Origin of the sequence: Pseudomonas sp. IT-P44 (assembly GCF_949768225.1) — a bacterium.
GTDB classification, from domain to species: Bacteria; Pseudomonadota; Gammaproteobacteria; order Pseudomonadales; family Pseudomonadaceae; genus Aquipseudomonas; species Aquipseudomonas migulae.
This window is the reverse complement of sequence record NZ_CATKQM010000018.1, coordinates 1-54,773: the sequence shown is the minus strand read 5'-3', so window position 1 is coordinate 54,773 and position 54,773 is coordinate 1. Positions and strand designations below refer to the sequence as shown.

The following is a 54,773-nucleotide window of genomic DNA, read 5'->3' as shown; positions in this document are numbered from 1 at the left end:
ATTCAGCAGGGCACCACGGTGAATCAGCGGGTGTTTACCGGCACCTTGGCCGATCTTCCACGATTGGTGGCGGAGCATGAAGTACATGCGCCGACGCTGGTAATTGTTGGGGAAGTGGTGCAGTTGCGCGAGAAACTGGCTTGGTTTGAAGGGGCTCAGGCGCAAGTCTGAAGACCGCGTCGCTTCCTTCGCGGGCAAGCCTCGCTCCTACAGATTTTATGTTGTTCGCACGATTGCGGGTGGACACAAAACCTGTAGGAGCGAGGCTTGCCCGCGAAGGGGGCCTCAAAATCGAAATAGAACCCGGATCAGGCGCTGTTCTTGCGCCAAACCCCTTTCCCACTCAACCGCGCCCGATCATGCGCCACGGTAAAGTCCTGCTCCGGCCCCTTCGGCACAACCCCGGTCGGGTTGATGGTCTTGTGACTGCCATAGTAGTGGTTCTTGATGTGCTGAAAATCCACCGTCTCGGCAATCCCCGGCCACTGATAAATCTCGCGCAGCCAGTTCGACAGGTTCGGATAATCGGCAATCCGCCGCAGGTTGCATTTGAAGTGCCCGTGATACACCGCGTCAAAGCGGATCAGCGTGGTAAACAGGCGAATGTCCGCTTCAGTCAGGTATTCGCCCACCAGATAACGATTGGCGTCTAACAGCTGTTCCAGTCGATCCAGTTCCGCAAACAACCCGTCAAACGCCTCTTCATAAGCCGTCTGCGATGTCGCGAACCCGGCACGGTACACGCCGTTGTTCACCGCCGGATAAATCCGCTCATTCAACGCATCGATCTCGCCGCGCAACGGCGCCGGATAGAAATCCAGGTCATTGCCGGTCAAGTCATCGAATGCGCCGTTGAACATGCGGATGATCTCCGCCGATTCATTGTTGACGATGCGATTCTGCTGCTTGTCCCAGAGCACCGGCACGGTGACGCGACCCGTGTAGTCGGCAGTGTCGGCGGTATAGCGCTGGTGCATGAAGTTGAAGTGATCGAGCTTGTCGCCGGTCGAGCCGAAGTGCTTGTCGAAGGTCCAGCCGTTTTCCAGCATCAGCCAACTGACCACCGACACGTCGATCAGGCTTTCAAGGCCTTTGAGTTTGCGCAGGATCAGTGTGCGATGCGCCCACGGACAGGCGAGCGATACGTAGAGGTGATAACGACCCGCTTCGGCGGCAAAGCCACCCACACCGGTCGGGCCGGGCGTGCCGTCGGCCGTCAGCCAGTTTCGACGCTGCGCCTGTTCGCGCTGGAACGCGCCGTCCTTGCTGCTTTCGTACCACTGGTCATGCCAGCGACCTTCGACTAACAAACCCATGTTCAAGACTCCTCAACCGATAAGCGTTGGAGAGGAGTCTATTCCGATAGGTTCGATAAAAAAGCGCAAAGGTTGGGCGCTTATGATCGGTTAAATCGATCTGTCCCGTGCGTCCCAATATTTCTGGGCTGTTTCGAAGGCGATTTCGCGAGGTTGGCCGAGGCCGCGTAGTGCGAGGGCCATTGTCGCAATCAGCGCCATTTGCGGATAACTGTCGACCACGTCGCCACGCCATACGGCTTTCAAATGTTCGGGATCGAGAGAGGCGGGTTTGACATGGCGTTGCGCCGACAGCTGCGGCCATTCCTCATCCCAGCTCTCGCCGCCGGTGGTGCCGTACAAGTGGCTGTCGGTGTCGGGGTTGATCTCGATCTCGCCGCCATCGCCCTTGACCACAATCGCGGTGTCGCCGAGCAAGCCGCTGGCATCGCGATGCACCGCCTGGTAGCCGGGGTGGAAAATGCTTTGTAGGCCGCAGCGGGCGTTCAACGGATTGAGAATGCGCGTCAGGGAGTGGATCGGCGAGCGTAGGCCCAAGGTATTGCGCAGGTCGATCATGCGTTGCAGTTGCGGCGCCCAATCCACCAGCGGCATGAACGCCAGGCCGCCGTTATCGAGCGCAGCGCCGACTTGCTGCCAGTTGCGGCACAACGGGATCTTCAGCTCATCCAGCAGTTGCTCGCTGTACAGCCGCCCGGCCGTGTGTGCGCCGCCGCCGTGCATGAAAATCCGCACGCCGTTTTGCGCCAGGCACTTGGCCGCCAGCAGATACCACGGCAGATGGCGTTTCTTGCCGGCGTAGGTCGGCCAATCCAGATCGACATTCAAGGCCGGTGGTTGCAAGCGCTCACGCAGGGCTTCGGTGAAGCCGGCCATTTCCTCGGCGCTTTCTTCCTTGTGCCGCAGCAGCATCAGAAACGCACCGAGCTGAGTGTCTTCGACCTTGTCGTCGAGCACCATGCCCATGGCTTCGCGGGCTTCCTCGCGGGTCAGGTCGCGGGCGCCGCGCTTGCCTTTGCCGAGGATCCGCACGAATTGGGCGAAGGGGTGTTCGGCGGGCGTTTCTAGAGTCAGTACTGGATAATCGGTCATAAGCAATTCGTCGGTTTGGGCAGGCCCGCCAGTTTCGCGGCGAGTTTGGCAGGGGTGCCTTTGAACAGTCGGTTCAGGTGCAGGCTGTTGCCTTTTTCCGGGCCGAGCTTCAACGCTGTGTACTTGATCAGCGGACGTGTCGCCGGGGACAACTGGAACTCGGCGTAGAAGCTGCGCAGCAATTCGAGGATTTCCCAGTGCTCGGGGCTCAACTCGATGTCTTCGGCAGCGGCGAGGGCGCTGGCCACGTCGGCGGACCAGTCACTCAGTTCAACCAGGAAACCGTCCTTGTCCAACTCGATGGCGCGGGCGCCGACCGTCAGTGCATTCATAACCAGCTGTTGACCTTGTCGTAGTGAATCGACAGTTCGACGAAGGCGGGATAATCGATCGCCTTGGCCGTATCCGGAACCTCCACCGCACGAGCCTGGGCGTCTTCGACCAATACGAACAGCGTCGGGTTGCCGGCGATCAGTGCGTTGAAGGGCGCGGTGCCTGGTTGCAACGCATACACCGCGTCACCGGTCAGCAGCAGCGCATCGTTCGCGCCGATCAGGCGCAGACAACTGCTCAGGCGGTCGTCGCCGAACGGGGAATGAGACAACACATGCAAAGTCGACATCAGAGGGTGATCACCTGGTCGTAACGGTCAATAAGGGCGGTGATTTCGCGGGCGGCCAATACCTGGGCGTCCTCCAGCGACAAGCTGTTCGGGGCCAGGCCGCGCTCGGCGGCGCTGTCGCCGCAGACGAACAGGTCTTCGACGCCGAACATCGGCAACGCTTGCAGGTTGGCGCTCAAGTCTTTCTGTTGTAGGGCCTTGGCGTCCTGTTTCGGCGCGAGCTGGAACACACCGTCATCAAGAAACAGCAGGCCGATCGGCAGGTCGAAGGCACCTCCGGCCAGCACGATGTCCAGTGCTTCACGTGCGCTCGGCCCGGACCACGGCGCCTGACGGCTGATAATCAGCAAGGATTTAGGCATGTCACGCACCTCCGAAACAGATCAGTCGGTCGGCGTCCTGCACCGCGTCATGCAACTGACCGAGACCGGACAATTCCCACGGCGCGCCGACGGCGACCGCTTCGCGCTGATAACGCCGGGCCTCTTCGTCGTTCAACACGCCACGACGCAGGGCGGCGGCGATGCAGACGACGCCGTCCAGTTGATGCTCGGCCACAAAGGCGCGCCATTGCTTGGGCAGGTCCAGTTCATCCTGCGGCGTGACCACGCTGGCGGACGCGTTGTAGACGCCATCCTGATAGAAAAACAGCCGGACAATCTCATGCCCGCCGGCCAGCGCAGCTTGGGCGAACAGCAAGGCACGGCGCGAGGAGGGCGCATGGGCGGCGGAAAACAGCGCGATGGCGAACTTCATGACGGACTCGATCAGTAAAACTGCGGCCATGATAAGGCGTGGACCGAGTTGTCGCCATCGTCGGATCGCCGCCCGCAGCAAGCCGGCTCCTACAGGATCTGTGTCTTATGCAAGACCGCGGCCCACCGCATACCCCTTGTAGGAGCCGGCTTGCTGGCGATGGCGGCCTGCCAGGCAGCCTCAAGGTTCCGGATGTACACCCGAGCTCAGCGCGGCATATACCCCAACTGCCAACGCCGTGGAATCCTCAACGACAGCACGCCAAGTGCCCCCGCCAGCAACCCGCTGACAAACAACGCCCTGAGTCCAAGATGATGCTCCAGCACAGCCCCCAGCACCGCGCCGGCAAACATTCCGGTCCAGGGAATCAACTGCACCCGCCAGCCATTGCGCCGCTCGCCAAGCATCCAGCGTCCCAGCCCGCGACCGAAGCGCGACAGGGCGCCCGTCACGTAAGTCAGGCCCACCGGCAGGCCATTCACTTCTTCGACGGCGGCATTGAGCATGCCCATCGCGATGATCGCCGCCAGCAGCGCCGGCAATTGTTCGTCATAAGGCCAGGCCGCTGCCGCACACAGCAACATGGCGATGCACAACAGCAAGGGCAGCGCGCGGCGCCCGCCGACACGGCTGACGACAATGCCCAAGGCGTTGCCGAGGATGAACGTGGCCACGAGCAGCAGCAGGCGCAGGGTCAGGCCCATGTCGCCGTCGCTGATCGCCACGGCGAGGCGGGTGGTGTTGCCGCTCATGAAGGAGACGAAATCGCCGCTGGCCATGAAGCCGATAGCGTCGGTCATGCCGGCGAGTACCGAGAGTGCGGCCACCAGCGACAGGCCGATGCGGCCGCGCCATTTCTGAGTGTGCAGATGCCCCGGACTGGCGCGGGTCGTGGAGGACGAAGGCAGCATCGGTGGCGGGATCCTTGTGCGGCGACGGTTATGGGATCAGACCATATAACTCGCAATACTCCAGCCAGTCCATCCCCGCCATCTCGGCCACTTCCCGGTGTACGTTCAGGCGTTGAGCTTCGTAGTCCTCCGGTGTCGCGGCGGTCAGTTGCAGGGTCAGCTCCCAGGCAAACAACCCCAGGCGTTCGGCCTCGGCTTCGAACGCTTCATGCAAGCGCTCGTCGCGAAACTGCGCTGCGGTTTCGCCCTTGGCCTGAGCCAGCAACGGGTTGAGGTTGTCGAGTTCGTGGCGCAGTTCAGGTCGCTCATCGAGAAACTTCTGCAGCGCCTGCTCGTGTTGCTGTTCGGTTGCCGCCATGGTCGCTCCTTGAGAATGGGTTACACGGACTGCTTCTTGCTGGCCTTGGCCGCTGCGGCCAGGCATTCGAGGGCAAACTGCTCGCAGTAGGTCATCTGGATCGGCGTGGTTTCGCCCTTGACGGTGCGTTCGCCGTCGAGGATGTAACGGATCCGCTTGTCGGTGACGCCGATTCGCTTGGCGATCCAGGAAGGCGTCTGGCCGATCTGGCTGATCAGCTTGTCGGCATATTCAGCGGTCGGTTTGTAGAATTCGGCGTTGGGTGTCATGGACGTTCCAAAAAAATGAGCCCGAAAACAGGGGCGATGCAGCGGTTGGCGCGACAGGGTGCGCGAATCGTTGCGCGGTGTCGCGGTATAAATGAAGTAAAGCAGAACGATACGCCGGCCCACGGTGATACAGTCCGCTTTTTCTTGATGAGCACACGCAATGCGAATTCTGATGGTGGCGCTGGCCGCAACGTTGCTGGCGGGATGCGCCGGTTCGGTGATGAACGATGCCCGCACGGGCACCCCGTACAAAACCCTGACTTCGGACAAGCCGGAAAAAGTCGTCGCCCAGTGCGTGCAGTTCGCCTGGCAGGACGAGGCGGTATTCGGCGTCGATGCGGGCGCGTATTTGCAGCCGGGCAAGAAGGGCGGGTCTACCGTTTACACGCGTTCGGCGGAGTCCTTTGTGGACGTGACCACCGATGCGTCAGGGACGGCGTTGAGTTACTACGCGCAGCATGACGACTTTGTCGCCAAGCGCCGTTTGGCGGCGCTGGCTACCTGCCTCTGATCTTTTGAGCACCGCAATACCTTTGTAGGAGCACGGCTTGCCGGCGAAGGCGATTTCACGGACGCCTTCGCTGGCAAGCCATGCTCCTACAGGGAGAGTTCGGCTTTATTGATCAGGCGCTTCTGGAAAAAGAAGCGCTTGTGCCCCGGCGGGTAGTCAACGATCTGCCCCAACTCGCTGAACCCAAGCTTCTTGTAGAACTCCGGCGCCTGAAAGTCGAAGGTGTCCAGCCAGATCCCGATGCATTCCTTCTCCCGCGCCAGGTCTTCGGCCATCTGCATCAGTCTGGAGCCGATGCCTTGCCCCCGGCCCTGTTCCGGCACCGACAGCAATTCGATAAACAACCATTGATAGAAAAACCGGCCGTACAGCCCGCCGAGAATCTCGCCCTGGTCATTGCGCACCAGCAGGGCCAGCGGTTGCGCTTTGCCGTCCCCCGCTTGGGCGACGTTGTAGGCCCGCAACGGTGCGAGGATCGCCTCGCGATCTTCCGGTGTCGGGTTGTGCGACTGTTCGATGCTGAGTGTTATCGGCTACATCCTTATGGCAGTGATGCACGAGCGTATCCGGGTCGCGACGATTGTTCTATCCCTTGTTATTCAGAGGAACCGTCGCCAGCGCGCAGATGTCTAGCCTTGTACAGCGTCATTCCAGAACGCGGCCGATGAGGATTGCCAATGAACATTTTCGAAGCCTTGCGCGAAAGCCACGACCGCCAGCGCACCTACGCCGTCGCATTGGTCAAGACCAGCGGCGACACCCCGGAGCGCGTTGAAGCCTACAAGCAGCTCAAGTCCGAACTCCAGGCACACGAAACCGCAGAAGAGCGGCATTTTTATATCCCGCTGATGGAGTTCGACAACGGTGTCGACCTCAGTCGCCACGCGATTTCGGAACATCACGAGATGGACGAAATGATGGAAGAACTCGACGAGACCGAGATGTCCAGCCCGGCCTGGCTGGTGACCGCGAAGAAGCTCTCCGAGAAGGTCCATCACCATCTGGAGGAGGAAGAGCAGAAGTTCTTCCAGATGGCCGGCAAGCTACTCGACGATAAGCAGAAAGAAACGCTCGCCAGGCAATACGAGAAGGAATACAAGGCTCAACTTTCGTGAGGGCCTTCGTCTAAGATGGGCGTTTTCTGACGAAATAAGGATGCGTTGTCATGCCGAACACAGCCGAACGGGTCAACATCGTCGAGTCCCAGGTGTTGTCCCACGACTGGTATCTGCTGAAGAAAATCACCTTCGATTACCAGCGCAACAACGGCGAATGGCAACGCCAGACCCGCGAGGTCTACGACCGTGGCAATGGCGCGGCGATTCTGCTGTTCAACCGAGAGAAGAAAACTGTCGTACTGACCCGGCAATTCCGCTTGCCGGTGTTCGTCAATGGTCACGACGGTCTGTTGATCGAGGTGGCTGCGGGATTGCTCGAAGGCGCTGCGCCCGAAGAACGCATCCGCGATGAAGCGGAGGAAGAAACCGGTTATCGCGTGCACCATGTGCAGAAGGTGTTCGAGGCGTACATGAGCCCCGGCTCGGTGACTGAAAAACTGCATTTCTTCATCGCCGAATACGATGCTTCATCGAAAGTCGGCGAGGGCGGCGGGCTCGAAGAAGAGACCGAAGAACTGGAAGTGCTGGAGTGGCCGTTCGAGGCCGCACTGGAAGCGTTTTATCGCGGGGAGATCTGCGACGCGAAGACCATCATGCTGCTGCAGTACGCCGCCATGAAAAATATGTTCACCTGAGCACGCAATCCCCTGTAGGAGCGAAGCTTGCTTGCGAAGGTGTGTCAGCAGCGGTGCTGTCGCCTGACACACCTTCGCGAGCAAGCTTCGCTCCTACATAAAGCAAGGTCAAAAGCCTTCGAGACGTCCGGTTTTACCTCGGCCGCCTTCCAGCGTCAGCAGCAATTCCTTCGCCTCAAGCCCACCCGCAAACCCGGTCAATTTCCCCGACGCGCCGATCACCCGATGGCACGGCGCAATAATCGAGATCGGGTTCTTGCCATTCGCCGCGCCCACTGCACGCACTGCGCTCGGGTTGCCGATCTGCTCGGCAATCTGGCTATAGCTGCGCGTTTCGCCGAACGGAATGGTCAGCAGGGCCTGCCACACCTTTTTCTGAAAGTCCGTACCGGCGAAATCCAGTTCCAGGTCGAAGCGGTTTCGTGTGCCGGCGAAGTATTCCTGCAACTGTTGAACCGCGCGCACCAGGACCGGGTTGTCCGCCGCCTGACTCATCGGCCCGAGCCGTACGCGATTTGGTTTGTCGTTTTCCCAGAGGATGGCCGCCAGTCTCGAACCGTTCGCAACCAGCTTCAACTCGCCGACCGGCGACGCCATGGTGGTGAAGGTGTAACTCATGCGGGCGGACTCCGAAAACAGGTGAGCAGGCGGTAAGCATACTGCCTCGACGGAGAGGCGCAATACGCAATCCCGACCATACTGCGTACTGCTCTTGAAACGTTTTCTCTGTTTTTTTACCGACCCTAAAAACAAAAAGAGACCGACTCATGAAGTTCGAACCTTTTGCCAAATCGCTCATCGCGACTTCATTGGCACTCAGTTGCCTGGCGGCTCACGCCGCTTCCGTCGCTCCCGTCGCCGCCGAAAACGGCATGGTGGTCACGGCCCAGCACCTGGCCAGTCATGTGGGCGTCGATGTGCTCAAGAACGGTGGTAACGCCGTCGATGCCGCCGTCGCGGTCGGGTATGCGCTGGCGGTGGTGTATCCCGCGGCAGGCAACCTGGGCGGCGGTGGTTTCATGACCATCCAACTGGCGGATGGGCGCAAGACCTTCCTCGACTTCCGCGAAAAAGCCCCGCTGGCTGCCACTGCCGACATGTACCTCGACAAAGAGGGCAACGTCGTCCCGGACCTCAGCACCCGTGGTCATCTGGCTGTCGGCGTGCCTGGCACCGTGTCCGGCATGGAACTGGCGCTGAAAACCTACGGCACCAAACCGCGCAAGGAAGTGATCGCCCCGGCGATCAAACTCGCTGAAGACGGTTTTGTGCTGGAGCAGGGCGATGTCGATTTGCTGGAGTCCGCCACCGACGTCTTCAAAAAGGACATGAAAGATTCCGGCTCGATCTTCCTGAGCAACGGCGAGCCGATGCAGGTCGGCCAGAAACTGGTGCAAAAAGACCTGGGCAAAACCCTGCGGGAAATCTCCGAGAAGGGCACCGACGGTTTCTATAAGGGCTGGGTCGCTGACGCGATCGTCACCTCCAGTCAGGCCAACAAAGGCATCATCACCCAGGCCGACCTCGACAAATACAAGACCCGCGAACTGGCCCCCATCGAGTGCGATTACCGTGGATACCACGTTGTTTCGGCACCACCGCCAAGCTCCGGCGGCGTAGTGATCTGCGAGATCATGAACATCCTCGACGGCTACCCGATGAAAGACCTGGGTTACCGCTCGGCGCAGGGTATGCATTACCAGATCGAAGCCATGCGCCACGCGTATGTCGACCGCAACAGTTACCTCGGCGACCCGGACTTCGTGAAAAATCCGATCGCCCATTTGCTGGATAAAAACTACGCGAGCAAAATCCGCGCGGCCATCAATCCGCAAAAGGCCGGCGTGTCCCGCGAGCTCAAGCCCGGCGTCGCGCCGCACGAAGGCAGCAACACCACCCATTACTCCATCGTCGATAAATGGGGCAACGCGGTGTCGGTGACCTACACCTTGAACGACTGGTTCGGCGCCGGGGTCATGGCCAGCAAAACCGGGGTCATCCTCAACGACGAGATGGACGACTTCACCTCGAAAATCGGCGTGCCGAACATGTACGGTCTGGTGCAAGGGGAGGCCAACGCCATCGCGCCGGGCAAGGCGCCGCTGTCGTCCATGAGCCCGACCATCGTCACCAAGGACGGCAAAGTCGTGATGGTCGTCGGCACCCCTGGCGGCAGCCGCATCATCACCGCGACCTTGCTGACCATTCTCAATGTGATCGACTACGGCATGAACATTCAGGAGGCGGTGGATGCGCCGCGTTTCCACCAGCAGTGGTTGCCGGAGGAGACCAACCTGGAGGCGTTCACCACCAGCCCGGACACGGTGAAACTGCTTGAAAGCTGGGGCCACAAGTTTGCCGGGCCGCAGGATCCCAACCATATCGCCGCGATTCTGGTCGGCGCGCCGTCGCTGGAAGGTAAACCGGTGGGCAAAAACCGTTTCTACGGAGCGAACGATCCGCGTCGTAACACCGGGTTGTCTCTCGGTTATTGAGGGTTGTGTTTGGAAGGGGACGGATTTAGTTTCTGTCCCCAGATCCAACGACAGATCAAGGATGGAACCATGACCACCGCAATGTTGATCATCGATGTCCAGCGAGCACTTTGCACGGGCGAGTACGAGTGCTTCGAAATCTCACGTGTCATCGACACCATTAACGGGCTCAGCACCCGTGCCCGAAAGGCCGGCATTCCGGTGGTGCTGATCCAGCATGAGGAAGACGGCAGTCCGCTGGCGTATAACGCTGACGGCTGGCAACTGGCCGAAGGGCTGGAGACCTCGACCAAGGATTGGCACGTACGCAAGACCACACCGGATTCGTTCTACCAGACCAACCTGCAAAAGCTGCTGCCGGTGCAGGATTTCGAACGCCTGGTCATCTGCGGTTTGCAAACCGACTATTGCGTCAACGCCACAGTGCGTCAGGCGCTGCAACTGGGGTACGACGTGGTGCTGGCGGCTGACGCTCACTCCACGGTCGACAACGGCAACATCCCCGCCGAAGACATCATCGCCGAGCACAACAAGGACCTGGCGCATTTGACCGGTTCAGTGGCACGGATCGACGTGATACCCGCCGCCGACATCACCTTCTAGCACCCATGATGATGGGCTCCCCCCCAACCCTGTAGGAGCCGGCTTGCTGGCGATGGCGATTTCATGGACGCCATCGCCGGCAAGCTGGCTCCTACGGATCGCGGGATGTCCGGGATTGAGGGTTCACCCAAAACCTGTAGGAGCCCGGCTTGCTGGCGATGGCGATTTCACGGACGCCATCGCCGGCAAGCCGGCTCCTACAAATCGCGAGGGTGTTGGGGATTGAGGGTTCACGCAAAACCTGTAGGAGCCCGGCTTGCCGGCGATGGCGATTTCCCGGGCGCCTTCGCCGGCAAGCCTGGCTCCTACGGATCGCGAGGGTGTTTGGGATTGTGGGTTCACGCAAAACCTGTAGGAGCCCGGCTTGCTGGCGATGGCGATTTTACGGACGACTTCGCCGGCAAGCCTGGCTCCTACAAATCGCGAGGGTGTTGGAGATTGAGGGTTCACGCCACACCTGTAGGAGTCCGGCTTGCCGGCGATGGCGATTTCACGGATGCCATCGCCGGCAAGCCGGGCTCCTACGGATTGGGGGGCGTACCCATCGATTTTTCCTGATCGAAAACCTGCAATTCATCGGCGATCCGGTCGAACAGCGCCCGGTCGGATGTATCGGACAGGTAGATCGTGGGGGTGGGTTCGCTCATGTTGGCCTCCGGAAAGTCCCGCGACTTTACGTCAGCCGCAAACCCTGTGGCGAGGAAGCAGATCCAATCTCTGAGTGGGGGGATGTGCAGAGGCTTGAACTCAATCTACACTTAAGAACCGTTCTCTGTTGCGGTTAAATTCCAATACCTTTTCTTTGAGGGAGGCAAGCTCCTGGTGGATGCCCTTGTGCTGCTTTTTAACGGCCTGACCGAGTGGGTGATCGAGCCCGTCACTCGCCAGTTCCTGGGCCTTTTCGATCTGAATGGGCGCATGGGTGTACTGTTTCTGTTCTCGTCTTACAGCATCGCTTACGCCCTGTTCCGGTTCAGGAAACATCGAGGTCTCACCGACGCGCAGTCGTTCGGGCAGTTCATCGGCGGGCGCCGGGTGTATTTCCATCGTTCGGCGTTGCTCGATTACCGCTACTACTTCGTGCGGGCGATTCTGAAAGTGGCGTTGGTGTTGCCGATTGTCGGTCTGGTGGACCCGCTCGTCCTGCGCTCCGGAGACTACATCGCCTTTTTCACCAACCTCTGGGGCGCGCGGGTGCAAGTGGAGCAGAATCTTTCACTGTCCTTGCTCTACGGGCTGGGCGTTTTCCTGGTGAAAGACTTCATGGCCTACTGGGCGCACCGCGCCTTCCATTCCAAATGGTTGTGGGCATTCCACAAAGTCCACCATTCGGCGCCGGTGCTGGTTCCAGCGACCGCCAGCCGGGTTCATTTCGTGGAAAAGATTGTCGAAAAGCTCTCGACGATCATCGGCATCGGCGCCTATGCCGGCGTCTTCTGGTACGCCTGCGGCGGCGAGATCAGCCGCTATACTTTGTTCGGCGTGACCTGGCTGGTGTTCATCCTCAACGGGCTGGTGGGAAACCTGCGTCACAGTCATGTCTGGCTGTCGTTCGGCCCGGTGTTCGAACATGTGCTGAACAGCCCGGCCCAGCACCAGATTCATCACAGCGACGCGCCGCACCATTTCAACAAGAACTTCAGTATCAACCTGTCCTTGTGGGACTGGATGTTCGGCACGCTGTACGTCACCACGTCGAAACCCGAAGCCCTGCGGTTCGGCACCGGTGATCAGGATTCTGAGCGTTACCTGACGGTTTACAGCCTGATCGTCACGCCGTTTGTGGACATTGCCCGCAAGATCCGTTCGACCAAACGACCTGATCGTTCGCGGGCGCCCTTGCGAACAATCCAGAATGCGTTAGCAGAAGTGGAGGTGAGACATGACAACTGATTCCGCAGAAAAAGAGTCTGTCAAAGAAGCCGTCAAACTTTATGTCGAGGGTATGGTCTTCGCTGACGAAGCCTCGTTGCGAAAAGCATTTCATCCGTCTTGTCGCATCATCGGTCACTTCCAAAAAGCGCTTGAATGGCTGTCCCTTGATGAGTTTGTCGACGCGATCAAAACCGAAGGCCCGGCGGCAAAAGAGGTGAAGCCTTTTTGGGAAGTGATTGACCTGGACATAACAGGCGACGCCGCCGCCGTAAAAATCATCGATGATTATGCGGGGATGAGGTTTACCGATTACCTGTCGCTACTGAAGATCGATGATCGCTGGGTCATCATCAACAAGCTGTACTACTACCATGAGTCGTGAACCGCACGGAGACCATTGAGATGGATGTTCAGGTACATCGCGCCGACGCAACGCACATCGATCAAGTCGCCAGCCTCTTCGACGCCTATCGGGGGTTCTATGGCCAGCCCTCGAACCTGAATCAGTCCCGCCACTTTATCGCCGAGCGCATTGCCCGGGATGAGTCCGTGATCTTCTTCGCCCGGGACACCGACGGCGAAGCACTGGGTTTTGTCCAGTTGTTCCCGACTTTTTCGTCTATCGACGCGCATCGCACCTGGCTGCTCGGTGACCTGTTCACTGCGCCTGCCGCCCGAGGGCGCGGGGTCGCAACGCGGCTGATGAACACCGCGCGCGACTTCGCGGTGTTGAGCGGCGCCAAAGGCCTGGTGCTGGAAACCGCCACGGACAATCACGGTGCGCAGCGGTTGTATGAAGCCTTGGGCTATGTGCGCGATACGGGTTACTACACCTATTGCCTGGATTTGAAGCAGGGCTGACCGATCACCGTTCCGGCAGGTTCCAGCGCTCGCGAACGTGCTCGTATTGCGCCTCGGGCATTTGCACCAGCAGGGGAGACTGCTGCGGATCGAGCCAGTCGAACAATCGGCTGATGTCCGCCTGATCCATGGCTGTGCAACCCGCCGTCGGCGATGTCGGGCTACGCCAGATGTGGAAAAAGATGCACGAGCCCGAGGCGGGGGACGCGGGTGTGTTGTGCTCGATGACAATGCCTTTTCGATAGCCTTCTTCGCTGCGCATGCGTTCGGAACTGCTCCAGTCCTTGGGCATCGCCGCGCCGTCGACCAGGGTGTTGTAGTGTCCGGAATGGCTGTCGTCCACGCATTCGGTGGTCGCTGTCAGGGCGAGGTAGGGCAGTTTCGTGTCGGCGCTGGTCTCGTAACCGAACGCTGTTCCCAGCTTGAAAATCCCGGCCGGCGCTTTTCCATCGCCTTCGTGTTTGACGGGTTCTGCGCCTGGCTCAACGTTGTCCAAGCCTTTGCCCCAGGCCATGCCGTTTTTGCCGACCACCACCGCAAACGCCTCGCCATATTTGCGGAAGGTGTTCCCGTCGCGTTCATAGCGCTGGGCGCTGCCTTGCAGGTCATCCCAGTTTTTTGTGGTGACCACAATCAGTTGATGGCTGGCGTCGAGTGCGGCATTGGCGTCGAGCGGCGTGATGGGGAAATCCATGACGTTGTTCGGTGCCTGTGCGCTGCCATAAGTGAAGTGCCACCATTCTTTCGAGTACCCGGAGAAGCCTTCTTTTGCCATGGCGCTGCGGAGCCGCTGGCGATTGTCCTGCGCGGTCGCATTGATCGTCGGGTTGGCGGTATGCGCCCGCTCATCGAAGCAATCGAAGCCGGTGCCCATGTCGAGTGCGCCGTCATGCCAGCGCTGATCGTAGGGGGCGGTGCAATCGACCTGTGTGGCCGAGGGCGTCCAGGCGCTGGCGGGCAACGCCTTGGGCCCGGTGAGGGTCAGGTCCACGGTCGAGCCTCTGGAGTGATTCGACACCCGCGCCACATACCCCAGGCGCCAGAAGTCCTGCTTGTCCACGCGCGGGTAGAACTCGGCCTTGCGTGGGTCGCCCGGCTCGGTGGCAAAGCGGCCCATATCGGCCACCGCCCGATTCGGGCGATAACAATCAAACACCTTCAAACCGTAGCCTTGCGCACGCAACGACGCTTGTACCCGGGCGAGCGCCCTGGCGGCGTCCAGCGTCAACAGGCATTCGGCGGCGGCATAACCGTCGAGTGGGTGACCGGTGAAGTTGTGGGGGCTGGCGTAGCGAATGTCTTGCTCGATGCTCGGATCAATCGCGCGCAGATAGACCATGTGCCCCGGCCGCTGCTCGGCACTGGACATGCCCGCCAGGACGCTGCCCAGCAACAGCAGTGATTGCAGCCAGGGGCGGGCGATGGTGCGAAGAGGGCGCATGCGATGTCTCCAGAATTCCGGGTACGCAATGAACGGGGGAAAGGTAGCAGACTGAGGTGAGGGGGACTAACCTCAGTCTGCATTTCCGGATCACGACGTTAACCTCGTACAGATCATGCGGAGCATAAATCCAAGATGCAGGATCATCGCCCAAATCCGACGCTTAATCTGGAGTATTGTGCCGATCGCCCGATATTCATGGACTTCTTGCAACATGCACAGCGCTCGCCTGACGCCATTGCGGTCGTCTCTCACGACGCGACGTGCAGTTATCGTCAGCTTGAACAGATCAGCCATGGCATTGCGTCCTTCCTGAAGGTCAATGGCGCGACCGAATCCGACCGGGTGGTTATTGTTTCCAATCGCTGTGCGGGGTTGGTCTATGCAATGCTCGGCGCCTTGCGTGCCGGGTCGACGTTCACCGTTGCCGATGTTGCGTATCCACCTGCGCGCATCGGACAAATCATCCGAATGCTAAAGCCTTCCTTTGTCCTGCTTTGCGGTGGGGCCACCGTCGATCTCGATTCCGAACACCTGGAGGCCGGGCGTCCGGCTCCACGGATCGTCAGCATTGCGGAAAATCCCGCCGACTCATTGCGTGAGTTCGCCTTTCACCAACATGCCTTGCCGCAAGTCGACCCTGCACAGCCGGCCTATATCACCTTCACATCGGGCAGCACCGGCGAACCGAAGGGCATCGTGGCCACTCATGCGCCGTTGGTGCATTTCATTGAGTGGCATACCCAGCGCCATTCCTTGTCAAAAGACGACAGCTTTTCGCTGCTGTCCGGGCTGGGGCATGACCCTGTGTACCGGGATGTATTTACCCCGCTGTCGATTGGCGCAAAAGTTATCGTTCCCGCACAGTCGACCGTCATAGACCCTGTGGCATTGGCGGCGTGGATACAAAAAAATGCCATTTCGATTATTCATCTGACGCCGCCGTTGGGAAGGCTGATAGGAACCGGCGCAACACTTCAGGGTGCAAGATTCAACGCGCTTCGATACTTGTTCTGGGGCGGCGATGCATTAGGCATTTCGCTGTTCGAGCAAATGTGCGTGATCGCCCCCAATGCCGTCAGTGTCAATTTTTACGGTACGACGGAAACGCCTCAGGCAATGGCGTACCACCACGTCGACCCTGAAGCCGACAATTCCAGGATTCCACTGGGTAGAGGCATTAAAAACGCGCAATTGCTGGTCGTGAATGACACCCGTCAATTGGTGCATGAAGGTGAGGTCGGAGAAATCCTGATACGCAGCCCTTACTTGGCGCAGGGTTACTGGGAGGACATCGCGCAAACCCGGGAAAAGTTTGTGGTGAATCCGTTTACCAATGTCGAGAACGACATTTGTTATAGAACCGGCGACCTTGGGACTTATCTTTCAGATGGCAGAGTCAGCTTTCTGGGGCGGGGCGATAGTCAGGTCAAGATTCGCGGACATCGCATTGAGCTGGCTGAAATCGAAGGCGCACTTTCGAAACATCCGCTGATCAAGCAGTGCGTTGTGCTTGCCGTCAATGACAACGCGCAGGTCAGGCTGGTGGCCTATTGCGTTTCAATCAACGCTGTTTCAACGGGTGAACTGCGTGAGCACCTCAACACTCGGCTCCCGGAATACATGGTGCCGGCGTTGTTCGTCTTTCTGGATGCGATTCCACTGACGCCGAACGGAAAGATCGATAGGCGGGCGCTGCCGCGGATAGCTGCCAACACAGAGGCGGCGTCCAACCATTCCGATCGGGATCTATCGCCGCTTGCGTTAAAACTGACGCAGGCTTGGGCCGAAATACTCCAGGTCCCGCGCATCGACGCAAACCTGACGTTTGTCGAACTGGGTGGGGATTCGCTGTCGTTCGTTCAGGCCTCAATGGTGCTCGAAGAATTGATCGGCCATCTGCCCGATCAATGGGAAATGACACCGGTACATGAACTGTGTGGGTTGGCCGGTAAAACCAGCAGTTCAAGGCTGGCCGTCAGGGCAATGGAAGTCCCTGTCCTTTTACGTGTTATCTCGATAATCCTGATTGTCATTGGGCATCTTCATCTGTTCTCGACCTGGTCAGTGGTAGGGGAGACGACGGTATTGTTTCTGATCTCGGGCATCAGCCTGGCGAGGTTCCAGCTTCAAGCCATCAATGAACGCGGCAATGTGCGTACGCTGGTCAGGTCAGTGGTCTTTATTGCGGTGCCGACCATCCTTTACACACTTTTGAATCAGATACTGTTCGGCCAGGTTCATTGGCAAACGATGTTGCTGATCTCCAACTGGTTTCCACCGACGATGATGGGCGGCTTTGCCTACTGGTATGTTGAAGTGCTCCTGCAGATGATCGTCATCATCGGGTTTGTTCTGTCGTTCGAGCGTGTCAGGAACATCATTGTTGCGAACCCGTTTCGCTGCCTTGTTCTGGCGGCATGTGCATTGGCCGTGGCCGACATTGTGATCAGTGCGTTTCTGTTTGACGCGTCACCGCTCTATAACCGCGTGCCACAGCACTACCTTGCGGTCATGGTGCTTGGAATGGCCGTTCACTACGCTCATTCAAGTGCCCAGAAGTGGATCGTCAGTGCGGTTGCTGTGGTTGTGATGGGTGGGGAGGATCTTCTGGCAATCTTCGGGACGGGGGCGCAGGAAGTTGCGAAGGATTATGTTGATATCGCCATCCCTGCAGTTCTCTCTCTGATTTGGGTCAAGTCAATTCCGGTGCCAGGTCTCATCGCCCGGGGGCTTGCGCTAGTTGCATCGTCAACGCTGTTTATTTATCTGACGCATTTTCAATTCCAGTCCCTGGCCCGGCATATTGTTGACCTGCCTGTGTTCGCGGTGGTCTTTGCCGTCGTAGGTGGCATCGGGGTCGCGTATGGGTGGAACAAAGTTGTTCGATTCGTTTTGGTGCGCTGGAGTGGCGCAGGCAAGAAGAGCGGTTCGGATACGGTTGAGCGCGTGGCTTGATGGTGAGCTTTGTCTATTGGATGGGGGCATATCCGTTGCTGCGGTGATGGCGGCTAGTGGTTTCGCCCTTACGGCGAGTCACTTGGAAGAGCCCCAAGTAACCAAGGGCTCTTGCCCCTTTCGTTCGGTGCCTCGCTAATGCTCGGCATGCCCTCGCTCCGGTCCTGCTCCGTGGGCCCGCCGCCATCGGCCATCCATGGCCGGGGGCGGCTAACCCGGCATCCATGCCGGGTTGCCCACTGCGCAGAACCTGCGCTCGGCCTCTCGAGGGGGCGCTCAGATCAAAAGCTGAAGGCGAGCTAACGCTCGACCTGATGAGTGGTGAAAATCAAAAGCACACGCGAATCCCTGTAGGAGCGAGGCTTGCCCGCGAAAACGTCCGGACAACGCGTTCATTCAGACAGCCCGCGTTATCGTTGACGTCCCTCGCCGGCAAGCCGGCTCCTACAAGGGATTGGTGTCATGTCTAGGTAGCCTGTCCGCTTGAGGTGTCGCCCCCCCGGGATCGGTGCGCAGTTCAAGATCGATATCACCAGCGCTTTTAAGTTGCATCAACCCTCACGCTTAGTGATGGGGTGGCAAAAAAACACGGGTTACAGGGGCCGTTACAGCGGGAACTTCAGGCTGCCGGGCAGGTCAGTTGGAGCCCTGTATCGAGTGCTGTGGTCGGTTGTACGATCGTGCCACGAGAGATCAATCGAGTTCGCCCGCTGATGCCAACCAAACGTTTTCTGACAGGTTTCATTCTGGTGTTATGCGCCAGCGCGTCGCTTTATTCGGTGGCTGCTGAGCGAAGAGCGACAGCGCAAAGCAACAGCGCATCAACCACCTTGATCGAAACGGCTTCGCGGCAGTATGAAAATGGCCAGTTGGACCAGGCTGCTGCCACGCTGGAGCGGGCCCTGCATATCCAGCCGAACAATCCCGCGACGCTGCATTACCTCGGTGTGTTGCGTCTTCAGCAGGGGCAGTACCAGCAGGCTGAAACCTTGGCGATGCGCTCGAACATTCGGGTGGGTCGTAACGTCGAGCTACGTAACCGCAACTTGCAATTGATACAGGCTGCGCAGCGGGCCCAGGCTACCGGTATCCCACCCAGTGCCAACGCAGACAGGGTCGCCGTACTGAACAAGCCGGAAGTGGAGACCCAAAGGCGTAGCGAAGAAGAAATCAGCATTGCTGAACAACCTGCTCAGAATGCTGGGCGCGACGCTGGCAGCTTCGCTCGCGCAGAGGCAGCGCCGGTATTGGGCAGGCAGGGGCCCGAAGGAAACATGCAAATGGCAACCACCGAGCCTGCGGGTACAAACGATGCGGTCGAGATTCCCCGCGGCCATTGGCCGCCGCCGGGCAAATGCCGAATCTGGTTCCCGGATCGCCCGCCGGGGCACCAGCCCGCACCCGGCAAATGCAAGAAGCTGCGACATCGGGTTCCGCCAGGGGCCTATTTGGTCCGCGGTTGAGCTTCTGGGCATCCGTATATGGACTCATTGAGAACAGGCGGGTGAGCCATTCACTGCATTTGCCATCACCAATGGAGGGCCAAAACCCTCAATCTCGAATCGCTGAATCCTGGTCGATGGCACGTTGAAAACGCTGCTGCGAACAAACTGAAAATCTGCCTTTCCAGCGCTTGACCTTAAAGTTCAGTTTAACGTTAAGGTGATTTCAAGCCGGCCTCAGAAGCCGGCCCTGGCCGACGCCATCAAGCAGATGCAATCACCTGGAGAGAGACAGATTGAAACTCGCAAGCGCCGTTTTAACAGGATTGCTGTTCAACACGTTCGCCAACCATGCGTTGGCGGGGATGCCTGAAATGCCCAGCCCGACCGACACAACCATGATCGATATCGCCGGTCACCAGGTGCCCGTCGTCAAGGGCGGTTTGTACGATCGCTTTCGCTCCAACCCTCCTTTGTCGGTGATTGCAGCAGAAGTACGGGGCGTTGATTTGAGCTGGTTCAAAGGGTTGGAGAAGAACAAGGTCGACATAGGCTTTGAATCGTTCTCGCCAAACTTTTACTACCAGAACAGTCGCGTAACGGCTGTCTATACGGCAGATCTGGACAAGCTCCGGGCACTGATGCCACCCGAAGTGTTGGCAACCGCACAGCCTCTGCAAATCTGGCCCGGTCGAGGTTTGATTGCGTTTACCGCATACACCTATGAGCACTGCGATAACGACGCCTATAACGAAGTCGCGGTGTCGATCATCACCAACAAACCGGGCAAAGCCAATCTGGGGCCGTTCACGCTGATTGGCCAGTCGATGTCTGGAGACTTCTGGGGTTATGTACTCAAGTTGCCGGTCAATACAGAGCTTGCGAGGGTTCGTGGTGTCGTCGGTTACAACCTGCCGAAATGGCTGACGGGGATTGACCGCAAAGAAGATGCCCAATCGGTGGTCTATGACATTACCGATAGCGAGACCGGCAAAGTGGACGTGTCCTTCAAAGCGCAGAAGCTCGACGATCTGTCCAGTGACGTCGATATCGTCACCAGCAGTTTCACCAATCTCGATCACCAAGGCCGGTTAGCCTATGGGTATGCTGTTTCCCGCCAGCTCAGCCACGGCTCCAGCAGAAACGAGGATTCGGCAACCCTCACTCTGGGCGACGGCAGCCTGTCGAACTACATCCGCTCCTTGAAACTGGGGAAAATGATGAAGTACGAATACGTGCCAGCGTTCCAAAGTGCGCTCTACGCGCCGAAGCCGTTGGCGGCACTGGCTGACACGCACTGATTTAACCAGCCGGCAAAAATCTGTCAGGCCTCAAAAGCCTGACAGGTGACGCCTTACTTGGACGATGCGGTATCACGGCCGCGCGGTGCTGCCGCCACACCTTCCTCGCGCAGGCGATGCAATAACAACTGCGTGTTGTCCACGCAACCCATGCCTTCCGGCTTGCTTTCAATGCCCTCGATAACCAGAAGAAGTTGCGCTTTATTCTGGGCCAGCCGTTGCTGCAGGACTTCGATTTCCTCAACCTTGCGTTTGAGCCCGCTGAGCAACTCTTCATGCTGCCAACCGTTCGCATTCATCGGCAGTAATTGTCGGATTTCTTCCAATGAAAACCCCGCTGCCTGAGCGCCCGTGATGATCTCCAGAACCCACTCCGTGTCAGGGGCGTAGTCCCGATACCCATTGGCTTTGCGCACGACAGATTTAATCAGGCCGCTCGCTTCGTAGAAACGAATACGTGAAGGCGCCAATCCGCTGATTTTCGCCAGTTCGCCTATTCTCATATTCCCCCCAGAAAACCATTGACCTTAAAGTTGACTTTAAACCTAAAGTGATTTGGTGGCCAAGCGGCGCGGATGTCATGCGTTGCTCAAACGCCATGGAATGCAGGGATAGGCGAAAGCCGGACCAGGACCCGTCTCAGAACCGCCTATGGGGTGGGCTGCACTTGTTCAACAAGGGGCACGATCAGTACACGATTCTGGTCATGGCCTCCATTTCATTCGGGAGATGCGAACATGGGTTATGTCACTACGCAGGACGGTGTTGAGATCTTTTATAAAGACTGGGGACCACGCGATGCCCCAGTGGTCTTTTTCCATCACGGATGGCCGCTCAGCGCGGACGACTGGGATGCGCAAATGCTTTTTTTCCTGGCGAACGGCTACCGGGTGGTTGCACACGACCGACGCGGTCATGGGCGATCCAGCCAGGTCTGGGACGGGCACGACATGGATCACTATGCTGATGACGTCGCGGCCGTAGTCGACCATCTTGGCGTGCAGGGCGCAGCCCATGTGGGGCACTCCACCGGCGGTGGTGAAGTCATTCATTACATTGCTCGCCACGGCGAAGACCGAGTGTCCAAGGCCGCCATCATCAGCGCCGTGCCTCCGCTGATGGTGCAGACCCCGGCGAATCCAGGTGGCTTGCCGAAGTCGGTTTTCGATGACTTGCAGGCCCAGCTCAAAGCCAACCGTGCACAGTTCTACCACGACGTTCCAGCGGGACCTTTCTACGGTTACAACCGCCCGGGCGCCAAACCGTCTGAGGGCATCATCCTGAACTGGTGGCGCCAAGGCATGATGGGCTGTGCAAAGGCACATTACGACGGGATCGTAGCCTTTTCCCAGACCGACTTTACCGACGATCTGAAGAGCATCAAGATCCCCGTGCTGGTGATGCATGGTGATGATGATCAGATCGTGCCTTATGAAAACTCCGGGCCCTTGTCAGCCAGACTCTTGCAGAACAGCACGCTGAAAACCTACTCGGGCTACCCACACGGAATGCCTACAACGAACGCCGATACGATCAACGCCGATTTGCTCGCTTTCCTGCGAGGTTAGGCAGCTGGGGGAGGGTGGGTAAAAAGCCTGCCCTTACCTTTTCCGAAGTCACTGAATCGACGTGTTTCAGATTCGGTTGATTACTGCGCCAAATCACCGACAGCAAGAACATGGGGCGCATATTTGAGGTACCACGCACGTTGGCCGGTGACAAGGTCGCGGGCGCTTTTAAGCACTGGTTCGGACATAGAGGCATAACTCGCCTCTCTTTGGTTAACGCGTTGTACTTGGCTGTTGATAACTTTGTAGAGTGCCCAGCCTTTGCTTTCCATGCATAGACGAGTGCCGCCATTGATGATTTGCGCTTCGGAGTCGCCCAGTGAGCGTAGGACTTGTACACCTTGGCCATTCTTCTGGTAACCGGCTACCTGAAATTGAACACAGGCGTTCAGACTTTCACTGAACTGAGCGGCTGAAGACTTGTTGTCCAATGCTTTGAAATAGACGTTGCCATCTTTGAAGTCCATATCCGCTCGGTCGGACACCACGCTTTGCCCGGTGCTCAGATAACTATTGTGTGGTATCGAGGGCGAGGCACAGCCATTGAGCAGGCTGGCGACGAGGGCAAACGTAAATAGGGAAGGGGCAATACGCATCGAGATGTCCTTGAGCAGTTTCATGAGTGAATCCATATCGCACATAGAACCGGGCACTTGGTAGGTTAAAAGGCCAGCGGCACGAAGATCTATGTTGACACAACGCCGCTAAGTAGCGAAAAGCAGTGCCATTTTTTGATCCTGGTTGCCGTATCAAGCAGATTTGGCACCGCGCTATATGAAATGGCATTCAACTCCACGGCCTTGCTACCGGCAGACAGAATGAGCCCTCCCTAATATTGCAGACACACATACAAGTGGCCGCTGTTGGCCGGTTGTTGCCTGTCGCCAAGGGCAGTAAAAACCCTAAGCGGTCACTCGAAACATCATCAGGCAGACCCTAACCAGTTTTTGCCGCTGCCAACCAATTAAAATCACCGGCCCAGCGCCGGCGTTATCGTCACGCAGCGTACAGCTAGCCCGTCAGGCTCATTGGCCTGGCCGCTATTCACTGCGCAGAGCCGCCACCGGATGCAGGCGGGCCGCCCGCAGTGCCGGAGCCAGGCCGGCGAGAATGCCGAGCACCGCCGCCAGCAGCAGCGCCAGTAGCAGAAACAGCGGCTGCAGCGCCAAGGGCAGGCTCGGCATGGCCAGGTGCAGTAGCCCGAGCAGGAGGCCCATCAACAGCAGACCAAGCAGACCACCGGCCAGGGACAGCAGTGTCGCTTCGGCGAGAAACAGCCCGAGCACCTGCCGCGGACTGGCACCAATCGCCCGCAACAGGCCGATTTCCGCCGTGCGCTCGCCCACAGTGGTAGTCATGATGGTGAGAATGCCGACGGCGCCGACCAACAGGGAAATGCCCCCCAAGGCAGCGATGGCCAGGCTCAGGGTGCCGAGAACGCGGTTGAAGCTGCGCAGCATGTCGTCCTGGGTGCTCAGACTGAAGTCCTCCACGCCGTGCCGTTCGCCGAGCACCTGGCGAATCTGCCGACTCAACGCCCGCGAAGTGGTGCCGGCGCCGAACACCACATGGACTTTGACCACCCCGGTGCGGTTGAACAGGCTTTCGGCCCAATCCACCGGGATGTAGGCGATATCGTCGAGGTTGAAGCCGAGCAATTGGCCCTTTTCCGCCATCACGCCTATCACCCGGAAACGCACGCCCCCGACGCGGATCAGCTCGCCCAGCGGATTGCGTTCACCGAACAGCTCGACACGCAACTGATGGCCGAGCACCACATAGGGCGGCGAACGACCGTCACGGGCCACGGGCAGGAACTCGCCCAGGCTCAGTTGCATGCGCCAGGCCTGCGCCAGCTGATGGCCGCCACCGAGAATGTCGCTGCGCCGGCTCAGTTGACCGAACTGGATATCCCCGCTGCCCTGAATGATCGGCACCGCCGCCTCGACATGCGGCAAGCGCCGCAGGGCGTCGGTATCACTGATAGTCAGTGGCCGTACGCTGCCGAGCAGACCGCCGAGGCCGCTGGTCTGGGTCTTGCCCGGGCGCACGGTGATGATCCGCGTACCAAACTGCGAGAAGTTCTCCAGCACATAGCCGCGCGCGCCTTCGCCTATGGCCGTGAGCAGCGCCACAGCGGCTATCCCGATCGCTACCCCGAGCAGGGTCAGCAGGCTGCGCAAGGGGCGACAGGTCAGCGCCGAGCTGGTCAGCCGGAAACCATCTTGCCAGCGCATCAGTGCGCTCCCGGCGGGCGTAGCGCCGCCACCGGCTCCAGCGCCGAGGCCCGAGCGGCCGGCAGCCAGGCGAACAGCAGCGCCGTGCCGAGTGCCAGCAGCACTGCGCTAGCCCGCGCCCACCAGGGTGCATAGAGCGGCAGATCGAACGCCAGGCGCCCCAGCCAGAGCAAGGTTTCGGCCAGAAGTAGCCCCGCCAGCGCCCCCGTCAGGGCGAGCAACGCCGCCTCGCCGAGGAACAGCAGGCGCAGCTGCGCCGCCGTCGCACCTATGGCTTTGAGCAGGCCGATCTCGGCGCTGCGCTGGCTCACCGCAATCCAGGTCACGTTCATGATCAGGATGCCTGCCACCAGCAGGCTGATCGCGGCAATCCCGGCGACCGCCAGGGTCAGCACCGCGAGTATGTCGTCGAAGGCGCTGAGCAGGCTGTCCTGGCTGATCAGGGTGATGTCTTCCTTACCCTCGTGGCGCTCCTTGAGCGCGGCGAGTATCAGCCGCTTGCTACGGTCGAGAAAGCTCGGACCACGCACCTCGACAAACACCCGCAACAACCCCTCGCGATTGAACAAGGCCTGGGCACTGGCCACCGGGATGATCAACATCTCGGCGAAATCCATCCCCAGGGATTCGCCCCGCTCACCGAGGATGCCGACCACCCGGAAGCGCCGGTCGCCGGCGCGCAACCATTCACCCAGGGCCGGGCGCGCACCGAATAGCTCGCGCCGGAGTTTGCCGCCGATCACGCAGACGGCCTCGGCCTGCTCAGGGTCCAGCGCCGGCAGGGGTTGGCCCTGGACGACCGTCAGTTGGCGAATGGCGAAGAAGTCCCGGGTGGTGCCCAGGGTCAGCACCTCACGATTGCGGTTGCCGACTATCACCTCCATCTGCCCGGCCTGCAGCGGCGCGACCCGGCGGATGCCCGGCAACTGGGTGATGGCCTGGACGTCCTGCAAGGTCAATTCGTGCGGCGTCAGGCCGGTGAGCGGCGGCATGCGCCCCGTGGTTTCCTTGCGGCCCGGGAAAACGATCAGGATGTCGCGCCCGAGCAGCGAGAACTCGTTCAGGACGAAGGCCCGTGCCCCCGCGCCGAGACCGGTGAGCAGATTGACCGCAACCACCCCGATAGAGATGGCCAGCAGCAGCATCAAGCTGCGCGAGCGATGCCCACGCAAGGCGCCGAGCCAGAAGCCCAGGGCATCGGCAGCGCGCATCAGGTCAGCGCCCGCTGCGGCGCAGCAGTGTGGATCCGCCCGTCACGCATGTGTAACTGGCGCTGCGCGCGGGCGCCCAGGCTGGCGTCGTGGGTCACCACTATCAGGGTCAGGCCCTCGCCGTTGAGCTCCTCCAGCAGGCTGAAGACCTCGGCGCCGGCCTGGCTATCGAGATTGCCGGTGGGCTCGTCGGCCAACAACAGCGCCGGTTGCATGACCATCGCCCGGGCGATGGCGACGCGCTGGCGCTGACCACCGGACAGCTCGGCAGGGCGGTGGGCAATGCGCTCGCCCAGCCCCAGGCGCGCCACCAATTGGCTGCTGCGCTTGTGCCGTTGCGCCGCGCCGATGCCAGCGAGGACCATCGGCAGCTCGATGTTTTCCAGCACCGTCAGCCGTGCGATCAGGTGGTAGGACTGGAACACGAAACCTATCAGTTGGCTGCGCAATTGGGCGCGCCGCGCCTCGCTCAGCGTCGCCGTGGCCTCGCCCTGCAGCCAGTATTCGCCGGCGCTCGGCGCATCGAGCAAACCGAGGATGTTCAGCAGGGTCGACTTGCCCGAGCCCGACGGGCCCATCACCGCCATGTAGTCACCGGCGGCGATGTCCAGATCCAGGCCGTCCAGCCCCATCACCTGCTGCTCGCCCAACTGGAAACTGCGGCTACCGCCGCGCAGACGGATCATTGCTCAGTCTCCGCCGCATCCACCGGGATCACCGCCACGTTGTCCTTGAGCCCTTCCTGCTCGAGGCTGGCGACTATACGCGCGTCCTCGTCCAGCCCTGCGAGCACCTCGGTCCAGCGCCAGTTGCTCAACCCGGTTTGCACCTCCACCTCGCGTAACACCCGGGTGGTCGGGTCATATCGCAGCACGTGCTGCCCCTCCAGCAGGGTCTCGGTGGGGATGCGCAAAGCACGTGCGCGCTGCTCCAAGAGGATCTCGACATCGGCGCTATAGCCGGTGAGCAGGACCAGATCGGCCGGCGGCTGGTCGAAGCGCACCTCGACATCGACGGTGCGCGCCTGCTTCTCCAGTTCACGCACATAGGGCGCGATGCGGCTGACGCGGCCGGCGAAATGCTGGCCACGGAAGGCATCCAGGCTGATCCGCACAGCGGTTCCGGGGCGAACCCGGGCAGCGTCCACCTCATCGATCGGCGCCTCGACATACAGGCAGCTGTCGTCGATCAGGTCGATCGCCGGCGGCGTGGGAATACCCGGCGGCGAAGGGGTGACGAACTCGCCGAGTTCGCCGTTGATTTCTGCGACTATGCCGGCGAATGGCGCACGCAGGGTCGTCTGCTCCAGCAGTGAACGCTGCAACTGCAGGCTGGCGTCGGCCTCGCGGATCAGCACGGCAGTGGCACTGCACATCAGCTTCGCCAGGTGAGCCTTGGTCTCGGCCTGATCGAGGCGATCGGCGGCAACCAACTTGCGGTCGGCCAGAAGGCCCAGGCGATCTAGGTCGCGCCGGTCCAGATTAGCCTGCTGGCAGCGCTGTTCGCGGGCGTTGCGTTGGGCCTCCAGCCGCGCCTCGGCCTCCTGTAGCCGGGCCTGTTGCTCGTCCTGTCGCAGGCGCATGAGCACCTGTCCCGGCTGAACCCGCTGGCCCTCGCCGATCAGCAACTCGGCAACCTGGCCGCCGACATTGAAGGACAGATGCGAGCGTCGACAGGACTTCAGCGTACCCGCGCGAGTGTTGGCCACCAGCGTCTCCACCGGCCCCCGCTCAACCTCTAGCAGCCTGACCGGCAACGGCTGTGGTCGACTCAACCAGCCGCCAAGCACCATCAGACAGGCCAGCATCGACGAGCCAATCAATAATTTGCGCATGGACTGCACCTCCTCCCACATGGCTTGAGCCTAGGTCAGGAAGGTAAAAGCTCAACGCGAAGCGCCATTTATCCGACGATTTTCAGACGAGCGTCATAAAAATGGCGAATGAGATTTATTTCTCTCGCAACTGCTATCCCCCAGCCATGCCAACTCACTAAAACTCCTTGCCGCGGCGACGCTACGACGTCGAAATATCCCCGGAAACTGTGCCACGCTTTGCTCATACCCGAATGTCTTCAAGCAGCCCAGGCTGTCGGTCAGCATTGGCTCAAATTGGCCGATAGCTGCGTGTTGGACTCAAGGTCTCAAACTAGTGACGCAGGTCTAGGTAGACCGGGTAGGCGCGACTGGTTTTCGTGCTCGAAGAAAAGCCCCCGCACTCGGCTCAAGTGTGGGGGCTTTCTGGTTGAGCGAAGGGGGATTTTCTCACTTCGGTTCGGGTCGTTACGGGTAACACTGTGGTTCAGTCCGGAGGGCGATCGGCCTCATCCACCGTCAGAGCGTTCCGAGGGGCAACTCCATCGCTACGAAAGTGCTCAACGCCAACATAATCAGCAACGCTATAAACATTAGGCTCAAATGAGCGACCTGCTTATAACGGGGTATCGGCCTATTCGTGATTCGAGCAATTGATTTAACAGTGGAAGACATCACCAATCCTCACTTTTGCGCAGAACACCCAATAGCTCCTGAAGGTGTACATCAGAATCACCGGCAGGATGAACAGTGTGCCAATCAAGACGAACAGCTAACTGGTGGCCGGTGATGTCGCCGCCCACAGGCTGACGGATGGCGGGATGATGTCCGGCCAGCAAAGTCAGCAAGGCATCCGGCGCGGCCTTGGGGGCGGCCGGCGGGTTAGTAGATGCCGAAGGGGCCGTCGGTGGTGGCGGACCGAAATCATCCAGCGGCATGGCGTTGGCGGTGGTCAGGGTAAGGCGCATCGGACAGCGCAGGCTTGACCCGAGCAGCAAGGCGACGGAGCGGCATGGTGGTGTCGCGCGTTTCATTTTTCACCCCTCCTGTCATGCCGAATCTGCCAAGCCCTGTCGTCTGCATGATGTCCGGGACGACAGCTATTGCGGGTACGAGGGGCGGTGCAACTAATGAGCCATTTCAATAGAGCGAAAAAAGTTCAACTTAATTAATAAACTGCTTCCGGGCGTTTCGAGTTAGAGAAAAGGTGAGTGGGGAATAATCCTCAAATCAGGTGGTAAACGCCCGGTTGCGTGGGTGTAATTCCCCATTTATGGAGATCGTAGCGACCCTGTTTCACCGATCGCTTCTGGCCGATTTCTGCCTGCCCCCACAGTCACCTTTGAGTCGATCCAAATCATACAGCCGCCAATCATGCGCCCCGTGGGGAAACCGGGGCCAGACCACCATTATCCTAAACATGGTCTGACCACGCTTTTCCGAAGCAGACGCTCTGCAATGATCTTTGGCGTCTCTACAACCGCTACACACCCGCCATCGATCTACGCGAAAAACGCGTGGTGTTATCGATTTTATTGCTGCAATCTGTGCATTAATGATCTGCAATAAACCAGTCTTGTTCATTGCCGGGGCAGTTCTCACACTAGAGGCATCAATGTGAAAGCAGCTTCTGGATGAAGAGGAAATGACCATGGTATCTGCGATCCGGTTTAACCAGTTTGGCAATCCTGAAGTACTGAACCTGGAGACACTGAGCGAACAATTGCCAGGGCAAGGCGACGTTTGGCTTGAGCAAGAAGCGATTGGTGTCAATTTTCTCGACGTAACCCAACGTAAGGGCGCAGTGCCCATCGCGTTGCCATCTGGACTTGGGTTGGAAGGCTCCGGGCGTGTCGCCGCTGTGGGTGCCGGTGTCAGCAATGTGCAAGTTGGGGATCGCGTCGCTTATGCCACCGGGCCTATTGGTTCGTATGCTTCGGCCCGCCTTTATCCGGCGGCGCGACTGGTCAAAATTCCGGATGCCCTGTCGTTTGATGATGCCGCAGCCGTCATGTTCAAGGGCCTCACAGCACAGTACCTTTTGAAGACCACCTATCCCGTAGGGCATGGCACAACCATCCTCCTCTATGGTGTGGCTGGAGGACTGGGGGAAATTATGGTGCCGTGGGCAAAGCATTTAGGTGCGACCGTAATCGGCGTAGTTTCAAAGTCGGCCAGTGTCGAAAAAGCCAAGGCGTTGGGCTGTGATGAAGTCTTGGTGTTTGACGCTGACAGCCTGGCATCGGACGTCGCTCGTATCACCGAGGGTAGAAAGGTCGACGTGGTCTATGACCCCATAGGGCGCGCTTCCTTCCAGGCGTCTTTGGATAGTCTGCGGCCACGGGGTTTGATGGTCTCGTTTGGAGCTTCATCCGGTGCACCGTCTGCCGTGGAGCTATCAACACTCAATTCCAAAGGCTCGCTGTACCTGACGCGTCCTTCGTTGGCAGCCCATACGGCAAGTGCCTCTGAGTACCAGGAGCGAGCAAAGGATGTCTTGGCCGCCATAGCTGCGGGTATTATCAAACCCCGGATCTGGGCGAGCTATTCATTGGCTGACGCAGCATTGGCGCATGCCGACCTGGAGTCGGGGCGATCATCCGGGGCGATCATTCTAAAACCATGAATCTTGATGTTCTGAATAATCAATACAGTGACGAAATCGCTGCGTTTCTGGCCGTTGCCTCGCAAGGTTCATTTGTCGGGGCTGGTCGGCTATTGCAGCGACACCCTACGGTCGTCTCGAAACGACTCGCCTCAATGGAAAAGCGCCTTGGTGTTCGGCTGGTGGAGCGTTCAACCCGGCAGGTTCGAATTACCGAAGTAGGTGCCAAGCTGGAGCAGCGTCTTCGCTCCGCCATCGAACTGATGAATGAAGCGCAGCAGCAAGCAGCGGAGGGGGCCAGCGAAATTCGAGGAACTTTGCGGCTTGCGCTGCCCGCAGCCATGGGACGGCGTTGGCTTGGCCCGATGCTGCCGGAGTTTCTCAAGGCTTACCCTCACGTCTCAATCCTTGCAGACTATAGCGAGCGGCTGGTCGATATCATTGATGAAGGTTTTGACGCTGCCATCCGAATTGGAGAGTTGGAAGACAACAGGTTGATCGCCAGGAAACTGAGTGATCATCGCCGCATATTGTGTGCGTCGCCTGCTTACATCAGAGAGCATGGCATGCCTGAAACGCCTCAGGATCTGATCAAGCACAATTGCCTTCGCTTCAGCGGTCTTGCGTCTTTTCCTCAGTGGCGACTTCATCGAGGTAACGAACTTCAGACGGTTTCACCCAAAGGAAACCTGACGGCCAATGATAGCGAGTCGTTACTTGCGGCGGCCCGAGCGGATGCGGGAATACTGGGCGCCGGTGACTGGTTGATGAGTAGTGATATTGCAGCCGGAAAACTGCTGCATGTTCTTCCTGACTGGCAATTGGACACCGCTGGTGGAGTCTACTTGGTCAGGCCATCGGCCAAATTTCCCAGCGCTGTGGTCGTCGCCTTCAAACAATGGATCGAGTCAAAGTTCATCCCAGTGCCCCCCTGGGCCATTTGACTGGCTGATCTTCAATTCTCCCCTGATAAGTGGACGCCCCCTTGTTCAAAGGTGTCGTTCTTTCTATAGCGTCGTCCTGCCTTTTTGCCACCCTGTACTACTACGCGACCTTGCTCTCAGCCTTCGGAGCCGGTAGCCAGAGGCCAACCGATGCGCGCTGCACGGAGGAGGCTGGCCTTAACAACCAAGCGGTGAAATGGGGCAATAACGAATATGTAGGCCCGGCCTAGGCGGTTGTGGCACTGGACCACGGTTGAAAAAACGAGTTGGCGACTGCCTTCTGGCTCTGCCTCTCCAGAACACAGGATCGATATCCGGAAGTCGAGGTGCTTGTCGTCCTCTCCCAACACGATTTCAGTCTGGTTCGAACTGTAGACCTTGAAGATTTGAATCCGATCAGCAAGCGTTGCCAAATGTCTGGCTGTCTTGATACCAAAACAGGCAACGATAGTGTCTCGGACTTTCATGAGCCATCCGATCCAGGATGGCTGGTGGGAAAGGATGAATCGAGCCAGCAAATCCGGATTGCTGGAGGTGCCCGCCGGGAGCTGAATCGCAAAAGCGTCCGCCAGGTTCATCGACTTGTAAAGGTGGGTGATGCCGGACCTCGAGGGTACTGGCACGGACATTATGAGTTCAAATTCTCGGGGCATCGGGGGATCTCTCCTGAGTTCCAACTACCAATTAGATGACATGCCACGTCGCGTTTCTTGTTGCGATGGTTTGTCGTATAACGCTCCTTGTCGGATGCTGAGCCCGATCAAGGCATCATAGAGCTCTTGCTGCCCAGCTGGCAAAACAGGAAGCAACGTCGCACGGCGCTTGCCGACATCGAACCAGGATTCAACCAACCATCCCACCAGATAGAGCGCCGAAAGGCATCCGCCAGCCGTTGCAACGTTCCCTTGGCAAACAAGAGGCTGGTCCACGGGTTCAAGTCCCAGGGCTTGCAAGCTCGATCGTGCATCCGGGTGTGTAGTTGCTTGGCCGCTGAGCAGCCCAAGCCGTTCAAGAATGAACGCTCCGGCGCATATGGAGCCGATTCGCTGGCGTCTGGAGTCAAGTTCAAACGACGGCAGGAAATCCGGGGCGGCAAGTGCAGCGGGTATCCCTTCCTTGCCGCTGACGAACAATACTGCGTCGGCACTATTGGCCTCGGAAAGCGGACCGTGTACCGAAACAGGCAGGCCGTGCGCCGATCGCACGATAGCGCTGGAACCCAATATCCGGACGTGCCAGTCCTCAGTGTTGCGGCCCAAAATGTCCCACATCAGGAACAGGTCGATATCAGTGAATTGGTCGAAAGCAACCAGAACGATTTTCTTCAAGGCGAGCTCCATGAAAAGTGCTAGCGTGCAAAACGCAACGGCTATCTTTGCTGGTGTTCGCAGCGTATCAATCGGTTGCGCGCCATACACAGTCTGTATGGCGCTAAACATGGAGCGAAATAACGGGTGGGAAAATTAACTCGCAACCATTGGATCGCGGCTGGTTTTGAGGCCCTCGACCAAATAGGACATAGTGGTGTTTCGGCCGAGAGTCTATCGCGCCGATTGAATGTGACCCGCGGATCGTTCTATCACCATTTCCGCAATCGCGAAGACTTTGTCCGCACCTTGCTGGCCGCTTGGGAAGAAGACTACACGGAGCGCATGCTCACTTATGCGGCGCAGGGTCGTAGCACGGGCGAAATCCTGAAACGCTACTTGAGTATTGCCGCTGAGAAACAACCTGGGCGGGAAGTTTCCATCCGCGCCTGGTCGTTGCACGATCCGTTGGTAGGCGAGTTTCAGCAGCGTGTTGACACAAGACGACTGGACTTCGCGATACGGACGTGCCGCCGCTTGGTCCCTATGCCAGGCGAAGCAGAAGTGATTGGTCGAGTGGCCCATCTGTGCCTGATTGGTGGTCAACAGGCAGGGCTGCGGCGTGATGCCGTTCGCTTCAACAGTTTTCTGAGTCGAGCCTTTTCACTTTTCGAAGGGGCTCTTCCACCGTGGCGCACGCGTCACTAAGACACGTGCACGGGCTTTCCCTTGTGGTTCTGACATGACGTCCGGACGACCAGCGTCATATTCGAAGATCAGCGCCATGGGCCGGCAGTGCCCAGGCAAGATGAGTGCTTAGTTCACCATCACCTCATCCAGTGCCTGCTCGAGGGTGCTGACCGTGCGCTCGATATTTTGCAGTTTTTCGAGTCCGAACAGACCGATGCGGAAGGTCTGGAAGTCGGCCGGCTCGTCGCATTGCAACGGCACTCCGGCGGCGATCTGTAGGCCATGGCTGGCAAATTTCTTGCCGCTCTTGATGTCGGCATCATCGGTGTAGCTCACCACGACGCCAGGGGCCTGAAAGCCGGCTGCGGCCACGCTTTTGATGCCTTTGCCGGTCAACATGGCGCGCACCCGATCGCCCAGCGCCTGTTGTGCGTCGCGAACCTTGTCGAAACCGTAGGCTTGCGTCTCTCTCATCACTTCGTTGAATCGCGCGAGGGAATCGCTGGGCATGGTCGCATGGTAGGCATGTCCGCCCTGTTCGTAGGCCTGCATGATCTGAAGCCACTTTTTCAGGTCACAGGCGAAGCTGCTGCTCTGCGTCTGCTCGATGCGCTCGAGTGCCAGGGAGCTGAGCATCACCAGGGCGCAGCAAGGGGAAGCGCTCCAGCCTTTCTGCGGTGCGCTGATCAGCAGGTCGACGGCGCATTTGTGCATATCAACCCAAATCGTGCCTGAGGCGATGCAGTCCAGCACGAACAGGCCACCCACCGCATGCACGGCGTCGCCGACGGCCCGCAGGTAGTCGTCGGGCAGGATAATCCCTGATGAGGTTTCAACGTGGGGGGCGAAGACAATCTGCGGCTTCTGCGCCTCAATGGCTGCCAGCACTTCGTCCAGAGGCGGTGGTGCGTAGGCCGCCTGGCGACCCGCGTCGACCGGTCGGGCTTTCAGCACCGTGGTGGCCGCCGGGATGTTGCCCATCTCAAGGATCTGGCTCCAGCGATAACTGAACCAGCCGTTGCGTATCACCAGGCATTGCTGGCCGGTGGCAAACTGTCGCGCCACCGCTTCCATGCCAAATGTGCCGCTGCCCGGGACCACCGCAACAGCCTGGGCGTTGTAGACCTGTTTCAGGGTCCTGGAAATGTTCTTCATCACGCCTTGAAATGACTGCGACATGTGGTTGAGCGAGCGGTCGGTGTAGACCACTGAGTACTCGACTAGCCCCTCAGGATCGATACTGGGATATAGCTTTGACATGGAGTGACTCCTTTGGCAGAGATGTCAGTGGTATCGACCCTGCCTTAAGCTTTGGCAAATGACAAGATTGCTCGGGATGGAATGGCGACTTCTGTCGAGCGGCTGGCATCGTCAGGTCGATAACGACCAGTTACGAAGGGCAGCAGCCGACCCATTGCTGCCCTTCATGCAGGGCAGCAATGGGTCATCAGTTGAAAAAGTCGGATTTTCAGCCCGCCAGAACTCAGGCATGACTTCCACGCGTAGCGTGAGAACGATCAACCTCAATCAAAACTGCTTTGATGCGCTGGCAATGCGCTGGTACTTACGCAGCTGTCGGTTAATGTTGCGGATATCCAGAAAAAATATCTCTGCGCTACGCCAGAGCAGCATCCACGCGGTGACGGTAACGACTCCCACGGGGATGGTGCCTTCAATGCCCAGAGCCGTGCCTGCCAGCACCAAGGCCAGTGCCAAGCCCAGGAGTGTCAGCGCTACCAGCCGTTGGGTGCGAATATCCCCTCTGAGTTGTTCGCTCTTTTCCGCAAAGGTATTGCTGATGGCTTGCTGCAGGCGTTCTCGCTCATCTTCCGGGCAGCGAATGTGCAGACACAGTTCGGAGTGGTACCAGGCGCTATCTGACAGGTAGTCCACCAGCTCGGGGCTTAGCTTGGGGTTGTCCGGCGAGGCAAACGGATTGAGGTAATCGTGGGTAATCGTCAGATCGATTTTTTTTGTCATAACGAACCTTCACCTGATTGAGCTGTGGACTGAGATTTTAGTGTCCGAGGTAAAGCTAGTCGCAAGACAGCTGCTCTGCCTGATCGGCAGTTGCACGCGCTGTTGCAAGAGCGGATTTATCCGCGATGCGTTGGTTGAATGTGCGCCGCGACCGTCTGCATCAGCGCTGATTGTTATCACTCTCTCCGTGAGGGACATCAGGCAGCGGGCGGCGCATGCGCGGATAAGGGCTAGAGGCAGCTTTTGGCTGTTTTCTGCCTATGGCGACTGGTTGAAAACGACACATTGCTGCCCTCCGCCAAGGGCAGCTAGGGATTGTGAATTCAGCAGGTCGATGCAACACAACTAAATTCTGTGTAAGCGACATGCAGACGGCTTCAGCGATTGAGCCTGGTAATTTTTGAACCCTGCAATCCCAGCCCGGCCATTAAGCCCTTTTGATCAAAGATGAACGCATAGACATCGGATTGAGCCGTTGAGGTAGTCATCGATTTGGCCATGCCTGAATCTACGACCACGATGCTTGGGCCCACGCCGACCTCAAATCCATTAACATTTTTCAGATCATTCATCGCTGAATAGGTCATGAAAAACATCACGTATCCAAACCGCTGCACGCCCGCCTGAAGGCCGTATGAGGCGGCTGTGGTCGCGTAGTATCCCGTCACTTTTCCGTTCTCAATCAATTCGCCTTCGCCATGGTGTGCGCCGGCGATGAGGCCCGCTTTCAGCACATCAGGGAAAACGAGGATACCCTTGGCTCGCTGCGCGAGGGCGCGCGCTTGCGGCGTTTTGGTATACAAACTCTGTAACGCCGCTTTCGCCTCGCGGTCCATTTCCGCGTTAGCAGCCATCACATCAGAGGCGGAAGTTGATTGACCCATTTGGCAGCCCGCCGTGATCGCGAGGATTGAAATCATTGCCATCATTCGAAGGTATTTGATCATGAGCAATACTCCGTTTCTGTAGCTGCCATTGAGGAACCTGCGTGGCGATAGCCGTTGCGGATCAAAGACTGACGGGGTCGATCTTTCCCTTAGACTTTAATCCTAATAAGCAGTTGGTCAAATGCTATGCACATGCATGTTCCTCAGCCGAAATCGACAGTCAGCTGTTGGCCGATTGCCGCCTTCCGTGAAGGGCAGCAATCGCCTGAGATCCGCTAGTGAGTCTTCAACCAAACAACACCCTGCCGACATCCACCAAGCGTACTCACCTTCGCGGTTCAGCCACCAACAACAACGACTGCGGCACAGGGCTTTGCGGGTGCTGTGGCTCCTGCAGGCTGGTCAGTTGAAAGCCGGCCATGTCCAGCGCATTGAGCCAGCTGGACAAGGTGCGGAAGTACCACGGCATGGGTTGCCACTGCCCCTTGAACCCGGTGAACGTTTCTTGCCGCCAGCCATCCTGATAGTCGCCGGCTGCTGCGCTCCACGGATGCAGCGTCTGGATCACCAGTGCGCCGCCGGGGGCGAGCAGGGCGTTCATGGCGGTGAGCAGGGGGATGATGTCCTGGTGCAGCAGGGCGAAGTTGGCGCAGATCAGGTCGTAGTCGCTGCCGATGTCCACTTTGGCTTGCGCCAACTGTTCATAGTTCGCCAGATGCACCGGCGAAGAACCTGCCGCTCGCGCCGCCTCGACTAGCGTCGCATCGCCATCCACACCGACCCCATTGATCGCCCGTTCAGCCAGCGCCCGCAACAGCCAGCCCTCGCCGCAGCCCAGGTCGAGCACGCGCTCGGGCTGACGGCTTGCCACTGCCAGCAGGATCGCCTGGTCGGTGACCTTGAGGCGGCTTTCGATGGCGCCGGTGCGGATCGCGTCGATCCAGGATTGGGCGTTGTGGTGCCAGCTATCGAGAAGGGTCGATTCGGGGGCGGGCATGTCGATGTCCGGAGTTGTGGGTTGGAGAGAAGGATAGGGCAAGTGCGCGTGGTGCGGACCCTGTCAGTGACGCTGCATTATTTTCTGCACTCTGCCAACACCACCTGGCAGGTATCCGGCGCGCCGCCGGAGCGTCCGGCGTAGCGAATGCAATTGTCCATGGATTTCTGGCGGGCCATGTCGAGGGTGGAACCCCAGGCCAGGCCACCCTCGCCGACAGTGGGCAGCGCTTTGGCGTAGCAAGGTGAGCCTGCGTTTGAGGCCCAAGTGCGAGGCGTGGCGGTGTTGCGTGCGCAGCCCGCTGTCAGCGCCAGGTTGATGGCGAGCAGGGCGGGCAAGACCCATGACCCGCATGGGCGCGCGGTTTTTCCGGTCATCCCGTTTTCCCTGTATCAAGAGGCTGGAGGCGTGTCTGTATCCTGCAGTTTAGACGCTGTTGCGCCTACCCTTTACCCGGTTTGGCGCATTTGGGGGCAGTTGCCGGGAGGGCATTTTTGAACCCGTGCCTGTCCAGAAGAGTAGAAATTTTGGCGTCATGAAATATACGGTTACGCTGCCGATACGCCGCTTGCAAAGTCCCTGCCTTGATCTTTAATAGTTACTGATGGAGGACGCGTAATCCCATCAAATATGTCTTAAATATCAAGGGTTAAGCGAAAGTATCAAGTACCGCCCGGATCTTTCTCTGATTTCACGACAGATAGCTCAAAGGATGACGAAGAAATGAAAGAGAAGCTGGCGGCCGTTACCCGAAAACTGATTTCTCCTTCATTACGTTATGAAATCAGGAACGCGGCAACCTGGCTGCGGGACATCCTGGGGCGTGCATGTTTCTGGAAGTGGGAGATTGCCCGCTTCAAGCTGCAGAAGGACAGTCCTTACGAATTCCTCTACATCGGCAGGAAAAAGCAGCGGGAAATGGCCAAGCTGCTCATCGGCGGGAAGTCCCAGGGGCCGCCCGATACGGTCGACGACGAATCGGCACCTGCCGCGTCGAATCATGTGGTGGTGGTCAGTGAAGCGCCGTCTCCGGGGGCCTTGAATGTGCCCCTCTACCTGAGTGCCGTCGTACCGCTGGGGCGCCCCATCGAAGACATCACCGCCAAATACGATAGCGAGTTGCGCCGAAATATCCGCAAGAACCGCCCGCGCTACCGGATGGTCCAGACGCTGCTGGATGACGAAATCGAAAAGGCCGACAGGGAAATGCTTCAACCTTATGCCGAAGCACGGCAAGGCATCCACGCTGCGCAGTTTCCCTCTCAGGAAGTCCTGAGAATCGCCAAGACCGTCGGCCGGCTCGACCTGATCATGCTGGAAGACGAGGTGGTTGCCTGCCACCTGGGTTGCGTCGTCACTCGTGGCGGCAAGCGCTACTGGAGCACGCTGCGTTTCGGGTATGTCGAGGCGATTTTTTCAAATGCGAAAAAACTGCGCGAGGTCAACTCGATTACCACCTTCATGGCACTTGAATGGGCTATCGATAATGGCTTCGATTATTACGACATCGGTCTTTGCGTGGCCCGTCCGGATGACGGGCTGCTGAAATGGAAAAGACGGCGCGGCGGTGATATCGATTCCTTGGGAAACCACGCGTACATGTTCGTCCGGCTGCCCAAGACCGGGAGAGCCAGATTCCTCTGGGACACGCCGCTGTTTGCTGTCGAAGGCAAGGAAATAACCTTGCACCTTGGCTTGCCGGACGGGCCAAGCGATGAGGAAGTCGCCAGCCGTTATCACGAAATGGTGTTTGGCGGGCTGCACAAAATTTACCTGTATTGCGCCAAGAGCTCGGGCGAACAGTTTCTCGACACCTTGCGCAGTCGCTACGCCAGTTTGCAGACACCACCCGTCATGGAACGGATTCCATCCAGCTGAGCCATTTCCAGGACTGAATAATGACAGCGCTCGCACCTGACTTTTGACCCTGCCCGCAGGGAGGACTCTTCATGGAAAGCGATCTCTCGCCAATCAGCACGTCGACCGCTGGCAATCAAAAAAAATGGACTCTGGCTGCCTACAAAAACATGGCGAGAAAAAGACTCGCACGCAAAGCCGACATCAACTTGAAAAGCATCGCGCTGAAAAGTTGGGATATTGCGCCGGGCGAGACGACTCATTCTCCGTCGGCGTACTACCTGCCCGGTCAAATGGACCGCGTGACAGGGTGGGAGGCAAAGCGCTTTTATCCTTTCGAGCATCCCGCGCGCACCATGCAAGGGCTGGGCGACGTAGAGCAAGGCCCGACGCGAGGCTACTTGCTCAAGGACGTCTGGATGATCGATGGCGCGCTCTACAAGGACAACGCCAGTCTGTGGCTGTCGCTCAAGCCAAGTATGTTCCCGCGCATTACCGTGGACACCGAGATCGATCGCGCCGCCGTCTACTGCACGCAAAACGGCAATACCTGGTTTGGAACCTGGTTGATGGAAGACTGCCCGACCTATTCCCTGGCCTGCGATGAAGGCGTGCCGGTGACCACCGCGCCCTCCGCCAGGTTTCCGTTGTTTACCCAGGCTCCCGCTTACGAAGACTGGTTTGGCATGAAACCGGTGCGCCTGCACAGTGCGTTTTTTCGTGAACTCGTGCTGTTCGACGACTTGAGCAACAATCGAAACAGGCATCTGCGTTACCGGGCCATGGGGGAAAAACTGCTGTCGCACGTCAAACATGAGGCTCACCCCGGCGTGTTCATTCTGCGCGGTGGCGACGGTGACTTGCGCTTTTTGCGCAATGAGCTCGAGGTCGCTGAACACCTGCGCAAGAGCAGGGGGTTCCGCGTTCTCGATCCTTTGAAAACCGATGTGCCGACCATCGTGGCGACCTGCGCCGGGGCGCGGACGGTGGTGGGGGTCGAAGGCAGTCAGCTGGTGCACGGCGTCAATGTGCTCCAGCCGGGCGGTTCGTTGCTGGCACTGCAGCCACCGAACCGTTTCGTCAGCTACTACAAGTTCCTGACGGATCGCGACAGGCAGAATTTCGGCTTCGTGGTCGGAACGCCAGAGGGCGACGGCTTCAAAATCGACATTCAAGAGGTCGAACGCACACTGGACCTGTTCCCGTCATGACGGCCTGAGGGAACCCCGGCAAAAGACTTTCCGAACGGGTTTACGCCTGATCCCCAAACACCGGCCGGAAAAAACTCCGCTCATAGCTGAGGATGAATTTTTTATCCTCGGCATACTTGAACGCCGCGATGCAGTCCGCGTCGTTCATGGAGTCCTGCCGATAGCGCTCGTACTCGGCAAGGCTCGCAAAAGTGAACATCGCCAACGCGATGTTGTTGGCGCCCTCGGACGGCAGGAAATAGCCGTGGTGCTGGCCACCGAATTTTTCCACCAGTGGAATCCACAACTTTGCGTAGTGTTCGAATGCGCCGATCTGGTACGGGTCCAGCACGTACTTCAGGTAACAAGTGACCATGTTTTCGCTCTCTTCTACGGGAGGGTTAAACCATTCAAAGGCTGTTCAGCCATTCGGCAGTTTCGCAGATCACCTGGCTGCATGGGAGTCTTCACTGAACCCTGTATCCCGTAAATGCGGGCCATCTGTGTCTATCGGCCACATCGCGAGGTTGTTACGTTTGCGCCTCTACCGTATTCGATGAGGTAAAAATGGATCTCACCGCCATCCCGTTCGGGACGACCGACTGGTCGACGATCGAACCTGTCACCCATGCCGGCCAGACCGGAAACGCCTATTGGCGAACCTGTCAGTTTGGTTCGACGCGTGTGCGAATGGTTGAATACAGCCCCGGATACCTCGCCGATCATTGGTGCTGGAGAGGTCATATCCTGTTGTGCCTGGAGGGCGAGTTGCACACGGAACTGGAGGACGGTCGACAATTCACGCTGACGGCCGGCATGAGTTATCAGGTGGGCAACAATGCTGAAGGGCATCGGTCATTCACCACCACTGGCGCGAAACTGTTCATTGTGGATTAAGCGCTGGATTGAATTTCGCCACTGGCCGTAGCGCTGGTTATCTCTATACGAGATAACCGCGATCAGATTAATTCGCTTCTTGAGATATATCCCGCGCGCGTAATGTCTGCCCTGTCTGAAGTAGAGAAGGGCGGATGATGAACAGGTTGAATACAACGATCGCCAATGCGCAGCCCGCGTTGCGGCCAGCCAGCGCAGGCTGGGCAACGGTGGCAGGCTTTGCTGCAAGCCTGGTCGGCATCGGCCTTGCGCGGTTCGCTTATACGCCGTTGCTTCCAGCGATTATCGGCGCCCACTGGTTTGATCCGTCCAAGGCCGCTTACTTGGGTGCCGCCAACCTTGCCGGGTATCTGGGCGGCGCCATTTTCGGTCGTTCCATGGCGGCGAAAACCTCAACGGTGTTCATGCTCAGAGCAATGATGCTGCTGGCCAGCGTGGCGTTTTTCGCGTGTGCCTACCCCGTGTCGTTCGCGTGGTACTTCGCGTGGCGATTCCTGTCCGGCACCGCCGGTGGCGCGTTGATGGTGTTGGCCGCTCCAACCGTTTTGGCCCATGTGCCGCCGTCCAGGCGCGGATTGGTCGCCGGGGTCATATTCATGGGCGTGGGCGTTGGTATTGCCCTTTCCGGAACACTGGTGCCGCTCTTGCTTCAACAGGGCCTGGGCGAAACATGGCTGGGCCTTGGCCTGATATCCCTGCTGCTCACAGCCCTTGCCTGGCGGGGCTGGCCGAAAGAACCCGCGCCGGCCGCCGAAACAACGCACCACCCGCGCCCGTCACGCAACGGAACACTCAAAGCGTTGTACATCGAGTACGCCCTCAACGCTGCCGGCTGGGTGCCGCACATGATTTTCCTGGTGGACTTCGTTGCCCGGGGCAGGGGCGAAGGTCTTCAAGTGGGGGCGCAGTACTGGGTTCTTTTCGGCATTGGCGCGACCGTCGGGCCACTGCTTGCCGGCGCACTGGCGGACCGGATCGGCTTTGGTCGCGCATTACGGATGTCGTTCATCATCGAGGCCTTCGCCGTCATTGTCCCTGTCCTTGGGCTCGGAGCCGGATGGTTGATGGCCTCCAGCGTTGTCGTCGGGGCGTTTGTGACCGGGACCGTGCCGCTGGTGTTGGGGCGGGTCCATGAAATTCTCGCCCACCATCCCGCCCAACACAGTTCGGCCTGGCAAACAGCCACCGTCGGATTTGCCTTGTTCCAAGCGATCGCCGCCTATGGCTTGTCGTTCCTGTTCTCCTACAGCGACGGGAATTACAGCGTGCTGTTCATGATGGGGACTGCGGCCATGCTGCTTGCGTTTGTGATTGATGTGCTCGCAGGTGCGAAAAGCTCCAGCGATTCCCGGAGCCTTTGACACCGTGAATTACTCCGATCGAAACCTGATGTATTGGCGCCGCAACCTGACCGTTTGTGTGTTCGGCTCGTTCACGACACTGGTCAGCCTGAGCATGTTGTTGCCCTTTTTACCGTTGTACGTTCAACAACTGGGCGTGACGTCGCAGGCGGACGTGGTGCAATGGTCGGCCGTGGCATTCGGCGCGACTTTTTTCGGCACGGCGATTACCGCGCCGTTGTGGGGGCGCCTGGCTGACCGCTATGGCCGAAAACCCATGCTGGTCAGAGCAGCCATCGGGATGGCCATTGTCATGTCGTTGATCGGGCTGGCCCGGGACGTTACCGACCTGGTTGCACTGCGCCTCATCGCCGGGCTCATCGGTGGCTACGCATCGGCGTCCATCGTCATGATCGGGTCGCAAGTCCCGCGCGAAAGGGCGGGTTGGGCACTCGGTGTCTTGTCCACGGGGGCCTTGTCCGGCAACCTGATCGGGCCACTGGTTGGCGGTTTTTTACCTGAGCTTGTTGGTATTCGCGGCACCTTTTTCGTCGGTGGAGCAATGATTGCGGTCGCCGCCATGACCACCATCCTGTTCGTTCGTGAGGATTTCGACCGAGCGTCGGACGCCAGACAACGGGACAGGAAAAACCGGCCTGAGGGGGCCGGTTCGAAATGGCCGGTCATCGCTGCACTGCTCATGACTGCGATGATGGTGCTGCTGGCCAATATGTCGATCGAGCCGATCATCACCGTCTACATCGGCGACCTCGGCGTACCGGTTGATCATCAGGCGCGGATAGCCGGCGTGGTCATGGCCTGTTCCGCGTTGGGCAGTATCCTGACCGCCGCCAGACTGGGGGCGCTGGCCGATCGGGTGGGCGGCTGGAGCGTGATTGTCGGTTGCCTGTTGCTGACGGCCGTGGTCATGGTGCCCCAGGCGTTCGTCACGCAATGGTGGCAACTGGCGGTATTGCGCGGCGTCATGGGCATGACCATTGCCGGGCTCTTGCCGGCGATTGCCAAGTTGATCCGGCATTCGGTCGAAGAGCACAACACCGGCAAAATCCTCGGTTACCTGCAATCGGCGCAGTTCTCAGGGCAGGTGATAGGTCCCTTGATTGGCGGTCAGATTGGCGCCCATTTCGGCTTGCATCATGTGTTCCTGGTGACGGCGGCATTGCTGGTGTTATGCGCCCTGATGAACGGCTGGGTGAGGAATCGCTACCTGGGCGACACCGTCCAGACGAACGCTGTCCAGAAAAGTGGATAACGCGCTGGAAAAATAGCCATCAAGGCGCCTGACGAACACCGTCTCTACATCGGCGATGTCTGGCGCGAGCTCATGCACGTTGACCAACCCCTCGCGCAAAGCGTTCGCCACAACGCCTCGGGGCAACAACGTGACCCCGACGCCCGCCGACACACAGGCAATGATCGCTTCAATCGAACCAAACTCCAGTGGCTCAGGCGCCAGGATGCCCAGGTTGGCCAGCAGGGAATCCAGGCGCTGGCGGTAGGAACAGCCGATTCGAAAGACCACCGTCTTCAGATTGTCGACCGCGGCGACCGCGTCCAGTGTGTCTATGGCACAGGACGTGACCAGCACGAGTTCTTCGCGGAAGGCTTGTTCACTGATCAATTCCGAATGATTGACCGGGCCCACGACAAACGCCCCTTCGAGCTTACAGTCGATGACGCCCTGGATCAGGCTGCAGGTGGTGCCGGTGCGAATCACCGGGCGAACCTCCGGGTAGGCCTTGGCAAATTTTGCGATCAGCCGTGGAAGGCGCAGCGCCAGCGTCGTCTCGAGCGTACCGATCTCGAAGACTCCTTTTGGATGCCCATCGTCTCGCGCAGCGCAGGATGCATCGGACAGGAGCCGGGAAAGGCGGGCGGCGAACGGCAGGATCCGCCGTCCAGCCGGCGTGACCTGAACCCCTCTGGCGCTGCGTTGAAACAGCGCCACCCCGAGCTCGTCTTCCAGCGACCGAATCCTCGCGGACACGTTGGACTGCACGGTGTTCAGCTCGCTCGCAGCCTTGTTCATGCTGCCGTGGCGCGCAACCGCATCGACCACCTTCAGATCCGTGACATCCATCGAATTCACCTATCTCTAAAACCAATAACCAACCGCAAATAAACAGCGTTCAGCAGATTAGTTTTCGTGTGCGGCAAAGGCAAGCAATGGCCGACATAGGGAGCGATTGAATTCATCAAAAAAGATCATACGCATCATTAATGATCGTTTTACATGATCTTTGGCCGGGCATAGGTTGAGGGTGCAAATACACCGCAGCCAGTGGCAAATCGAGTCTTCGAATTTGAGGCTGTGGAACAACAATAACTGTCCACTGCTACACGGAGTCAACGTGAACCATGCATCCGAGTCAGCCAGAATTCGCAACCATCCCCGGTACCAGGATTTGGTATCACGGCAGCGAAGATTCGTCGCTTGTCTTACTGCCGCCACCCTTGTCCCGTACTTCACGTTCATCCTCGTCGCGGCGTTTGCGCCCCAGCTTCTAGCGCAGAAACTCTCCGCAACCAGCATCATCAATATCGGTTGGCCGCTGGGCGTCGCCTTCATCGTCGGGGCCTGGTTGTTTACCGGCCTGTACATCCTGCGCGCCAACGGCGAGTTCGATGACCTCACCGCAGAAATTCGCGAGGGGGCCATCGTATGAAACCCATTCTTCGCTACCTCATTGCGCCTTCTCTGTTGGGCGCGGTCGCGACGTGCGCCTCGGCCGCCGATGTCCTGCAGGCGGTGGAAAAACAACCGCTGAACATCACCGCTATCGCGATGTTTCTGGTCTTCGTGCTGACGACCCTGGGCATCACTTATTGGGCCGCTTCCAAGACCAAATCGATGGATGATTTCTACAATGCTGGCGGCGGCATCACCGGTTTCCAGAACGGTTTGGCACTGGCGGGGGACTACATGTCGGCGGCGGCGTTACTGGGCGTCACCAGCATGATTTTCTTCAACGGTTTTGATGGCGTGCTCTACTCGATCAGCTTCTTCGTCGCATGGCCGTTGCTGTTGTTCCTGTTTGCCGAGCGCATCCGCAATCTGGGGCGCATCACCATCTCGGACATCGCCTCGTTCCGGCTCGATCAAAACCGGATTCGCACCATGACCGCGTTCGGCTCGTTGACCGTGGTCTGTTTTTATCTGGTGGTGCAGATGGTCGGAGCAGGGCAGTTGATCCAGCTGCTGTTCGGTCTTCCCTACAACTACGCAGTGATCGCTGTCGGTCTGTTGATGGCGATCTACGTGACGTTTGGCGGGATGGTCGCCACCACCTGGGTGCAGATCATCAAGGCAGGCTTGCTGCTGGTGGGCGGGACATTGCTCGCCGTGTTGGCGTTGAGCAAGTTCGGCTTTTCGTTCGAGCTGCTGTTCGAAAAAGCGGTAGCCGCCCATCACGATGGCGAGCGGATTCTTCTGCCCAGCAAGCTGGTGGCCGACCCCTTGGCGCTCATCTCGCTGTCGCTGGGCCTGGTCTTCGGTACCGCAGGATTGCCGCATATCCTCATGCGCTTTTTTACCGTGCCGGACGCCAAGCAAGCGCGTAAATCGGTATTCGTCGCGACAGGTTTCATCGGCTTCTTCTACCTGATCGTTGCGGTGTTGGGGTTGGCAGCCATCGTGATCGTCGGGCAAGACCCGGCCTTCTACGAGTCCGGCATTGTCGGTGGAAAGCTCATCGGCGGCGGGAACATGCCGGTGATGCATCTGGCAAAAGCCGTCGGCGGCGACCTGCTATTGGGCTTCATCTCCGCCGTCGCGTTTGCCACGATCCTGGCCGTGGTCTCGGGGCTCACCATGGCAGGCACCTCGGCGATTTCACATGACCTCTATGTCCGGGTCTTCCGCAAAAACCGTGCGGATGCGAAAGACGAGCGGCGTGTGTCGAAGATCGCCTCGGTCGGTATCGGCATCGTTGCGGTGGTGCTGGGCATTTTGTTCAAGGACCAGAACATCGCCTTCCTGGTCGCGCTGACCTTTGGCGTGGCGGCCTCGGTCAACTTCCCGATCCTCGTGCTCTCGATGTACTGGAAGGGGCTGACCACACGCGGGGCGTTGATCGGTGGCATCGCCGGGCTGGTGAGCTCGGTCAGCCTGGTGATTCTCTCGCCGGCGGTGTGGGTCAAAGTGCTGGGCAATGCCGACGCCATCTTCCCCTTCGACTACCCGGCCATCATCTCGATGAACGTGGCGTTCCTGTTTACCTGGCTCGGCTCGGTCACTGATCGCAGTCGCGGGGCAGCGCTTGAACGCGAGCGTTTCGATGATCAGCTCATACGCGCCCGCACCGGCCTTGGCGCATCGCAAGCGGTCAGCCACTGAGACGCAGCACACCTTCATCGCGATGAAGGTGTGCCCGTCACTTCCATACCCTGATTTGTGCTCTATGCAAAAGGAGTCAGCCATGCAACTTCGAGACAATGGCTTAAGGTTTTCACCCATCACGGTCGTGCTGCACTGGGTCGTGGCGTTGTCACTGCTCGCCATCCTCGGCTTGCAGGTGATGATCGGCCAGGCGTCCAGTGAGGCCGGGCGGATGTCGTTGGTACACCTGCAAAACCTCATGGGGCTGATCCTGTTTCTCGTATCGATCTATCGATTCTGGGCCAGGATCACCGCTTACCACCCGCTGCCGGTGGGCACGCCCAATCCCATTGAAGTGATCATCAGCCGTTCCGTTGCGGTGGCGCTCGCCCTGGCGATGGTGCTGCTGCCGGTCGCGGTGTGGGCCTCGCGGGCGGCGGCCGGCGAGGGAGTGGGGCTGCCCGGCGGCTTTTCGATTCCGGCGCTGTTGCCCACCAATGCAGCGTTGAAACAGGTGGTCGATGTGCTCTTTGATATCGGGGCGTCGGCGTTCCTGGCCGGCCTGGCCTTGCATGTCTTCGGTGCGCTCAAGAATCACTTTCTCCTGAAGAACAACACGTTCAAGCGGATGCTTGGAAAACATGTGGAGCTGTGAGCCATGAACGAAGCCAGATTCGATTTTGCAGGTAACGCCATCACTCAATTGTGTGGCGTGAAATACCCGATTTTTCTCGGCGGGATGGCAGCGATTTCCGGCCCGCCGCTCGTTGCGGCAGTCGCCAACGCCGGAGGCCTGGGCGTGGTGGGCGGTTTGCGCCTGCCGCCATTGACCTTGCGCCGATGGATACAGGAAACCCGAGCGCTGACCGACAAACCCTTTGGCGTGAACCTGGTGCCGCAGTTCGGCGGGCCTGACGTGTTTGAAGCGCAATTCCAGGTCGTCCTCGAAGAAAAACCGCGCCTGCTGTCCTTGTTTTACGCCGAGGCCTATTCCGCCGACATGATTCCCCGGGCGAAAGACGCGGGGTTGGTGGTCATGGTGCAAACGGGCTCGGTGGAGCTGGCGAGAATCGCCATCGCACAAGGCGCTGACATCATCGTGGCGCAAGGCAGCGAAAGTGGCGGTCATTTGAATCGAGGCACCATCGGCATCATGCCGTTGCTGACTTCAATCCTTGCGGTATCCGAGGGGCGACCGGTGCTGGCGGCTGGTGGCATCACCAACGGTGACGATGTTCGGGCGCTGATGTCGCTCGGCGCGTCTGGAGTGGTGGTGGGAACCGCGTTTATTGCCACCGACGAGTCGAACGCTCATCCGCTCTACAAGCAAAAAATTGTCGAGGCGACGACGGATGACACCGAGTACCGGACCGGGTATTCGTTTGGCTGGACCTACGGCACGCCGCACCGGGTGATTCCCAATCGCGACAAGTGGAACCTGCTGCGCTTCATCGGCGGTGGCGCCCGCGCAATCGACAAACCGCGCATGGCCAAGAAGCTGTCGCTGTACGCGGGGCAGGGCGTTGGCAAGATCCACAGCGTCGTCCCCGCAGCAGAGCGTGTGGCGGAGCTTGCCCTTGGCTTGTAGTAAGCCTCTCCTCGATTAACCTGTAGGAGCGAAGCTTGCTCGCGAAGGCGGTAGTGCATTCAGTTTCAATAGTGAATGTCCTGACGCTTTCGCAGGCAAACCGGAATGCCGCCCCGCTCGCAACTACAGTGTCGGTCTGTGTGTTTTACGCCGCCGGCCGGGCAATCTGCTCCTGCGCCAGACCAATGAACGCGCTCATCGCCGAGGTGATCATCGAGTCGTTCCTGCGGATAAACACGGTCGAGACGTTGGCGAATTCGGCCGGTAGTGTGTGGCAGCGAATCGCATGCCGCACGCTGCAATTCTCTGCGATGGCCTTGGGCAGCAAGGTCACGCCCATGCCCGCCGCGACGCATGACAGGATGCCGTCGAGGGTGCCCAGTTCCATGATCTGGTTAGGCACCAGCCCGACTTGGTAGAACCAGTTTTCCAGGGTGGAGCGATAGAAGCATCCGGTGCGAAAGACCAGCACGGTTTGCTGGGGGATTTTCTCGATCAGCGCTGGCAGTGTCTCGAAGTGACTGCTACTGACCAGCACCAGTTCCTCCTGAAAAACCTCTTCCTGCGCCAATGCCGGGTTCTGGTGAAATCCACCGACAAACGCGCCGTCGAGTCGATGGGCTTCAATCGCCTTGATCAGCTCGGCTGTCGTTCCGGTCAGCAGCGACAGTTGCACTTCGGGGTATTGCTCGCGGTACTTCGTCAACACCTGCGGCAAGCGAATGGCCGCCGTGGTTTCCATTGAGCCCAGCCGCAGCAGGCCGGTCGGAACGCCGGTGTCCGTCAACGCATTGCGACTCTCTTCTGTCAGCTGCAGGATGCGCCGCGCATAACCGAGGAAGGTCTCGCCCGCCGACGTGAGCACCACGCCGGATTTCTTGCGGATGAACAGCTCCCGATTCAGTTCGGCTTCCAGCTCCTTCACCCGCATGGTGACGTTGGACTGCACCGTATTCACGTTGACGGCGGCTGCGGTGAAGCTGCCGAGTTCGGCAACCGCGCAGAAAATCTTCAGTTGGCGCATTTCCATGAACGTCACCATCCATCATAAAAAGTGATTATGGACATATTTAACGATCACTTTACGGTTATTGCCGGTGGTTAGTAAAGTGGCCGAAACCCGGTAAAAGATGCGGATCGACCCATGACACTCACTTCGAAAATTGATCACGTCTTCGCCGGCGGCCTGGGGCTCTTGAAGCCCGAAGGGCAGCGTACGGGCATCTTCAAACAGCGCCGTTCAGGCCCCGTTCGCGTCGAGCTTCACGGGATTGTCGGTGACCAGCATGGCGACACCAGGGTTCACGGCGGTCCGGAAAAGGCTGTTCATCACTATGCGGCCGAAAACTATCAGCACCTGGCGCAGGCCTTTGCGCACTGTGCCCATGAGCTGCTTCCGGGCAGCCTGGGGGAGAACATTTCCGCGCTCGAACTCTCGGAGCGCAACGTGCACATCGGCGACGTATTCCAGATGGGCAGTGCGGTGTTGCAGGTCTCTCAACCGCGCAGCCCGTGCTGGAAAATCAATCATCGTTTCGACGTCGAGCATATGTCGATGCATGTCGCCAAGGAGCGAATCACCGGTTGGTATTACCGGGTGCTCCAACCGGGCTTCATTGAAGCGGGCGACAGGATCGAGCTGCTGGAAAGGCAAACGGAGCGTTTTTCCATCGATGAATTCTGGCAGGTGCAGTTGTCGCACCGGCCGGTGATCGACGATCTGCTGGCGCTGGCGGCAAGCCGTGGGTTGGCCGATGACTGGAAGCGGCGCCTGTCGGAGCGGGCGAAGTGGCTGCAGAAAGCGCTTCAGGAACAATAGTTGTACGCACTTGCACGTGTGGCGAGGGAGCAAGCGCCCTCGCCACAAACGCTGCGCTTAGCGGTGTTCAGTCTCGCGGATCAATCTGATCCAGCACCCGGTTCGCCGTGATCTCCGCCAGCATGATGCTGTTGGAAATGCCCAGCAGGGCATTGCGCGACCCACCGTCCAGAAGGTCCACCAAGTGATGGACCATCACATCGACCGAGGCCAGCGTCTCGACCAGATAAACCATCAGGGTTTCGGTCGTGAGCTCTGGGTCTACGGTAAACAAAGTGCTGGGTGTGCGCGGCGTGGCTTTGATGTCGGCAGTCGACGGGAAGTGGTAGTCGAGGGCACGCTCGGCGGCCTCGTTGAGTTTGTTTGAATCGGGTTCGTATGGGGAGGCTGGATCGGTGTCCGGCGGATTGGGTGAAGGTTTGACCATGATTCTGTCTCCAAAAACGTGGAGCCATCACCGACTTGCGACTAAACAAGGGGTGGCAGCTGTACGCAGGTTAGTCGACCGGGGGAGACTCAAAACCGGCGCGCCCGAAGGCGCCCTGCGCACAGCTACCATGAAGTTCAGGTATGAAATGACCTGACTGTCTGGATGCAAATACGCTTTGAATCAACCCCGGGCGACTAAACCCGACCACTGATGAGCAGTGGCACGAATCAAGTTACCGGGCACCCCCAAAGCGCACAAGCCGGCGGATTCTGGCGTACCCGTAGGCAACGGCGCAAGGTTTTGTAGCTTTCATCTCGTAACCACGAGCGCGCTTAAACAAGCATTCAGCAGCGCTGTTTAACACCTCAAACACCTTCACCATTTCTGATCCATAAGATCATTAATCATCATTTTACATGATCCTTCGGCTGGCCTACTTTGACCCTGGCAGGCGCGCCACCGGCCGCCTGGCGCTCTCCCGACAACAACAAGAGATGGCTCTTATCCACCACCAGGGGACACCCGCCATGAGCAACCAGCCAGCAGACATCGCACACTACATTCACGGCCGCGTGACGCACGGTACTTCCGGTCGCACGCAGAACGTCACCAACCCTGCCATCGGCTCCGTCATCGGCAAAGTGGCCCTCGCCAATGCCGCTGAAGTCGACGCGGCAGTGAAGTCGGCAGCGGCCGCGTTTCCCGCCTGGTCGGCGCTGCCGCCGCTGCGTCGCGCCCGCATCCTGTTCAAGTTCCTGGCGTTGCTCAATGAACACCGCGACACACTGGCGCGCATGATCACCGCCGAGCACGGCAAAGTTTTCACCGACGCCCAGGGCGAAGTGACGCGCGGCATCGAGGTCGTCGAGTTCGCCTGCGGCATCCCGCAACTGCTCAAGGGTGACTACACCGAACAGGTCTCCACCAACATCGACAACTGGACCATGCGCCAGCCGCTGGGCGTGGTGGCCGGCATCACCCCGTTCAACTTCCCGGTGATGGTGCCGATGTGGATGTTCCCGGTAGCCATCGCCTGCGGCAACACCTTCGTGCTCAAGCCGAGCCCCATCGACCCGTCGCCTTCGCTGCTGATCGCCGAACTGTTCAAGGAAGCCGGGCTGCCGGATGGCGTGTTCAACGTGGTGCAGGGCGATAAAGAAGCCGTGGATGCGCTGATCGATCACCCGGACGTCAAAGCCGTGAGCTTTGTCGGATCGACGCCGATTGCCAACTACATCTACGAGACCGGTGCCCGCCACGGCAAGCGTGTCCAGGCATTGGGCGGCGCGAAGAATCACATGGTGGTGATGCCCGATGCCGACATCGATCAGGTGGTCGACGCGCTGATCGGCGCGGCGTTCGGCTCTGCCGGCGAGCGCTGCATGGCGATCTCGGTGGCGGTGTTTGTCGGCGATGTCGCCGATAAAGTGATGCCGAAACTGGTGGATCGCACCCGCACACTCAAAGTCCTCGAAGGCATGAACCTGGCCGCCGAGATGGGCCCGATCGTGTCGCAAGTGGCGCTGCAACGCATCACCGGCTACATCGAGCAAGGCATTGAGGAGGGCGCAGAACTGCTGGTCGACGGCCGTGGTTTTGACGGCGCTCAGGCTGGCGCGAATTGCGCTGAAGGGTTCTGGCTCGGCGGCACGGTGTTCGACCATGTCACGCCCGAGATGAAAATCTACAAAGAGGAAATCTTCGGCCCGGTGTTGGCGTGCATGCGCGTGAAGGACTTCGCCGAGGCGGTCGATCTGGTCAACTCACACGAGTTCGGCAACGGCACCGCTTGCTATACCCGCGACGGTCACATCGCGCGTGAATTCGCCAGCCGCATTCAGGTGGGGATGGTCGGCATCAACGTGCCGATTCCGGTGCCGATGGCGTGGCATGGTTTTGGTGGCTGGAAGCGCTCGCTGTTCGGTGACACACACGCCTACGGCGAAGAGGGCGTGCGCTTCTACACCAAGCAAAAGTCGATCATGCAGCGCTGGCCGAACAGCATCGCCAAGGGCGCGGAATTCGCCATGCCGACCTCCAAGTAAGCATCGCTTTCTGCTCCACAGGTTTGGGGTGGATGACGTGTTGGCGCGGGCTTGCACGGCATCGTTTTTCCCAGGGGGAGCGAACGCTCGCTCCCGGTTTTTTCCGCACAGGTGAACCGCTATGCCGCTGCTCAAGTTCGATATCATCCAGGGGCGCAATGACCAACAACTCAAGACCCTGCTGGACGTGACCCATCAGGCGATGGTCGAGGCTTTTGAAGTGCCTGCCAGTGATCGCTACCAAAGCGTCACGCAACATCGTCCGGGGGAGTTGGTGCTGCACGACACCGGATTGGGTTACACACGCACAACCAGCGTGGTGTTGCTGACGGTGATTTCGCGACCGCGTTTACAGACGCAGAAAACCGCGTTCTACCGCTTGCTGGCCGAGAGGCTGCAAGCCGAGTGTGGCCTGTCACCCGACGACCTGATTGTTTCGCTGGTGGAGAACACCGATGCGGACTGGTCCTTCGGCCGTGGAAGGGCGCAATTTCTGACCGGTGAACTTTAGGGTTCGCCGCGTGGGCCAAAGGGTCCGTTTTTACCTCTGTGCAACTCTCTTTCAGGTGATGCCATGTCCATTCCGCTGCTGTCTCTTTTGAACATTCGACTGCCCGTCCTTCAATCGCCGATGGTGGGGGTTTCCACGCCCCAACTGGCAGCAGCGGTGTCCAGCGCCGGCGGCCTCGGCGCGATTGGCATCGGGGCGAGCAACGTCGAGCAGGCGCGGAACATGATCCGCGAGACGGCCGCGCTGACAGACAAACCGTTCAATGTGAATGTTTTTTGCCACCAGCCGGCTGTCCATGACAGCGCTCGCGAGACGCAGTGGCTGACATTTCTGGCGCCGTTCTTTGCGCAGTTCGGGGCCGCTGCACCGACGGCGCTACGTGAGATCTACACCTCTTTCGTCGAAGACCCGGACATGTTGCAGATGCTGCTGGAAGAACGGCCGGCGGTGGTCAGCTTCCATTTCGGGCTGCCGCCACAACCGGCCATCGATGCGCTCAAAGCCGCCGGCATCATCCTGTTGTGTTCCGTGACCAACCTGGCCGAAGCGCAGAGCGCGGAACACGCCGGCGTGCATGCGCTGGTCGCACAAGGCTACGAAGCCGGGGGGCATCGCGGGGTATTCGATCCAAAACAGGATTCGCAAATGGGGACGTTTGCGTTGGTGCGTGTACTGGTGGCGGCTTGCCGACTGCCGGTGATCGCGGCGGGCGGCATCATGGACGGCGCGGGGATCAAGGCCGTCATGCAGTTGGGCGCCAGTGCCGCCCAGTTGGGAACGGCGTTTATCCTCTGCCCCGAATCCTCCGCCAACAGCGCCTATCGCGAGGCCTTGAAGGGGCCGCGCGCGCACCAGACTGCCGTCACCAGCGTCATCTCCGGGCGTCCTGCCCGAGGCATGGTCAACCGCAACTTCACCTGCCTGGAGAAGGCTGGCGCGGCACTGCCAGACTATCCGCGCGCCTATGACGCCAACAAAGCGCTCAACGCCGCGGCCACCGCCCAGGCAAACACGGAGTTTGCCGTGCAGTGGGCGGGGCAGGGGGCGCCCCTGATTCGAGAGATGCCGGCCGCTGCGCTGGTGAATGTGCTTGCTGCGGAAATGCACGACTGAGCCAATCGGTCATCGGCGGCGAGCCGACAATTCACCGACTGCGCAAAACGATTCAAACGCGAGCTGTACTTCAACATTAATGGCTCAGGCGCGATGAAAATCCGCCTGGCCCAGTTTCAAAAAACACGACCCCCCATACCTCTGTACGACAACCCTTATCCCTCTACGAAAATTACTTTCGCCTCGTTTGAAAATCACCTCTCGAAATGTTTTATGAGTTTCACAACCCATTCGACGTGACCCTTTCGAGGAGTACCGCATGACCCTGTCCTTCGGCTATTGGCTGCTGGTGTATGCCGCCATTGCCATCATCGCGCTGATCGTTCTGATCGCCCGTTACCGGCTCAATCCCTTCATCGTCATCACTCTGGTGTCCATCGGCCTGGCGCTGCTGTCCGGCATGCCGCCGTCCGGCGTGGTCGGCGCCTACGAGGCCGGTGTCGGCAAGACCCTGGGGCATATCGCGCTGGTGGTGGCGCTGGGCACGATGCTCGGCAAGATGATGGCCGAGTCCGGCGGCGCCGAGCAGGTGGCGCGCACCTTGATCGACCGTTTTGGCGAGAAGAACGCGCATTGGGCGATGGTGTGCATCGCGTTTTTGGTCGGGCTGCCGCTGTTCTTCGAAGTCGGTTTTGTGTTGCTGGTGCCGATTGCCTTTACCGTGGCGCGCCGCGTGGGTGTATCGATCCTGATGGTCGGTTTGCCGATGGTCGCCGGGCTGTCGGTGGTGCATGCGCTGGTGCCGCCGCACCCGGCGGCGATGCTGGCGGTGCAGGTGTATCAGGCGTCGGTGGGGCAGACGTTGATGTATGCGATTTTGATCGGCATTCCGACGGCGATT

At 59.2% G+C, this 54,773-nt stretch carries 60 protein-coding genes and 1 pseudogene (1 of these 61 running past the window's edge); 30 read left to right on the top strand and 31 right to left on the bottom strand.

Annotated features, from left to right (window positions below; genetic code table 11):
• Positions 1-171, top strand: the final stretch of a protein-coding gene (gene cysG, locus ACM6IO_RS11290) for a siroheme synthase CysG (protein ID WP_008029501.1). It extends 1,224 nt beyond the left edge of the window; only the last 171 of its 1,395 coding nucleotides appear in the window; the start codon falls outside the window, past its left edge; the stop codon is at positions 169-171.
• Between the two features lie 137 nt (positions 172-308).
• Here cysG and ACM6IO_RS11285 read toward each other — a convergent pair whose 3' ends face one another.
• From ACM6IO_RS11285 to ACM6IO_RS11245, 9 genes are all read right to left on the bottom strand, one after another.
• Complete coding sequence (locus ACM6IO_RS11285) at positions 309-1,316, bottom strand: glutathione S-transferase family protein (RefSeq protein WP_008043794.1); 1,008 nt, start codon at positions 1,314-1,316, stop codon at positions 309-311.
• A 90-nt stretch (positions 1,317-1,406) separates the two neighbouring features.
• Positions 1,407-2,408, bottom strand: a complete 1,002-nt coding sequence (locus ACM6IO_RS11280) for a glycosyl transferase family protein (RefSeq protein WP_414911483.1) — start codon at positions 2,406-2,408, stop codon at positions 1,407-1,409.
• Positions 2,405-2,740 (bottom strand): TusE/DsrC/DsvC family sulfur relay protein, encoded by a 336-nt coding sequence (locus ACM6IO_RS11275; protein ID WP_008043792.1) that lies wholly within the window; start codon positions 2,738-2,740, stop codon positions 2,405-2,407. The genes ACM6IO_RS11280 and ACM6IO_RS11275 overlap by 4 nt, the downstream gene beginning before the upstream one ends.
• A complete protein-coding gene (gene tusB, locus ACM6IO_RS11270) occupies positions 2,737-3,030 on the bottom strand; it encodes a sulfurtransferase complex subunit TusB (protein ID WP_414911482.1) in 294 nt (97 codons plus the stop codon). Before tusB ends, ACM6IO_RS11275 begins: the two co-directional genes overlap by 4 nt.
• Positions 3,030-3,392, bottom strand: coding sequence for a sulfurtransferase complex subunit TusC (gene tusC, locus ACM6IO_RS11265; RefSeq protein WP_192227340.1), 363 nt, complete (start codon positions 3,390-3,392; stop codon positions 3,030-3,032). The genes tusB and tusC overlap by 1 nt, the downstream gene beginning before the upstream one ends.
• 1 nt (position 3,393) lies before the next feature.
• Positions 3,394-3,786, bottom strand: coding sequence for a sulfurtransferase complex subunit TusD (gene tusD, locus ACM6IO_RS11260; RefSeq protein WP_192227466.1), 393 nt, complete (start codon positions 3,784-3,786; stop codon positions 3,394-3,396).
• Between the two features lie 206 nt (positions 3,787-3,992).
• Complete coding sequence (locus tag ACM6IO_RS11255) at positions 3,993-4,697, bottom strand: YoaK family protein (RefSeq protein WP_008029486.1); 705 nt, start codon at positions 4,695-4,697, stop codon at positions 3,993-3,995.
• A gap of 28 nt (positions 4,698-4,725) precedes the next feature.
• On the bottom strand, positions 4,726-5,055 hold the full coding sequence (locus ACM6IO_RS11250; protein ID WP_008029485.1) for a DUF6388 family protein: 330 nt from the start codon (positions 5,053-5,055) through the stop codon (positions 4,726-4,728).
• Between the two features lie 20 nt (positions 5,056-5,075).
• On the bottom strand, positions 5,076-5,324 hold the full coding sequence (locus tag ACM6IO_RS11245) for a hypothetical protein (RefSeq protein ID WP_008045271.1): 249 nt from the start codon (positions 5,322-5,324) through the stop codon (positions 5,076-5,078).
• Between the two features lie 160 nt (positions 5,325-5,484).
• Between ACM6IO_RS11245 and ACM6IO_RS11240 the strand changes: the two genes are divergently transcribed.
• On the top strand, positions 5,485-5,835 hold the full coding sequence (locus tag ACM6IO_RS11240; protein ID WP_008029480.1) for a hypothetical protein: 351 nt from the start codon (positions 5,485-5,487) through the stop codon (positions 5,833-5,835).
• 86 nt (positions 5,836-5,921) lie between these two features.
• Here ACM6IO_RS11240 and ACM6IO_RS11235 read toward each other — a convergent pair whose 3' ends face one another.
• Complete coding sequence (locus ACM6IO_RS11235; RefSeq protein ID WP_223416595.1) at positions 5,922-6,365, bottom strand: GNAT family N-acetyltransferase; 444 nt, start codon at positions 6,363-6,365, stop codon at positions 5,922-5,924.
• 147 nt (positions 6,366-6,512) lie between these two features.
• Here ACM6IO_RS11235 and ACM6IO_RS11230 point away from each other — a divergent pair, with 147 nt between their 5' ends.
• Entirely contained in the window at positions 6,513-6,950 is a 438-nt protein-coding gene (locus tag ACM6IO_RS11230; RefSeq protein ID WP_414911481.1) for a hemerythrin domain-containing protein, read from the top strand.
• Positions 6,951-7,000: 50 nt separating this feature from the next.
• Positions 7,001-7,588 (top strand): NUDIX domain-containing protein, encoded by a 588-nt coding sequence (locus ACM6IO_RS11225; RefSeq protein WP_008045277.1) that lies wholly within the window; start codon positions 7,001-7,003, stop codon positions 7,586-7,588.
• A 108-nt stretch (positions 7,589-7,696) separates the two neighbouring features.
• Here the strand turns inward: ACM6IO_RS11225 and ACM6IO_RS11220 are convergent, their stop codons facing one another.
• The gene (locus ACM6IO_RS11220; RefSeq protein WP_414911480.1) at positions 7,697-8,206 is read right to left on the bottom strand and encodes a methylated-DNA--[protein]-cysteine S-methyltransferase; all 510 of its coding nucleotides are present in this window, start codon (positions 8,204-8,206) and stop codon (positions 7,697-7,699) included.
• Positions 8,207-8,355: 149 nt separating this feature from the next.
• On the opposite strand from ACM6IO_RS11220, the gene ggt reads away from it, so the two are divergent.
• Both ggt and ACM6IO_RS11210 read left to right on the top strand, forming a co-directional pair.
• Positions 8,356-10,083, top strand: a complete 1,728-nt coding sequence (gene ggt / locus ACM6IO_RS11215; protein WP_414911479.1) for a gamma-glutamyltransferase — start codon at positions 8,356-8,358, stop codon at positions 10,081-10,083.
• A 69-nt stretch (positions 10,084-10,152) separates the two neighbouring features.
• Positions 10,153-10,686, top strand: a complete 534-nt coding sequence (locus tag ACM6IO_RS11210; RefSeq protein WP_414911478.1) for a cysteine hydrolase family protein — start codon at positions 10,153-10,155, stop codon at positions 10,684-10,686.
• 521 nt (positions 10,687-11,207) lie between these two features.
• Here the strand turns inward: ACM6IO_RS11210 and ACM6IO_RS11205 are convergent.
• Positions 11,208-11,333, bottom strand: coding sequence for a hypothetical protein (locus ACM6IO_RS11205; RefSeq protein WP_263288008.1), 126 nt, complete (start codon positions 11,331-11,333; stop codon positions 11,208-11,210).
• Positions 11,334-11,508: 175 nt separating this feature from the next.
• On the opposite strand from ACM6IO_RS11205, the gene ACM6IO_RS11200 reads away from it, so the two are divergent.
• The 3 genes from ACM6IO_RS11200 to ACM6IO_RS11190 are packed head-to-tail and all read left to right on the top strand — an operon-like array spanning position 11,509 to position 13,422.
• Positions 11,509-12,579, top strand: a complete 1,071-nt coding sequence (locus ACM6IO_RS11200; protein WP_192227348.1) for a sterol desaturase family protein — start codon at positions 11,509-11,511, stop codon at positions 12,577-12,579.
• Positions 12,569-12,943 carry a nuclear transport factor 2 family protein gene (locus tag ACM6IO_RS11195; RefSeq protein WP_192227349.1) on the top strand — a complete coding sequence of 125 codons (375 nt, stop codon included), beginning with the start codon at positions 12,569-12,571 and terminating at the stop codon, positions 12,941-12,943. Before ACM6IO_RS11200 ends, ACM6IO_RS11195 begins: the two co-directional genes overlap by 11 nt.
• 20 nt (positions 12,944-12,963) lie before the next feature.
• Positions 12,964-13,422 carry a GNAT family N-acetyltransferase gene (locus ACM6IO_RS11190; RefSeq protein WP_192227350.1) on the top strand — a complete coding sequence of 153 codons (459 nt, stop codon included), beginning with the start codon at positions 12,964-12,966 and terminating at the stop codon, positions 13,420-13,422.
• A 4-nt stretch (positions 13,423-13,426) separates the two neighbouring features.
• Here ACM6IO_RS11190 and ACM6IO_RS11185 read toward each other — a convergent pair whose 3' ends face one another.
• Positions 13,427-14,863, bottom strand: coding sequence for a M15 family metallopeptidase (locus ACM6IO_RS11185; protein WP_414911477.1), 1,437 nt, complete (start codon positions 14,861-14,863; stop codon positions 13,427-13,429).
• 135 nt (positions 14,864-14,998) lie between these two features.
• On the opposite strand from ACM6IO_RS11185, the gene ACM6IO_RS11180 reads away from it, so the two are divergent.
• The 3 genes from ACM6IO_RS11180 (at position 14,999) to ACM6IO_RS11170 (ending at position 20,564) form a co-directional block, all read left to right on the top strand.
• Positions 14,999-17,821, top strand: a complete 2,823-nt coding sequence (locus ACM6IO_RS11180) for an amino acid adenylation domain-containing protein (RefSeq protein WP_414911476.1) — start codon at positions 14,999-15,001, stop codon at positions 17,819-17,821.
• 713 nt (positions 17,822-18,534) lie between these two features.
• Positions 18,535-19,284, top strand: coding sequence for a tetratricopeptide repeat protein (locus tag ACM6IO_RS11175; RefSeq protein WP_414911475.1), 750 nt, complete (start codon positions 18,535-18,537; stop codon positions 19,282-19,284).
• 275 nt (positions 19,285-19,559) lie between these two features.
• Entirely contained in the window at positions 19,560-20,564 is a 1,005-nt protein-coding gene (locus tag ACM6IO_RS11170; RefSeq protein WP_414911474.1) for an acetoacetate decarboxylase (ADC), read from the top strand.
• A 53-nt stretch (positions 20,565-20,617) separates the two neighbouring features.
• Here the strand turns inward: ACM6IO_RS11170 and ACM6IO_RS11165 are convergent, their stop codons facing one another.
• Positions 20,618-21,067 carry a MerR family transcriptional regulator gene (locus tag ACM6IO_RS11165; RefSeq protein WP_008029448.1) on the bottom strand — a complete coding sequence of 150 codons (450 nt, stop codon included), beginning with the start codon at positions 21,065-21,067 and terminating at the stop codon, positions 20,618-20,620.
• 234 nt (positions 21,068-21,301) lie between these two features.
• On the opposite strand from ACM6IO_RS11165, the gene ACM6IO_RS11160 reads away from it, so the two are divergent.
• Entirely contained in the window at positions 21,302-22,132 is an 831-nt protein-coding gene (locus ACM6IO_RS11160; RefSeq protein ID WP_008029447.1) for an alpha/beta fold hydrolase, read from the top strand.
• Positions 22,133-22,212: 80 nt separating this feature from the next.
• Here the strand turns inward: ACM6IO_RS11160 and ACM6IO_RS11155 are convergent, their stop codons facing one another.
• The 6 genes and pseudogenes from ACM6IO_RS11155 to ACM6IO_RS11130 all read right to left on the bottom strand — a co-directional run.
• The gene (locus ACM6IO_RS11155; RefSeq protein WP_223553289.1) at positions 22,213-22,752 is read right to left on the bottom strand and encodes a hypothetical protein; all 540 of its coding nucleotides are present in this window, start codon (positions 22,750-22,752) and stop codon (positions 22,213-22,215) included.
• 420 nt (positions 22,753-23,172) lie between these two features.
• Positions 23,173-24,369, bottom strand: coding sequence for an ABC transporter permease (locus ACM6IO_RS11150; RefSeq protein ID WP_414911473.1), 1,197 nt, complete (start codon positions 24,367-24,369; stop codon positions 23,173-23,175).
• Positions 24,369-25,580 (bottom strand): ABC transporter permease, encoded by a 1,212-nt coding sequence (locus ACM6IO_RS11145; RefSeq protein ID WP_226299911.1) that lies wholly within the window; start codon positions 25,578-25,580, stop codon positions 24,369-24,371. The genes ACM6IO_RS11150 and ACM6IO_RS11145 overlap by 1 nt, the downstream gene beginning before the upstream one ends.
• The gene (locus ACM6IO_RS11140) at positions 25,580-26,266 is read right to left on the bottom strand and encodes an ABC transporter ATP-binding protein (RefSeq protein WP_008033381.1); all 687 of its coding nucleotides are present in this window, start codon (positions 26,264-26,266) and stop codon (positions 25,580-25,582) included. The genes ACM6IO_RS11145 and ACM6IO_RS11140 overlap by 1 nt, the downstream gene beginning before the upstream one ends.
• Positions 26,263-27,414: an efflux RND transporter periplasmic adaptor subunit gene (locus tag ACM6IO_RS11135; RefSeq protein ID WP_177318176.1), complete on the bottom strand. Its 1,152-nt coding sequence runs from the start codon at positions 27,412-27,414 to the stop codon at positions 26,263-26,265. The genes ACM6IO_RS11140 and ACM6IO_RS11135 overlap by 4 nt, the downstream gene beginning before the upstream one ends.
• Positions 27,415-28,051: 637 nt before the next feature.
• A pseudogene (locus ACM6IO_RS11130) lies at positions 28,052-28,228 on the bottom strand (ubiquinol oxidase subunit II); the annotation flags it as partial.
• 816 nt (positions 28,229-29,044) lie between these two features.
• Between ACM6IO_RS11130 and ACM6IO_RS11125 the strand changes: the two are divergent.
• Both ACM6IO_RS11125 and ACM6IO_RS11120 read left to right on the top strand, forming a co-directional pair.
• Positions 29,045-30,019 (top strand): quinone oxidoreductase family protein, encoded by a 975-nt coding sequence (locus ACM6IO_RS11125; protein WP_253405774.1) that lies wholly within the window; start codon positions 29,045-29,047, stop codon positions 30,017-30,019.
• Positions 30,016-30,942 carry a LysR family transcriptional regulator gene (locus ACM6IO_RS11120; protein ID WP_414911472.1) on the top strand — a complete coding sequence of 309 codons (927 nt, stop codon included), beginning with the start codon at positions 30,016-30,018 and terminating at the stop codon, positions 30,940-30,942. Before ACM6IO_RS11125 ends, ACM6IO_RS11120 begins: the two co-directional genes overlap by 4 nt.
• A 116-nt stretch (positions 30,943-31,058) precedes the next feature.
• Here ACM6IO_RS11120 and ACM6IO_RS11115 read toward each other — a convergent pair whose 3' ends face one another.
• Both ACM6IO_RS11115 and ACM6IO_RS11110 read right to left on the bottom strand, forming a co-directional pair.
• On the bottom strand, positions 31,059-31,595 hold the full coding sequence (locus ACM6IO_RS11115) for a DUF2867 domain-containing protein (RefSeq protein ID WP_414911471.1): 537 nt from the start codon (positions 31,593-31,595) through the stop codon (positions 31,059-31,061).
• Positions 31,596-31,619: 24 nt separating this feature from the next.
• Complete coding sequence (locus ACM6IO_RS11110; protein ID WP_414911470.1) at positions 31,620-32,270, bottom strand: DJ-1/PfpI family protein; 651 nt, start codon at positions 32,268-32,270, stop codon at positions 31,620-31,622.
• Between the two features lie 126 nt (positions 32,271-32,396).
• On the opposite strand from ACM6IO_RS11110, the gene ACM6IO_RS11105 reads away from it, so the two are divergent.
• Complete coding sequence (locus ACM6IO_RS11105; RefSeq protein ID WP_414911469.1) at positions 32,397-32,957, top strand: TetR/AcrR family transcriptional regulator; 561 nt, start codon at positions 32,397-32,399, stop codon at positions 32,955-32,957.
• Between the two features lie 108 nt (positions 32,958-33,065).
• Here the strand turns inward: ACM6IO_RS11105 and ACM6IO_RS11100 are convergent, their stop codons facing one another.
• The 5 genes from ACM6IO_RS11100 to ACM6IO_RS11080 all read right to left on the bottom strand — a co-directional run bounded on the left by ACM6IO_RS11100 (position 33,066) and on the right by ACM6IO_RS11080 (position 37,180).
• Positions 33,066-34,199: an alanine--glyoxylate aminotransferase family protein gene (locus ACM6IO_RS11100; RefSeq protein ID WP_414911468.1), complete on the bottom strand. Its 1,134-nt coding sequence runs from the start codon at positions 34,197-34,199 to the stop codon at positions 33,066-33,068.
• Positions 34,200-34,466: 267 nt separating this feature from the next.
• Positions 34,467-34,919, bottom strand: a complete 453-nt coding sequence (locus ACM6IO_RS11095) for a hypothetical protein (protein WP_008029433.1) — start codon at positions 34,917-34,919, stop codon at positions 34,467-34,469.
• Positions 34,920-35,296: 377 nt separating this feature from the next.
• Positions 35,297-35,866, bottom strand: coding sequence for a YSC84-related protein (locus ACM6IO_RS11090; protein WP_192229006.1), 570 nt, complete (start codon positions 35,864-35,866; stop codon positions 35,297-35,299).
• 265 nt (positions 35,867-36,131) lie between these two features.
• Positions 36,132-36,803 carry a class I SAM-dependent methyltransferase gene (locus tag ACM6IO_RS11085; protein ID WP_192229007.1) on the bottom strand — a complete coding sequence of 224 codons (672 nt, stop codon included), beginning with the start codon at positions 36,801-36,803 and terminating at the stop codon, positions 36,132-36,134.
• A 77-nt stretch (positions 36,804-36,880) separates the two neighbouring features.
• Complete coding sequence (locus ACM6IO_RS11080) at positions 36,881-37,180, bottom strand: hypothetical protein (protein ID WP_008039747.1); 300 nt, start codon at positions 37,178-37,180, stop codon at positions 36,881-36,883.
• Positions 37,181-37,526: 346 nt separating this feature from the next.
• Here ACM6IO_RS11080 and ACM6IO_RS11075 point away from each other — a divergent pair, with 346 nt between their 5' ends.
• Positions 37,527-38,681: a hypothetical protein gene (locus ACM6IO_RS11075; RefSeq protein ID WP_414911467.1), complete on the top strand. Its 1,155-nt coding sequence runs from the start codon at positions 37,527-37,529 to the stop codon at positions 38,679-38,681.
• Positions 38,682-38,752: 71 nt separating this feature from the next.
• The gene (locus ACM6IO_RS11070; RefSeq protein WP_414911466.1) at positions 38,753-39,871 is read left to right on the top strand and encodes a glycosyltransferase 61 family protein; all 1,119 of its coding nucleotides are present in this window, start codon (positions 38,753-38,755) and stop codon (positions 39,869-39,871) included.
• A 40-nt stretch (positions 39,872-39,911) separates the two neighbouring features.
• Here the strand turns inward: ACM6IO_RS11070 and ACM6IO_RS11065 are convergent, their stop codons facing one another.
• Positions 39,912-40,226, bottom strand: a complete 315-nt coding sequence (locus ACM6IO_RS11065) for an NIPSNAP family protein (protein ID WP_207285894.1) — start codon at positions 40,224-40,226, stop codon at positions 39,912-39,914.
• A 191-nt stretch (positions 40,227-40,417) separates the two neighbouring features.
• On the opposite strand from ACM6IO_RS11065, the gene ACM6IO_RS11060 reads away from it, so the two are divergent.
• From ACM6IO_RS11060 to ACM6IO_RS11050, 3 genes are all read left to right on the top strand, one after another.
• Positions 40,418-40,747, top strand: a complete 330-nt coding sequence (locus ACM6IO_RS11060) for a DHCW motif cupin fold protein (protein ID WP_192229011.1) — start codon at positions 40,418-40,420, stop codon at positions 40,745-40,747.
• Between the two features lie 134 nt (positions 40,748-40,881).
• The gene (locus ACM6IO_RS11055; protein ID WP_414911465.1) at positions 40,882-42,108 is read left to right on the top strand and encodes a YbfB/YjiJ family MFS transporter; all 1,227 of its coding nucleotides are present in this window, start codon (positions 40,882-40,884) and stop codon (positions 42,106-42,108) included.
• Positions 42,109-42,112: 4 nt separating this feature from the next.
• On the top strand, positions 42,113-43,360 hold the full coding sequence (locus ACM6IO_RS11050; protein ID WP_414911464.1) for an MFS transporter: 1,248 nt from the start codon (positions 42,113-42,115) through the stop codon (positions 43,358-43,360).
• Here ACM6IO_RS11050 and ACM6IO_RS11045 read toward each other — a convergent pair.
• Positions 43,277-44,188, bottom strand: a complete 912-nt coding sequence (locus ACM6IO_RS11045; RefSeq protein WP_192229014.1) for a LysR family transcriptional regulator — start codon at positions 44,186-44,188, stop codon at positions 43,277-43,279. The genes ACM6IO_RS11050 and ACM6IO_RS11045 overlap by 84 nt on opposite strands.
• 271 nt (positions 44,189-44,459) lie before the next feature.
• Here ACM6IO_RS11045 and ACM6IO_RS11040 point away from each other — a divergent pair, with 271 nt between their 5' ends.
• Genes ACM6IO_RS11040 through ACM6IO_RS11025 form a run of 4 tightly spaced genes read left to right on the top strand, consistent with a single transcriptional unit; the run spans position 44,460 to position 48,014 of the window.
• Positions 44,460-44,774 carry a DUF485 domain-containing protein gene (locus ACM6IO_RS11040; RefSeq protein ID WP_008029410.1) on the top strand — a complete coding sequence of 105 codons (315 nt, stop codon included), beginning with the start codon at positions 44,460-44,462 and terminating at the stop codon, positions 44,772-44,774.
• Positions 44,771-46,444, top strand: coding sequence for a cation acetate symporter (locus ACM6IO_RS11035; protein ID WP_414911463.1), 1,674 nt, complete (start codon positions 44,771-44,773; stop codon positions 46,442-46,444). Before ACM6IO_RS11040 ends, ACM6IO_RS11035 begins: the two co-directional genes overlap by 4 nt.
• Positions 46,386-47,081 carry a cytochrome b gene (locus tag ACM6IO_RS11030; protein ID WP_414911462.1) on the top strand — a complete coding sequence of 232 codons (696 nt, stop codon included), beginning with the start codon at positions 46,386-46,388 and terminating at the stop codon, positions 47,079-47,081. Before ACM6IO_RS11035 ends, ACM6IO_RS11030 begins: the two co-directional genes overlap by 59 nt.
• Positions 47,082-47,084: 3 nt before the next feature.
• On the top strand, positions 47,085-48,014 hold the full coding sequence (locus ACM6IO_RS11025; protein ID WP_192229017.1) for an NAD(P)H-dependent flavin oxidoreductase: 930 nt from the start codon (positions 47,085-47,087) through the stop codon (positions 48,012-48,014).
• 145 nt (positions 48,015-48,159) lie between these two features.
• Here ACM6IO_RS11025 and ACM6IO_RS11020 read toward each other — a convergent pair whose 3' ends face one another.
• Entirely contained in the window at positions 48,160-49,044 is an 885-nt protein-coding gene (locus tag ACM6IO_RS11020) for a LysR family transcriptional regulator (protein WP_414911461.1), read from the bottom strand.
• Between the two features lie 114 nt (positions 49,045-49,158).
• Between ACM6IO_RS11020 and ACM6IO_RS11015 the strand changes: the two genes are divergently transcribed.
• A complete protein-coding gene (locus ACM6IO_RS11015; RefSeq protein ID WP_414911460.1) occupies positions 49,159-49,833 on the top strand; it encodes an MOSC domain-containing protein in 675 nt (224 codons plus the stop codon).
• Between the two features lie 67 nt (positions 49,834-49,900).
• Here ACM6IO_RS11015 and ACM6IO_RS11010 read toward each other — a convergent pair whose 3' ends face one another.
• On the bottom strand, positions 49,901-50,260 hold the full coding sequence (locus ACM6IO_RS11010; protein WP_008029397.1) for a DUF6124 family protein: 360 nt from the start codon (positions 50,258-50,260) through the stop codon (positions 49,901-49,903).
• 530 nt (positions 50,261-50,790) lie between these two features.
• Between ACM6IO_RS11010 and ACM6IO_RS11005 the strand changes: the two genes are divergently transcribed.
• The 4 genes from ACM6IO_RS11005 to ACM6IO_RS10990 all read left to right on the top strand — a co-directional run.
• Positions 50,791-52,308 carry a CoA-acylating methylmalonate-semialdehyde dehydrogenase gene (locus ACM6IO_RS11005; protein ID WP_414911459.1) on the top strand — a complete coding sequence of 506 codons (1,518 nt, stop codon included), beginning with the start codon at positions 50,791-50,793 and terminating at the stop codon, positions 52,306-52,308.
• A gap of 121 nt (positions 52,309-52,429) precedes the next feature.
• Positions 52,430-52,819, top strand: coding sequence for a tautomerase family protein (locus tag ACM6IO_RS11000; RefSeq protein ID WP_414911458.1), 390 nt, complete (start codon positions 52,430-52,432; stop codon positions 52,817-52,819).
• Between the two features lie 63 nt (positions 52,820-52,882).
• Positions 52,883-53,932, top strand: coding sequence for an NAD(P)H-dependent flavin oxidoreductase (locus ACM6IO_RS10995; RefSeq protein ID WP_414911457.1), 1,050 nt, complete (start codon positions 52,883-52,885; stop codon positions 53,930-53,932).
• Between the two features lie 259 nt (positions 53,933-54,191).
• Positions 54,192-54,773, top strand: a 582-nt coding sequence (locus tag ACM6IO_RS10990) for an SLC13 family permease (protein ID WP_414911456.1), incomplete at its 3' end; no start/stop codon positions are given.

Coding starts and splice junctions, on each gene's coding strand:
- ACM6IO_RS11285 (WP_008043794.1), bottom strand. CDS start 1,316: ATGGGTTTGTTAGTCGAAGGTCGCTGGCATGACCAGTGGTACGAAAGC.
- ACM6IO_RS11280 (WP_414911483.1), bottom strand. CDS start 2,408: ATGACCGATTATCCAGTACTGACTCTAGAAACGCCCGCCGAACACCCC.
- ACM6IO_RS11275 (WP_008043792.1), bottom strand. CDS start 2,740: ATGAATGCACTGACGGTCGGCGCCCGCGCCATCGAGTTGGACAAGGAC.
- tusB (WP_414911482.1), bottom strand. CDS start 3,030: ATGTCGACTTTGCATGTGTTGTCTCATTCCCCGTTCGGCGACGACCGC.
- tusC (WP_192227340.1), bottom strand. CDS start 3,392: ATGCCTAAATCCTTGCTGATTATCAGCCGTCAGGCGCCGTGGTCCGGG.
- tusD (WP_192227466.1), bottom strand. CDS start 3,786: ATGAAGTTCGCCATCGCGCTGTTTTCCGCCGCCCATGCGCCCTCCTCG.
- ACM6IO_RS11255 (WP_008029486.1), bottom strand. CDS start 4,697: ATGCTGCCTTCGTCCTCCACGACCCGCGCCAGTCCGGGGCATCTGCAC.
- ACM6IO_RS11250 (WP_008029485.1), bottom strand. CDS start 5,055: ATGGCGGCAACCGAACAGCAACACGAGCAGGCGCTGCAGAAGTTTCTC.
- ACM6IO_RS11245 (WP_008045271.1), bottom strand. CDS start 5,324: ATGACACCCAACGCCGAATTCTACAAACCGACCGCTGAATATGCCGAC.
- ACM6IO_RS11240 (WP_008029480.1), top strand. CDS start 5,485: ATGCGAATTCTGATGGTGGCGCTGGCCGCAACGTTGCTGGCGGGATGC.
- ACM6IO_RS11230 (WP_414911481.1), top strand. CDS start 6,513: ATGAACATTTTCGAAGCCTTGCGCGAAAGCCACGACCGCCAGCGCACC.
- ACM6IO_RS11225 (WP_008045277.1), top strand. CDS start 7,001: ATGCCGAACACAGCCGAACGGGTCAACATCGTCGAGTCCCAGGTGTTG.
- ACM6IO_RS11220 (WP_414911480.1), bottom strand. CDS start 8,206: ATGAGTTACACCTTCACCACCATGGCGTCGCCGGTCGGCGAGTTGAAG.
- ggt (WP_414911479.1), top strand. CDS start 8,356: ATGAAGTTCGAACCTTTTGCCAAATCGCTCATCGCGACTTCATTGGCA.
- ACM6IO_RS11210 (WP_414911478.1), top strand. CDS start 10,153: ATGACCACCGCAATGTTGATCATCGATGTCCAGCGAGCACTTTGCACG.
- ACM6IO_RS11205 (WP_263288008.1), bottom strand. CDS start 11,333: ATGAGCGAACCCACCCCCACGATCTACCTGTCCGATACATCCGACCGG.
- ACM6IO_RS11195 (WP_192227349.1), top strand. CDS start 12,569: ATGACAACTGATTCCGCAGAAAAAGAGTCTGTCAAAGAAGCCGTCAAA.
- ACM6IO_RS11190 (WP_192227350.1), top strand. CDS start 12,964: ATGGATGTTCAGGTACATCGCGCCGACGCAACGCACATCGATCAAGTC.
- ACM6IO_RS11185 (WP_414911477.1), bottom strand. CDS start 14,863: ATGCGCCCTCTTCGCACCATCGCCCGCCCCTGGCTGCAATCACTGCTG.
- ACM6IO_RS11180 (WP_414911476.1), top strand. CDS start 14,999: ATGCAGGATCATCGCCCAAATCCGACGCTTAATCTGGAGTATTGTGCC.
- ACM6IO_RS11175 (WP_414911475.1), top strand. CDS start 18,535: ATGCCAACCAAACGTTTTCTGACAGGTTTCATTCTGGTGTTATGCGCC.
- ACM6IO_RS11165 (WP_008029448.1), bottom strand. CDS start 21,067: ATGAGAATAGGCGAACTGGCGAAAATCAGCGGATTGGCGCCTTCACGT.
- ACM6IO_RS11160 (WP_008029447.1), top strand. CDS start 21,302: ATGGGTTATGTCACTACGCAGGACGGTGTTGAGATCTTTTATAAAGAC.
- ACM6IO_RS11155 (WP_223553289.1), bottom strand. CDS start 22,752: ATGAAACTGCTCAAGGACATCTCGATGCGTATTGCCCCTTCCCTATTT.
- ACM6IO_RS11150 (WP_414911473.1), bottom strand. CDS start 24,369: ATGCGCTGGCAAGATGGTTTCCGGCTGACCAGCTCGGCGCTGACCTGT.
- ACM6IO_RS11145 (WP_226299911.1), bottom strand. CDS start 25,580: ATGCGCGCTGCCGATGCCCTGGGCTTCTGGCTCGGCGCCTTGCGTGGG.
- ACM6IO_RS11140 (WP_008033381.1), bottom strand. CDS start 26,266: ATGATCCGTCTGCGCGGCGGTAGCCGCAGTTTCCAGTTGGGCGAGCAG.
- ACM6IO_RS11135 (WP_177318176.1), bottom strand. CDS start 27,414: ATGCGCAAATTATTGATTGGCTCGTCGATGCTGGCCTGTCTGATGGTG.
- ACM6IO_RS11125 (WP_253405774.1), top strand. CDS start 29,045: ATGGTATCTGCGATCCGGTTTAACCAGTTTGGCAATCCTGAAGTACTG.
- ACM6IO_RS11120 (WP_414911472.1), top strand. CDS start 30,016: ATGAATCTTGATGTTCTGAATAATCAATACAGTGACGAAATCGCTGCG.
- ACM6IO_RS11115 (WP_414911471.1), bottom strand. CDS start 31,595: ATGCCCCGAGAATTTGAACTCATAATGTCCGTGCCAGTACCCTCGAGG.
- ACM6IO_RS11100 (WP_414911468.1), bottom strand. CDS start 34,199: ATGTCAAAGCTATATCCCAGTATCGATCCTGAGGGGCTAGTCGAGTAC.
- ACM6IO_RS11095 (WP_008029433.1), bottom strand. CDS start 34,919: ATGACAAAAAAAATCGATCTGACGATTACCCACGATTACCTCAATCCG.
- ACM6IO_RS11090 (WP_192229006.1), bottom strand. CDS start 35,866: ATGATCAAATACCTTCGAATGATGGCAATGATTTCAATCCTCGCGATC.
- ACM6IO_RS11085 (WP_192229007.1), bottom strand. CDS start 36,803: ATGCCCGCCCCCGAATCGACCCTTCTCGATAGCTGGCACCACAACGCC.
- ACM6IO_RS11080 (WP_008039747.1), bottom strand. CDS start 37,180: ATGACCGGAAAAACCGCGCGCCCATGCGGGTCATGGGTCTTGCCCGCC.
- ACM6IO_RS11075 (WP_414911467.1), top strand. CDS start 37,527: ATGAAAGAGAAGCTGGCGGCCGTTACCCGAAAACTGATTTCTCCTTCA.
- ACM6IO_RS11070 (WP_414911466.1), top strand. CDS start 38,753: ATGGAAAGCGATCTCTCGCCAATCAGCACGTCGACCGCTGGCAATCAA.
- ACM6IO_RS11065 (WP_207285894.1), bottom strand. CDS start 40,226: ATGGTCACTTGTTACCTGAAGTACGTGCTGGACCCGTACCAGATCGGC.
- ACM6IO_RS11060 (WP_192229011.1), top strand. CDS start 40,418: ATGGATCTCACCGCCATCCCGTTCGGGACGACCGACTGGTCGACGATC.
- ACM6IO_RS11055 (WP_414911465.1), top strand. CDS start 40,882: ATGATGAACAGGTTGAATACAACGATCGCCAATGCGCAGCCCGCGTTG.
- ACM6IO_RS11045 (WP_192229014.1), bottom strand. CDS start 44,188: ATGGATGTCACGGATCTGAAGGTGGTCGATGCGGTTGCGCGCCACGGC.
- ACM6IO_RS11035 (WP_414911463.1), top strand. CDS start 44,771: ATGAAACCCATTCTTCGCTACCTCATTGCGCCTTCTCTGTTGGGCGCG.
- ACM6IO_RS11030 (WP_414911462.1), top strand. CDS start 46,386: ATGATCAGCTCATACGCGCCCGCACCGGCCTTGGCGCATCGCAAGCGG.
- ACM6IO_RS11025 (WP_192229017.1), top strand. CDS start 47,085: ATGAACGAAGCCAGATTCGATTTTGCAGGTAACGCCATCACTCAATTG.
- ACM6IO_RS11020 (WP_414911461.1), bottom strand. CDS start 49,044: ATGGAAATGCGCCAACTGAAGATTTTCTGCGCGGTTGCCGAACTCGGC.
- ACM6IO_RS11015 (WP_414911460.1), top strand. CDS start 49,159: ATGACACTCACTTCGAAAATTGATCACGTCTTCGCCGGCGGCCTGGGG.
- ACM6IO_RS11010 (WP_008029397.1), bottom strand. CDS start 50,260: ATGGTCAAACCTTCACCCAATCCGCCGGACACCGATCCAGCCTCCCCA.
- ACM6IO_RS11005 (WP_414911459.1), top strand. CDS start 50,791: ATGAGCAACCAGCCAGCAGACATCGCACACTACATTCACGGCCGCGTG.
- ACM6IO_RS11000 (WP_414911458.1), top strand. CDS start 52,430: ATGCCGCTGCTCAAGTTCGATATCATCCAGGGGCGCAATGACCAACAA.
- ACM6IO_RS10995 (WP_414911457.1), top strand. CDS start 52,883: ATGTCCATTCCGCTGCTGTCTCTTTTGAACATTCGACTGCCCGTCCTT.